The sequence below is a fragment of the Frankia sp. Allo2 genome (assembly GCF_000733325.1).
Lineage (GTDB): Bacteria > Actinomycetota > Actinomycetes > Frankiales > Frankiaceae > Frankia > Frankia casuarinae.
In genome coordinates this window covers 1-57,671 of record NZ_JPHT01000017.1, presented here as the reverse complement: position 1 = coordinate 57,671, position 57,671 = coordinate 1, and the positions used below count along the sequence as shown (strand labels likewise).

The window sequence follows — 57,671 nt, the reverse complement described above, 5'->3', positions numbered from 1 at the left end:
TGTGACCGAACGCCAGCGCCGTCAGAGCGTGACCGATCTCGTGGGCGAGCAGGGAGGCCAGGAAGCCGATAGAGATCAACGAGGAGAGCGCGAGGATCCGCCCGTCGGACGCCAGCGGCAGCCGGTCGCGGATCGAGCCGGAGAGCAGGTAGGCGACGAGGACGGCGAAGACGAGGGCGAACGGCGAGATGACGATGGGAACACCGCGGATCCGCCCGACCGGCACGCNGGGGGGTCGCTCACTCGGAGCCTGCCCCGCCGGGCCCGCGCCGCCGTGGGCGCTCGAACCCGCGCCGCTCGAACCCGCGCCGCCCGAACCCGCGCCGCCGTGCTGATCCGCCATGGATCCGATGCTACGGACCATACCCCGACCCGTCGTCCGGGACCGAGTGGCGAAGATGTCGGTAGGGGGATCTAGGGTCCAGGACATGACCTCGACGCAGCGCTCTCCTGCCATCCCGGGATCGGTGGCGTCGGCCGCACCCCGGCCGTTGATCGGTTCGCTGTCACCGTCGCGGGCGGCGGACTTCGTCAACTGTCCGTTGCGCTACCGGTTCCGGGTCGTCGACCGGCTCCCCGAGCCGCCGAGCGAGGCCGCGACCCGCGGGACCGTGGTGCACGCGGTCCTGGAGAAGCTGTTCGATCTCCCGGCGTCCCGGCGTACCCTGCAGGCCGCGCGGGAGCTGGTCGAGCCGGCCTGGGATACGGTGCGCGCCCGCGAGCCGGCGGTCGAGGCGCTGTTCGGTGGCCGCGACGAACTGGCGGCGTGGTTGGAGTCGGCCCGCGAACTGCTCGCCGGATACTTCGCGCTGGAGGATCCGTCACGGCTGGCGCCGGTGGCCCGCGAGCTGTACGTCGAGCACGTGCTCGACTCCGGCCTGCGGCTGCGGGGCTACCTGGACCGGCTTGACGAGGCGACCACGGCGCAGGGACCCGCCCTGCGGGTGGTCGACTACAAGACCGGCCGCTCGCCCGGCCCGGCGTTCGAGAGCTCGGCGATGTTCCAGATGAAGTTCTACGCCCTGCTGCTCTGGCGGATCCGTGGGGTGATCCCGCGCGAGCTGCGGCTGTACTACCTCGGTGACCGCACCTGGCTGCGGGCCACCCCCGACGAGGCCGACCTGCGGGCCGCCGAGCGACGGATCGAGGCCCTGTGGGCGGCGATCGACCGCGCGCACCGCACCGGGGACTGGCGCGCCACCCCGAACAGACTGTGTTCCTGGTGCGACCATCAGGCTCGATGCCCAGCCTTCGGCGGCACCCCACCACCGCTACCGCAGCAGACATCCGCGGTGCCGCTCGACGAGACCGCCCCCGCCGTCTGCGAGGCGGACGGCTGATGGCGGTCTTCAGGCCGGACCCCGTCCGGACCCCGTTCCCCGCGGACAGCCCGTTTACGGTGCCGGCATCCTCAGCTCGCCGGCGGCGGTGGCTCCACCGGGCGTCCTCGGAGGCATGCCATATCGCCCGATCACCAAAAGTAATATTGGTCGGACCTTCAATACTGCCGGCGGTACAGTCAGCGACGGCGAGATGCCGATCATCGTTCGGTCGTTGGGGAGATCGACCACGGTAGCCGAACAGCCGTCCCAGGTCAGTCGGGGCCGAGCGCAGGCAGGGCAGGCACGACGTGTCGAGAGGGACCGTGTCGAGAGGGACACGGCGCGCCGCGAGGGAGAGGACATCACGATGGCCCGACGGACCGGATCGTCCCGAGGCGGGAAGCGGGGCGCGGTCGCGGGCAGCCCGCCCGGCCGAGAGGACCGCGGGTCGCGGCCCGGCGAGTACGGTGCCGGCCGTGACGGCCGGGTTCCCGAGCACCCGGGCGGCCGGCGAGAAGACGGACCGGACGCCGCACCCGCGGCCCGCGCCGCCAGGCTGACGAAGGTCTACGGCTCCGGTGACACCACCGTCACGGCACTGCGCGAGATCGACCTGGCCTTCCCCCGCGGCCGATTCACCGCGATCATGGGGCCGTCCGGGTCGGGGAAGTCGACGCTGATGCACTGCCTGGCCGGGTTGGACACGGTCACCCGGGGACGGGTCTTCATCGGCAACGTGGACCTGTCCCGGCTGTCCGACAAGCAACTGACCCGGTTGCGTCGCGACCGCATCGGGTTCATCTTCCAGCAGTTCAACCTGCTGCCCACGCTGACCGCGGCCGAGAACATCACGCTGCCGTTGAGCATCGCCGGGCGTTCGCCGGATCGGGCCTGGATGCGCACCGTCATCGACGCGGTCGGTCTCGCACCGCGGTTGAAGCACCGGCCGAGCGAACTCTCGGGCGGTCAGCAGCAACGGGTCGCCTGTGCGCGGGCCCTGGTCACCCGGCCGGAGATCATCTTCGCCGACGAGCCGACCGGCAACCTTGACTCCCGGTCGGGAGCCGAGGTGCTGTCGTTCCTGCGTGACTCGGTCTCCGAACTCGGGCAGACGATCGTCATGGTCACCCACGACGCGACGGCGGCGTCCTACTCGGATGAAGTGATCTTCCTTGCCGACGGTCGACTCGTTGACGCGATCGCGAACCCGACCGCGGAGGAGGTGCTGGACCGGATGAAGCACCTCGACGCCGCCGCGGGCGGCTTGGCGGCCGACGGCGAGATCGCCGACGACCGGGACGACCATAACGACACCGACGGTCGCTACGGGCCTGCCGGTGACTACGACGACTACGCCTACCCGGACCAGGCCTACCCGGACCAGGCCTACCCGGACCAGGCCTACCCGGACCAGCCGACCTACGGGCGAGACGAGCACGATCCCTACCAGGGCCACTACCCGGAGCGGCGCACCGGCCAGTTCGAGGCGATCCCCGCCCCGGACCTCGGGCCCGACGCCGGTGGGCAGCCGGCGTCAAGGCGGGTCGGCGGCACGCGCCACGGCGAGGAGTACTACTCCGGCCGCTCCCACCACCGGCCGGTGCCGAGGCCTGGCGGCGGGCCTCCGCTCACCGACCCCGGCCGTGTCGACGGCGGGGGGGACAGTTACCACCCGGACGGCACGGAGCCGGCGGGCTGGGCCTGAGCCGATGCTGCGCGCCACCCTCAAGAGTCTGCTGGCCCGCAAGGTCCGGCTGGTGCTCTCCATGCTGGCGGTCGTCGCCGGGGNGAGCTTCGTGACCGGGACCCTGGTCCTGACCGACACCCTCAACCGGACGTTCGACACCCTCTTCGCCGNCATCAACAAGAACGTCAGCGTCGCCGTGCGCTCGGTCAACGCCATCGACCCGACGAGCGACGTCGGCCGCCCTCCGCTGCCGGCCTCGCTCGTCTCCACCGCCGCCGGAGTGGACGGGGTGCGGGTGGCGGTCGGCAAGGTCAACGGCCAGGCCGTCCTCGTCAACCCGGCCACCGGCAAGCCCTCGAACACCAACGGTGCGCCGGGGATCGGTATCAACTGGACCGGGGGTCAGCCCACCTCGGCGGAGGAGATCGCCGAGGGTCGCCCGCCCGGCCCCGGAGAGATCGTCGTCGACCGGGCGACCGCGAAGAAGCTCCATCTGTCGCTCGGGGCAAAGATCTCGGTGCAGACCAAGGGTCCGCCCGCGCGGTACACCCTGGTCGGCACCTTCCGGATCGGCGGTCAGGACAGTCTCGGGGGCGCCGCCGTCACCGCGTTCGACACCGCCACCGCCCAGCGGGTCCTGCTCGCGCCCGACCGGTTCAGCGCGATCCACCTGGCCGCCGGGCCCGGCCTGACCCAGGAGGAGCTGCGGGCCCGGGTCGCCGCCGCACTCCCACCGGGTGTCGAGGCGATCACCGGCAGGCAGTTGGCGGACGAGAGCGCCAGCGCTGTGCAGAACGCCGTCAGCGGCTTCTCCACCTTTCTGCTGATCTTCGCNGCCATCTCGGTCTTCGTTGGCGCCTTCATCATCTTCAACACCTTCACGATGCTCGTCGCCCAACGGGTGCGGGAGCTGGCCCTGCTGCGAGCAATCGGGGCGAGCAAACGTCAAGTCCAGGTGTCCCTGCAGGTCGAAGCGGCACTGGTCGGCTTCGCCGGGGCCACTGTCGGCCTGGTGTCCGGCGCGGGGCTCGCGCTGCTGCTGCGCGTCGCCGTCGGTGTGTTCGGCGTGGCGCTGCCCAGCGGTGCGCTGGTCTTCCGCCCCCGCACCGTCGTGATCGCCTACGCCGTCGGCGTGCTCATCACCGCCGCGGCGGCGTTCGTGCCGGCCCGCAAGGCCGCGTCGGTGCCACCGATCGCGGCGATGCGGGAGACCTACGTGCTGCCGACCCGCTCGCTGCGCTCCCGGGCGATCGCCGGGTCGGTGCTCACCGCGCTCGGCATCGTCCTGCTGATCCTCGGCACCGCCTCGGCGGGCAAGCCGGGAGCCACCGCCGTCGGGGTGGGCGCGGCGGGGATCTTCCTCGGCGTCGCCACCCTCTCACCGCTGCTGTCCGGACCGATCACCCGGGTCCTCGGCGCACCGTTGGCGAGGATGTTCGGGGCCACCGGCCGACTCGGCCGGGAGAACGCGATGCGCAACCCGCGCCGGACCGCCTCCACCGCCTCCGCGTTGATGATCGGACTCGCCCTGGTCAGCGCCTTCTCCGTGCTCGGACAGTCGATCAAGGAGTCGGTGCGGGAGACGGTGTCGAACAGCCTCGGTGCCGACTTCTACCTGACCCCGCAGAACTTCGGGCAGGGATTCAGCGGTGAGGTGGCTCGCGAGCTGGCCGGCAAGCCCGGCATCGAGATCGCCACGGGTCTTCGGGGCGGCCTGGTGAAGATCTCCGGGCAGAGCTCCCAGGTGCTGGCCGGCGACCCAGCGGGCCTGGTCAAGATGCTGGCCATCAAGGAGGTGACCGGTGACGTCCACGCCCTCGGCGACGGCACGATCCTGGCCGAGGACTCCACCGCCGCGGACCACCAGCTACGGGTGGGGCAGAAGGTCCCGGTCACCTTCGCCGACGGCCGCGCGGAGCTGACTCTGGTGGGCACGTACCAGAAGAGCCAGGTGGCCGGCAAGTGGATCATCTCCACGAGCGAGTTCGCCCGGCACTCCACCGATGACCTCGACCTGTTCGTCCTGGTGAAGAGGGCGAGCGGGGCGGACCCGGCGATGGTCCGGGCCGAGATCGCCACGGTGGTCAAGTCGTTCGCCACGGTGGAGGTCCGGGACCAGTCCGAGTTCGTCGCACAGCAGGAGAAGCAGGTCGACCAGCTGCTCGGGTTCATCTACGTGCTGCTGGCCCTGGCGGTCATCATCGCACTGTTCGGTATCGTCAACACCCTGGCGCTCTCGGTAATCGAACGGACCCGGGAGATCGGTCTGCTGCGTGCGGTCGGCATGACGCGGTCGCAGATGAGGCTGATGGTCATCCTTGAATCAGTGATCATCTCGGTCTTCGGAGCCGTGCTGGGCGTCGTCGTCGGGAGCATCTTCGGCTGGGCGCTGACGAAGGCGCTGGCCTCCCTGGGAATCAGCACGTTCGCCTACCCGGTACGGACGATCCTGCTCGTGGTCCTCACCGGGGCGATCCTCGGCGTGCTCGCCGCTGTCTTCCCCGCCCGGCGCGCCGCTCGCATGGACGTCCTGCGCGCCATCTCCGCCGTCTGACCCACCCAACCCCACACCCCCTCCGACGCCGTTCGGGGGACCTACGCCCGGTCTTCGCCCCCAAAACCGTGCCTTACTCCCCCAAGCTCGTATCCAGGGCGGCTGGGGCGAAGGGACGGGCTGAGGCGGGGGGTGGTGAGGGACTCCATAAGGTCCGGGGTGACGTCGTGCAGGCTCGCCAGGAGCGCCGCAAGCCCGGCGGGCACCGGCTCGCCGCGAGCCGCGACGCCCGAGGCCTCCAAGGCCCCCGAAGCCTCCAAGGCCCCCGAAGCGGTCAGGTCGAGCAGATCCGGCATGGACGGGATCATGATGGTCGCGCACCCGGCCGCCACCCCGGCGCGCGCTCCCGACGGGCTGTCCTCCAAGACGACGCAGCGAACCGGGTCGACGCCGAGCACCCGGGCGGCGGTCAGGTAGGGCTCCGGGTCCGGCTTGCGGCGAGTGACCTCATCGCCGGCGACCGTCACGGCGAAGAACTCGTCACCGACGACGTGCAGCACCGGCTCCATCAGGTCGCGGAAGGACGAGGAGACCAGCGNGGTNGGGACNCCCGCCGCTCGCAGCGCGACGAGCAGCTCCACCGCCCCGGGCTGCGGGACGATCGCACCGGGCTCGCGGAACAGCTCGGCGGAGCGGCGCAGCAGGAACTCCGCCGTCGGCGCCACGTCGGACGCCGGCAGGCCGAGCATCGACACCATGAGCGGCACGGCGGTGTCGATGCCGTGGCCGATCATGGCTCGTTTCATCGCCGGGGNGAACTCGCCGCCCAGCCGCGCCGCCGCCTCGTGCTCGGCGATGGTCCAAATCGGCTCGGTGTCAACGAGCAGGCCATCCATGTCNAANAAAACCGCCGCAAGGCTCCCCACGTCCACTCCTAGCTCAGGTAGCTCGGTAGCTCAGGGTCGTCCGGCCGCACGGTGCCCGGTTGACCGCACGGTGCCTACGTGGCCGCGAAGTACTTCGCCTCCGGGTGGCACAGGATGATCGCCGAGGTGGACTGCTCCGGCACGAGCTGGAACTCCTCGGCGCGCGACGGGCCGTCGCCGTCCTCGAAATTCACCGAGTCGAGGCAGAGGCTGGCCGCCTGCAACAGGGGGCCCATGGCGCCGTCGGCCACCAGCACACGCTCGGTCAGGACGGACACCAGATCACCGCGCACTGGCCAAGAGTACCGGGACGGGTTTCTCCTACCACCGGTACGGTTTACCCTCCCGTCCGGACGCCTCCGAGGATGTCGGCCACGGGCACGACGGTGATCACGGTACGGTGATCACAGCATGGTGATGATTGCGGGGTGGGAATGCCGGACGCGTCCCGGCGGGTTGCCCACGGCACGGTCGCGGGTGGCACGGTCGCGGGTGGCACGGTCGCGGATGGCACGGTCGGGGNGGCACAGCTGCGGGAACGGAGGCGTGACGTCGGACCGCGCGGGTGTGCTCGGCGCGGCGGTCCGCACAAACACGGGCTGGGGCACGCCGGTCCGGCGGCGGCCCTGGGCCGGGCCGTTCGCATTCCCGCGACGGCGGGTATCCGTTCAGAGCCGATACGGTGCAGCCACCGCATCGATCCGGAATGGATGTCCGATCCGCCCGGGTCTAGCGCCATCGAGAGACCGAGGAAAGGCGTTCCCACGAGAACATCGGCAGACTGGACCAGCGTAGGTTCCCCGTGGACGACCAGTGGTCGTCCGCGGGTCACCGGCTCACGGGCCATAAGGGNGGCTGACGTCACGCATGTCGGCTCTGGGCAGGAGTCGTCTCCGTGAGGACGTACCGTTGCACTGTCACGGGGGCAGTGGGCCGCCGCGGGGCGGCAGGAGGTGGTAGGTGATCGAGTTCTCCGGCGTCGGTCAACTACGGTCGCCGGTCGTAGTAGCCGCCTTCGAAGGGTGGAACGACGCGGCCGATGCCTCGTCCGCCGCCGTCGAGCATCTGGAGACCGCCTTCAAGGCCCGTGTCATCGGTGCTATCGACCCCGACGACTACTACGACTTCCAGGTGAACCGACCGACGGTGAGCGGGACCGACGGGGCCTCCCGGAAGATCTCGTGGCCGACCACCCGCCTGTCGGTGGCGCGGCCGCCGAAGTCCGAGACGGACCTGGTGCTGATCCGCGGGCTGGAACCGAACATGCGCTGGCGTGGGTTCACCGACGAGCTGATCGAGGCCGTCCACGCCCTCGGCAGCGACATGGTGATCTCCCTCGGGGCGCTGCTCGCTGACTCGCCGCACACCCGGCCGGTCCCGATCAGCGGAACCGCCGGGGACGCGGCAACGGCTGCCCGACTCGGGCTGGAGCCGTCCCGTTATGAGGGGCCGACCGGCATCGTCGGCGTCTTCGGGGAGGCATGCGCACGGGCCGAGCTCGCCTCGGTGTCGTTCTGGGCGGCGGTGCCGCACTACGTGGCTAACCCGCCCTGTCCCAAGGCGACCCTCGCGCTGCTGCGCCGAGTGGAGGACCTGCTGGACATCGAGATCCCGCTGGGTGACCTTCCCGAGCGGGCGAAGGCGTGGGAACGGCAGGTGGACGAGCTCGCCGCCGGGGACACCGAGGTCGCCGAGTACGTCCGTTCGCTGGAGTCACGCGAGCCCGAGACGGCGCTGCCCGAGGCCAGTGGGGACGCAATCGCCCGGGAGTTCGAACGGTACCTGCGCCGTCGCGGCCAGTAAAGGCCGGTAAGAGAGCCGGCCCGGTAGAAGAATCGGTAGAAGAAGGAAAGGGGGCGAGGGTACGCCCGGGCCGGGAGCCCAGGGCGCACCCCGCACCTCCACCGGGCCACCCTTCTCCTCGACGATCTCGCTACTCCTCGACGATCTCGGCGTCGATGATGTCCTCGTCGGCGCCACGGCGGAACGGCACGTTCGCCGAGTTCGTGACCGGTTCGCGCGGAGTGGGCGGGGTGTGGGATTCCGCGTCCGCGACGTCGGCCTGACGATGCCGGCCCGGGGAACGCCGCCCCGGGCCGGCGACGCGACCGGTCGCCCACGCGGTCTCGGAAAGATCCGACGCTCCCGCACCGCCCGCGGGGACCGCACCGCCCGCGGGAAAACCGGCAGGACCGGCTCCGCCCGGCGTCCCAGACGTGCCCGACGTCGTCGGCGCGGCCGCACCCGCCCGGGCCAGGTCGGTGACCGCCCGGTCCACCTCGTCGGAGGCCAGGACCCCCCGCAGGCGCAGCATCGCGCCGATGATCTCACCCTGCTGGTGACGCAGCGCCTCGAGCGAGGCGGTGCACCGGGCGATCTCCACCTCCAGCTCGGCATGCCGCTCCCGGGCGAGCCGGCGGCTCTCCTCCACGGCGTCGAGGAGGAGCTTCTCGGCCTGTTCCCGAGCCTCCCGCACGATCGGGTGGTTCGCCCCGGCGTCCTCGATCACCTCTTCCAGCGCCGCCTCCGCGATCTGGCGGGCGCCCGTGACGATCTCCTCGGCCTCCTGCTGGGCGATGGTCAGCATCTGGCCGATCCGACCGCCGGCCTGCGCGGCCAGGCCCTCGACGCCCATGTTCGCGCTGCGGGCCCGCTCGTGCTTCAGGGCGCTTTCGGCCGCGGCCGCGCGCGAGGTCACCTGGCTGGCGTAACGCCACAGCGTGGCCAGGTAGTCGTCGACCTGATGAGGGTCGTAGCCATGCGCGACCTCGTCGAAGGCGGGCCGTTCGGTCGCTGCCCCGGGATCCACCCGGCGATGGTGAGCTCCCATCCTCAGCTCCCTCTGGGTCTGACGGGTTCAAGGTCTACGCCCAGCAGTGTGTCAACGAGGCGCCGCACGAGTGCGGGCGCCTCCCCCCAGGCGGGCACGTCACCGCCAGAACCGCGAACCGGACCCCCCTGATGGGTGGGATCCGGGCCCGCACCGGCGGAGCCGCCCGCATCAGCGAGCGCGGCGCCGACCCAGGCGTCCACCGCGGCGACGGCACCCGGGGCGTCGAGGTCGTCGGCGAGCCGCTCACGCACGGCGGCGAGCAGTCCCATGGCGTCAGGCCCGGTGGGCAGGGCGACGGCGGCCCGCCACCGGTTCATCCGGTCCACGGCGTCGTCGAGCAGGCCCGGCGTCCACTCCCAGTCCTCGGTGTGCCGATGATCGAGCAGGGCCAGCCGCAGGGCCGCCGGATCCACCCCGGCCCGGCGCAGCCGGGAGACGAACTCCAGGTTGCCCCGCGACTTCGACATCTTGTGGCCGTCGAGGCTCACCATCGCGGTGTGCACGTAGCTGCGGGCGAACGGCCGGATGCCGGCGGCGACCTCGGCGTGCGCCGCGCTGCACTCGTGGTGCGGAAAGCTCAGGTCGGTTCCGCCNCCCTGGATGTCGATGACCCCGCCGAGATAGTGGCGGGCGATNGNNNNGCACTCGATGTGCCAGCCGGGCCGGCCGGGGCCGAACGGCGAGGGCCAGGACGGCTCGCCGGGGCGGTGGGCGCGCCACAGCAGCGGATCGAGGGGGTCCTTCTTGCCGGTCCGGCGCGGGTCACCCCCGCGCTCGGCGCAGATCGCCAGCATCTCGGCCCGGCTGAGATGCGAGATCTCCCCGAAGGCGGGTGCGGTGGCGATCGAGAAGTACAGGTCGTCGTCGACCTGGTAGGCCGCGCCCCGGTCGACGAGCTCCACCACCATGTCGACGATCATCGGGATGGCCTCGACCACCCCGACGTAGGCGTCCGGCGCCAACATCCGCAGCGCGGTCATGTCCTCGCGGAACAGGTCGATCTCCCGGTCGGNGAGGGCCCGCCAGTCCAGCCCGTCACGGGTGGCTCGCTCAAGCAACGGGTCATCGACATCCGTTACGTTCTGTACATAGTGGACGTGATGCCCGGCGTCTCGCAGCACACGCTGCGCGAGGTCGTAGGTGAGGTAGGTGAAGGCATGCCCCAGATGCGTCGCATCATAGGGCGTGATGCCACACACATACAGCCTTGCGGTGACGGCCGGCGCCAACTCGCGTACGCTCGACGTGGCCGTATCGAAGATCCTCAGTGGCTTCCCGTGACCGGGAAGAGAACGTATCGGAGGAGATGGCCACGCCTGCATGCGTGTCAGAGTAACCGCGAACCGACTCTCCGGCGGGCACAAGGAGAGTAACCGCAGCGTAGCCGACAGCATCCCAAGCCGATCCACCTCGGGTCACCGACGGTGACATCCCATGTTCTCCCGCACCTGTATCCGCACCGGTGACCCGCCCAGAACCGGAACCCGCTCAGAACCGGAACCCGCTCAGAACGGCGGCCAGGGGATCGCCGGCCAGTCCCCCGAGGGCAACGGGAACCGGCCCTCGGCCAGAAGCCCGTCGACCCGCACGGTGAGGGCGTCGACCTCGGTGACCGTGAGCAGCTCCTCGAGCCGGTCCCGGAAGGGGCCCGCGAGCGCCTCACGCAGGTCGTCGAGCAAGGCGGTCTCCTCGGCGTCGAGCCGCCTTCCCCGCCAGGTCCACAGCAGGGTGCGCAGCTTGCCGTCCGTGTGGAAGGTCACACCGTGATCGATGCCGTGAATCCGGCCGGAGGGCGCCGGCAGCAGGTGCCCACCCTTGCGGTCGGCGTTGTTGATGACGACGTCGAACAGGGCGATCCGGCGCAGCTGGGAGTCGTCGGACCGGGTCAGCGCCACCAGGTCCACGGTGACGTCGGTGTCGATCCACAGCTGCACCATGCCCTCGCCGAACGGGCCGTCACGCAGAATGGTGGGCGGGACGATGCCAAGCCCGAGCTGCTCGGAGACCTCGTAGGCGGCCAGCTCGCGGGCGGCGAGGGTGCCGTCCGGGAAGTCCCACAGGGCGCGTTCGCCGCGGACCGGCTTGTAGACGCAGCGGCCGGTCACCCCGTCGGCGCAGATGTCGCAGCAGAGCGTCGTGTTGCTCGCGTCGACCAGCCGGGCGGTGATCTCGAGGTCACCGCGGCGAAGGAGGTCGAGGGCGGCGGGGGCGTCGAGGCCACCCCCGTCGATCGGATGCAGTGGCGGTCGCCACCCCNGAGNGGAACTCGCCGCGGAGACGCCCATCACCTCAGTCTGTCCGGTCCGGCAGGGTGATGTCACCGGACCGGACGGTGAGCGACATCTCTCCCACACCGTCCGGCCTACCGGACCACACCGCTATCACGAACCGCACCGCTACCACGAACCGCACCGCTACCACGAACCGCACCGCTACCACGAACCGCGCACCCGCGGCGGGCGGGCCCGGCGCCCCTCGCCGGCCGCATCAACGCAGATGACCGTTCTGGCGCGGGCAGACGTGACCGTCGTCCAACGGCTGCCCGCACAACGGGCAGGAGGGCCGGCCCGCGGCCAGGACCCGCGCCGCGCGCTGCACGAACGAGCGCGCCTGCTCGGACCCCAGCAGGACCCGGACGGCGTCCGGCCCGTCGGGATCGTCGGAGAATCCGACGATCGAGTCGGCCAGGCCCGTCGCCTGCGCCTCGATGACGACCCGTCCGCCACGCGGATCCCAGCCGAGCGCGATCGTCGCGGCCTGGAACTCCTCGTCGATCGGCAGATCGAGCGGGGACAGGTCGGGGTCGGCCGGGGCGGGCTCGGGCGGCGGCGTCGCGCCGCGGCGGCCCAACTCGTCGAGCAGCTCGGTCAGCTGTTCGGCAAGCAATGCGACCTGTGCCTTCTCCACCGCGACGGTGACGACCCGCGCCCCGTCGCGGGCCTGCAGGTAGAACGATCGGGCGCCGGGAAGGCCTACGGTGCCCACAACGAACCGCTGCGGCGGGTCGAAGACGTGTATCCGGCGCGGCATGCCCGATCAGCCCGTTCCNCCNCCGGCGCTGGGACGGAAACCGCCGGCACCGCCACCGATCACCTCGTCCACGTCGAGCCCGCTGGACCCCGGCGACTCCGGCGGCTCCGGCGACTTCCGGGACCCGGGAGACGACGCCGCGGCGTCGGCGGCCCCGGCGGAGCCCTCTGCCCGGGGTAGCGGCGGTGGGAGGAGCTCGACGACGTCCCCGCCGGTGTCGTTGATGCGCCGGACGAAGGGGCGGCGCTCGTTGTAGCGGATCACGGTCAGGGAACAGGGATCGACGGTGATCCGGTGGTACATGTCCAGATGCATGCCCAGGGCGTCGGCGACCACCGTGCGGATCACGTCGCCGTGCGAGCACAGCAACCAGGTGGCGTCCGGGCCCAGCCGCTCGTTCCACTCCCGCACGGCGCTCACCCCACGGGCCTGCGTGTCCCGTAGTGCCTCACCCTCGGGACCGGGGAAGACGACCGCGCTGGGATGGCTCTGCACCACCGCCCAGAGCGGATCCTTCGCCAGGGTCGCCAGTTCCTGCCCGGTCCAGTCACCGTACCGGCACTCACCGAGCCGCTCGTCGATCTCGACCTGCCGCGGACCGCCCGGGCTGGCCTCGCTGACCGGACGGCGTCCGGCGATCGCCGCGGCCGTCTGGCGGCAGCGGTCGAGCGGGCTGCTGACGATCGCCGCCAGCGGGATGTCCGCGAGGCGTCGCGCCAGGTCCGACGCCTGGCGGCGGCCACGGTCGTCCAACCCCACGCCGGGCGTCCAACCAAGCAGGATCTTGCCGGTCACGGCGGTCAGGCCGTGGCGGACCAGCAGGACTGTGGTCAACCGGTCCGTCCCTTCTGTTGCTGACGCTCACTGTCTCCGCCGGGCCGGACGCACGGGTGGGCCCGGACGCACGGGTGGGCCCGGACGCGCATCGGTCGGAACACGCGACATCGCCTTCCTACAGCCATGCCGCCACAGCGCCGTCCCGGATACCACGCTACCCAGCGGGCTACAACAGCGGCGGAACGGTTCGTCGTTACGCTTCCCGGCATGCCGGACGAGTACACGACCGCTTCCACCACGGAGCCCGACGCGGTCGGCCCGCAGGCACGAGCGGACCCGCAGCCAGCGGACCCCGAGGAGGTCTTCGCCGCGTTCTGCGGGGCGGGGCTGTGGCCGGGGCTGGGCCGCACGACGGCCGGCCGGCTGCCCGCGGCCGGGATCACCCGGCCCGACCACGTCGACGTCGGCCGGTTGGGCACCGTCGAGGGGGTCACCGGGCCGCGGGCCCGGCGGCTCGCCGACAGCTTCCGCGCCGTGGCGGGCACGTACGCGGTCGTCGAACTGCTCGTCGCCGCGGATCTTCCGGCCCGGCTCGCGCGCGGGGTGACCGACCTGCTGGGACCCGCGTCCGCCGACCTCCTGCGGGCCGATCCGTGGATGCTGCTGACCGCCGCCGACACCGAGATCGCCCAGGCCGACCGGTTCGCCCGCCGCCGCGGTCTGCAGCGCGACNATCCGCGCCGGGGCCCGGCGGTACTCACCCATCTGCTCGGCCGGGCCGCCTCCCGGGCCGGGGACACCGCGGGCCCCGTGCAGGCGGTGCTGCGTGCCGCCGCGCGCGAGGGGGTGGCCGATCCGAGCGCGGCGCTGACCGTGGCGCTCGACGACGGGCGGATCATCACCGTCGGCGACCGGATCGCGCTGGAGCGGTACGCGATGGCCGAGCAGTCCGTCGCGGACGGCATCGAACGGCTGACGGCGACCGCCGAGCCGCTGCGCGCGGGCGCCCCCAGAGCCCGCCGCCGACCCGATGACGGGCCTGGGTACGACGGGCCTGGGTACGACGGGTTGGGATCCGTCGACGACGACGATCCGGNGGGGNGGGCCGTGTCCGCATGGGCCGCCACCNCCCCNCCNCCTACGGCGCTGACGTTCGACGACGACAAGGATGACGACAAGGACGGGGGGGACGAGAGCCCCCTCGGCGCCGATGGCACCGAGGGGGACACGAACCGGGACGCCGCCGCGGCGGGCCGCGGCGGACCCGCAAACGACGGCGGACCGGCAAACGACGAGGTGGTGACCGGGCTGGACGAGCTCCAGCTCGCGGCGGCGCGCGCCGCGCTGGAGTCCGGCGTCAGTGTGCTCACCGGTGGGCCGGGAACGGGCAAGAGCCGCACGGTCGCGGCCGTCGTACGACTGGCCTGGGCGGCCGAGGCGGTCGTCGCACTGGCCGCGCCGACCGGACGGGCTGCCAAACGCCTCGAGGAGCTGTGCGGGGCGCCGGCGAGCACCCTGCACCGGCTGTTGCAGGCCCAGGGGCGCGGCAGCGGGTTCGCGCGCGGCGAGCACAACCCGATCGACGCCGACCTCGTCGTCGTCGACGAGGCGTCGATGCTCGACGCGGAGCTCGCCGCCGCGCTGCTCGACGCCTGCGCGGACGGCACGCACCTGATGTTCGTCGGGGACCCGGCCCAGCTGCCGAGCATCGGACCGGGGCAGATCCTCGCCGACCTGCTCGAGTCCGGTGAGGTCCCGGTGACCGAGCTGCGGCGGCTGTACCGACAGGCTGACGGCGGCGCCATCGCGACGATGGCCGCCGCGGTACGCGGCGGGGAGCTGCCGCCGCCGGGGCCTGGCCGGGAGGTCGTGGTGGTGCCGTCCGGCAGCTCCGGCGAGGCTGCGCATCGCACCGTCCAGCTCGTCACCAACTCCATCCCCCGCGCGCTCGGCATTCCCGTCGCGGACATCCAGGTCGTGACCCCGGTGCACGCCGGTCCGGCAGGCACCACGGCGCTCAACACCGCGTTGAAGGGCACGCTGAACCCGGGCGGCGGCGCCGTCTCCGGGTTCGACATCGGGGACCGTGTGGTGGCCACGGCGAACCATATCGACGTCGGGTTCGCCAACGGCGAAATCGGCACCGTCGTCGCGCTGGGCGAACGCGGTGCGCTGCGGGTCGCGTTTCCCGGCGGCGTCGTCGAGGTGCCCGCCGGTGTCCTCGGTGATCTGCGGCACGGCTGGGCGGTGACGGTGCACCGCGCGCAGGGCAGCGAGTGGCCCGCCGTCGTCGCCGNGTTCCCGCCGGAGGCCGGCCGGATGCTCACCCGTCCGCTGATCTACACGGCGCTGACCCGGGCGCAGGCCCACCTGTCGATTGTGGCCGTGAACGGCCCGGCCATCCGCAACGCCGTGCGGAGCTCGGGCGGACGGCGCCGCACGACGCTGCTCCCGGCTCTGCTCGCCGGGCAGACCGCCGGCGGCTTCGACGATCCCGACGAAGATCCCGACGAAGATCCCGACGGGGGGCCGGACGGCAGGCCCGATGGCGGATCCGACGCGCGGCGGGCGGGCGGCGCGACCGCTGGGGAGGCAGCCCGCGTACGGGACGGCGACGAACGGATGACAGTCTGAAGTGTCGGGGCGTACATCCCCGCCAGCAGGCGACTGCGGCCACCCGGCGGAAGGCGGTTCTCTGACAGGAGGCAAGATCGTGGCAGACGAGGGGGCATGGTGAACGTAGACGCATCCGGGAGTCCAACCGTCGGCCAGGACACCGGATCCGGGCCGGCGGTGCTCTCGGGTCCCCGCCGCCCCCAGGCGCCGGTGGACGTGACCGCGACCGCGGTCGTGGCCACAGCCGCGAACAGCGCCACAGCCGCGAACAGCGCCACAGCCGCGAACAGCGCCACAGCCGATGTCACGACCGGGACGGTCATCACGCCCGGGACCGCGCGCACGACCACCGCCGTGGCGCGGATCGCGGCGGCCAGCCCGCAGCTGCTGGTAGTCGCTGTCATACTCGCCGTTGCCGCCGGCGCGCTGATGCGGTTCGCCACCCCCAGCCATCTGTGGCTCGACGAGTCGTTGACGGTCGCCATCGCCTCGCGCCCCGTCCCACAGCTGCTCGACGCGCTGCGGCACGACGGCTCACCGCCGCTGTACTACCTGCTGCTGCACGCCTGGATCGCGGTGTTCGGCGACGGGGACGTCGCCGTCCGGGCGTTGTCCGGGGTGCTGTCGCTGGCGACGCTGCCGGCGGCGTGGCTGGCCGGACGGCGGGTGGGCCGGACGGCCTTCCAGGCCGGCAACGGTGGCCGCGACGCCGACGCCTGGGTGGGCTTGGCGACCCTGCTGATGTTCGCCTGCTCTCCCTACGCGATCCGCTACGGCAGCGAGACGCGGATGTACTCGCTGGTCGTCCTGTTGGTGCTGGTGTTCGGGCTCGCGACCGTGCGGGCGCTGGAACGCTCCGAGCCGGCACGGCTGGCGATGCTGACGCTGGCGACCGCCGCCCTCGTCTACACCCACTACTGGACGTTCCTGCTGATCTTCACCGTGGCGGCGTTCATGCTGCTACAGGCCCGGCGGCGACCCCAGTACCGGCAGGTGACCCTGCGGGCCTTCGCCGCGATGGCGGCTTCCGCCGTGCTGTTCGCGCCGTGGATGCCGTCGTTCCTGTTCCAGATGCTGCACACCGGAACGCCCTGGGCGCCCAAGGTGCAGGCCCAGGTGCTGCTGGACACGGTCTTCGACTGGGCCGGCCCGACCTCCACCGGTGCGCTGCTCGGCATCGTGCTGCTCGGGGGCGCGCTCATCGGCCTGACCGCGCGTCCGGACGGGCGGGAGCTCGCGGTCAAGGTCTCCGGCCGGGTGCCGGGCCGTTACCTGGCCGCGATCTGGCTGGTCCCCCTCGTCCTGGCCTACTGCGTGAACATGTTCGGCGGCAGCGCATATGCCGAGCGCTACACCGGCATCGCCCTGCCGGCCTGCCTGCTGCTCGCCTCGCTCGGCATCGCCCAACTGCCGGGCCGGCGGGTGCGGGCCGGGGNACTGATCGTCGCCTCGCTCAGCGGCCTGCTCGGCGGGTGGCAGCTCGCCCGGACCGAACGCACCCAGGCCGGGGAGATCGCGGGCCGGATCGTCGCGCTGGCCCGGCCGGGAGACGTGGTCGCCTACTGCCCGGACCAGCTCGGCCCGGCCGTGCACCGGGCAATCGAACGGCACGGCGAAGTCACGGTACGGGAGATCGTGTACGCGGACAGTTCCGGCCCGGCGCTCGTCGACTGGGTCGACTACGCCGACCGGATGAAACGGGCGAACGGCACCAGCTTCGCGGCCGAGGTCAACGAACTGGCCGGCCCCGGCCACGCCGTGCTGCTCGTCCGCGCGGACGGTTACCGGTTCCTGGAGGGCGCCTGCGCCGTGCTGTCCGACCAACTCGCCACGCTGCGCGACCGCACCGTGCAGGTCGAGCGGCGCAACCTGTACGAGGGCGCGTCGCTGGAACGGTTCTCCACGCTGCGCTGACCGCCCGCGCGGGCGGGGTCGTCAACGGCGCGGGCGGGGTCGTCGACGGCGAGGGCCGCGACGGCCAGCACGAGCAGACCCATCGGCAACGTGTAGTGGTTGAAGAAGGTCTGCTTGTTCATCAGGTTCAGGGTGAGCAGGACCAACGCCGCCCCCAGGCAGAACCCGGTGGCGTCCCCGCGAGCCCGCCAGGCCGCCGTGTAGGCACCGAGGAGGGCGACCGCGGTCGAGCCGAATCCGAGCGTGACCCCGAAATGCGACGCCAGGCCCGGCAGGGACAGCGAGTGGGCGAGCACCTCGTAGTGGAGGTTCGTCCAGACCGCGTCGTCGAGAAAGTCCCGGGGACCGGCCAGCACCCAGGGGGCAACGAGGAGCGCCGCCGCGGCCGCGGCCGAGGCCGTCCGGCGGGGCCCGAACGCGGGGTAGCCCGCCGCCAGGGGGATCAGCAGCGCGACGTGCTGTTTGGTCGCCAGGGCGAGCGCGAACGTGACGACCGCCACCCGTCCCCGCCCGCTCGTCGACGCCCACACCGTCGCCGCCAGGCACGCCACGAGCAACGGCTCGGTCCAGGACTGCTGCAGGGCGTACATCGACTCGGGGAACACGACGACCAGCAACGGCAGCGCGGCCACCGCCGGCGCCGCGGGTGCCCGTCCCGCGACCGCGCGGATCAGGACCGCCGCCACCGCCAGGGCCAGCAGCAGGCCGTAACGGACGTCACCGAGCAGAAGCCGGAAGGGAGCCAGGAGCACGGACGTGACCGGTAGATAGGGGTAGACGTCGAACAGGCCGTCGACCGGGTACTCGGCCCGGCTCGGCGCCCATTGCTGCCGGTACATGTCGGCCCCGTGCGGCAGGCCGGCCGCGGAGACCTGGAGCAGGTGGAAGACGTCGATGCGGGGCGTCGGCGCGGCGCGGATCGTAGCGACGCCCGCCGCACAGGCCAAGGCCAGGACCNGCCAGAACACCCACGGAGAGGCGAGCACATCGAGCCGGCCCCGGCCCCGGTGGTGCTCCCGGCCGATCCGACGCCCCCGGCCGACGTGGTGCAGCATGACCATGATCGACCCGGCGGCGAGCAGGCCCGCGAGGATCGCGAGCACGTCCGCCGCCGTGGCGAACCGGCCGGCGGCGTAGTAGCGGGGACGGCGCACGAGCGGCGCGACGCCGATCACGACCGCCACGAGCAGCCACGCCCCGAACCACCCGCGCGGGCGCACGGCCACGGCGGTGCCGGCGGTGCTGCTGGTGCCGGCGGTGCTGCTGGTGCCGGCGGTGCTGCTGGTGCCGGCGGTGGCCACGACCGCCAGGACCACCGCCGCGAAACCTACCAGGACACTCGACAGCGCCCAGGCGCCGTACCGACCGTCCTTGGCCGCGATGCCACCGGCCACCGCGCACCAACCGACCAGAATCGCCGGCATCACCCGCCCCGGAGGAACCGGCCCGTCCGGGGGAGGCGAGGTCTGCGGTGCCCGTTGGCCGGGTATCGACAATCCCATGTGCGCACGATGCCAGAGCCCCACCCGATCAGGCGGCGCGGAGGCGCGTTATGGGAATAGGGCGGACGTATAACGGATCATCGCATCGTGTCGGGGCGAGGGGGTGCGGACAGGTCGAGGGGGTGCGGACGGGTCTCCGCTCGCGCCATGCAACACTTGCGACCCAGGACCGGTCCCAGGGGCCCGGCGTCCCGGTGGCGCGATGCCCGGTGTCCGTCCACCCGAGTGACCATGAGTGTGTGTTGAGGAGAGGTCCGGCACAGTGACCGAAAAGCCAGAGGTAGTCGTCATCGGAGCCGGACCGGCAGGTCTGACCGCCGGTTGGGAGCTGGTGAAACGGGACGTCCCCGTGACGATTATCGAGGGTGACTCGGTCGTCGGCGGAATCAGCCGTACGGCCCAGCGTGAAGGTTGGCGTTTCGACATCGGCGGCCACCGCTTCTTCACCAAGGTTCCCGAGGTCGAAAAGCTCTGGCACGAAATCCTGCCGGACGAGGACTTCCTGCTGCGCCCCCGATCGAGCCGCATCTACTACAACGGGAAGTTCTTCGACTACCCACTCAAGGCGGGAAACGCGCTCGGCGGGCTTGGCCTGGTCGAGGCGGCGCGCTGCATCGCCTCCTACGCCGCGGCCCGGATCCGGCCGCCGCAGGACCAGAGCAACTACGAGAACTGGCTGGTGGCCCGTTTCGGCTGGCGGCTCTACCGCACCTTCTTCAAGACCTACACCGAGAAACTGTGGGGCGTTCCGGTGAGCGAGATGCCCTCGGACTGGGCCGCGCAGCGCATCAAGAGCCTGTCCATGATGAACGCGATCGTGAACGCGGTCCTACCGAAGCGGAACCAGAAGGAGATCACCTCCCTCATCGAGGAGTTCCAGTACCCCAAGTACGGGCCCGGAATGATGTGGGAGACCGCCACCGACAAGATCATTAAGCAGGGTGGCCGGGTGGTCTTCGAGGAGAAGGTCCGCAAGATCCACCATGCCGACGGCCGCGCGACCGGCGTCACCACGACCGTGACCGGCGGGTACGGCCCAGGGGCCGGCGCCCCGGAGTCCTCGCGCTCCGACCTCGGCAGCGAGTACCAGTACCAGGCCGACGAGATCATCTCGTCGATGTCGTTCTCCTCCCTCGTCCGGGTGATGGACCCGCCGGCACCGGCCCACGTGCTGGCCGCGGCGAACGCGCTGAAGTACCGCGACTTCCTCACCATCGCCCTCGTGGTGCCGGCCTCGGCCGCTTTCCCGGACAACTGGATCTACATCCACTCCCCCACCGTCAAGGTCGGCCGGATCCAGAACTTCGCCTCCTGGTCGCCATTCCTGGTCAAGGACGGGCGTACCTGCCTCGGCCTGGAGTACTTCGTCTTCGAGGGTGACGAGACCTGGAACGCCTCCGATGAGGAACTGGTCGCGCTCGGGACGAAAGAACTCGTCGAGCTGGGTCTGATCAGGGCCCAGCAGGTGGAAGAGGGTTTCGTCGTACGCATGCCGAAGGCATATCCATACTACGACCTACACTACAAGAAGAACGTCGATATCATCCGCGCCTGGCTGGCCGAGAACACGCCGAACGTCCACCCGGTCGGCCGTAACGGCATGCACCGTTACAACAATCAGGACCACTCGATGCTCACCGCGATGCTCACGGTCCAGAACATCATCGACGGCACCAAGCACGATGTGTGGGAGGTCAACGTCGAGGAGGATTACCACGAGGAGGTTTCGTCGCCGGCCCGGGGCATCGCCCGGTCCTGACGGAGGATTCGTCCGGAGCACGGATTCATCCGGGACGGGTTCGTCCGGGGCACGGGTTCGACGGACGCCGCCACAATGTCAGGCGCGTTGTCGGGCAGGTTGTCGGGCAGGTTGTCGGGCGCGTTTCACCGTCGGCGCCCGCTCCACTTCCGGGGCCGGCCGGCATGGCCGGGGACGTACCCGGTATTACCGGGTACGGATCGGATGGGTGATGGGACGGGCCGCGTCCCATCACCCATCCGGAACATCATCGAGGCGTAGGGGCGCGCCACGCGAGACTGGTACCGGATGCGGCCCTGCCCGGCCGGCCGATCGTCTACCGGCCGGCCCGTCGCAGTCCGGTCAATGTGGACGGAAGGGACTGACCGTGACGGATGTCGCGGTCCGGCCGGCGGAGCAGATCCCCGAGCCGGTCGACCAGGTCGGGAACGCATCCGGCCGTGCGGGACGGATCTTCACCGCGGTGATGGGAGTGCTCCTCGCCGTCTCGGTGATCGTGCGGTTCACCGCCAGCCAGGCACTCTGGCTGGACGAGGCGCAGAGCGTCGCCATCGCCCGCCTGCCCCTGCGTGGGTCGGCCTTCACGATGTGGGACGGCCTGCTACGGGACGGCTCACCGCCGTTGTACTACCTGGTGCTCCACGGCTGGATCAAAGCGTTCGGCGAGGGCACCTTCGCGGTCCGCTCCCTGTCCGCGCTGATCAACATCGGTGCGGCGTGGCCGCTGTTCCTGCTCGCCCGCCGCGTGGTCGGCGAGCGGGCGGCGCGGGTCAGCGTCGTGCTGTACCTCACGTCGCCGTTCGCGTTGTACTTCGGGACCGAGACCCGGATGTACAGCCTCATCGTGTTGCTCACCGCGTTGGGTGGACTGGCGTTGGAGCGCGTCCTGCGGGCACCGTCGATCAGATCGACGATCGCCCTGGCGCTCTGCGCGGGAGGCCTGGCGCTGACCCATTACTGGTGCCTCTACCTGCTGCTCACGGTCGGAACGTGGCTGGTCCTGCTGCTGGTGGCCCGTCCGTGGTGGGTCGCGCGCCAGATCCGGCGCGGGGCGGGCGCGGCGGACCCGGCGGGTGTGCCGGGCGGCATGACCGCCTCGGCGAACGATCCGGGCCCGACAGGTGTACCCGGATACCGTTCCGCCCCGGGAAGCCCGGGAAGCCCGGGAAGCCGGGGCCGGGGCGCCCCCCACAGTCACCGGACACCGACCCGTTTCCTCACCCCGCAGCGGCGGGGGCCGGTCTTCGGGCTGCTCGGCATCGTCGGTGGCGGGCTGGTCTTCGCCCCGTGGCTGCCCGACTTCTTCGACCAGCTTGCCCACACCGGCACCCCCTGGGGCGAGCCCGCCAGCTATGCCGCGATCTCCCACGCCTACGGCCAGTGGGCCGGCGGCCCGACGACCCTGGGTCGCCTGTTGCTGTTCCTGATCACCGGTCTCGCCGCCGCCGGCATCGCCGGCCGGCCCGCGGGTAGCCGGTTCATCCTTCTCGATCTGCGTGGTCTCGAACCGGGTCGGACCCTGTTCCTGCTGGCCACCGGCACACTCGTCGTCGCGGTGACGGCGGGCAAGGTGGTCGGCAACGCCTGGGCCGACCGGTACACCGCCACCGCCTTCGTGCCGTTCCTGCTGGTCATCGGGCTCGGCGCGACGATCATCACCGATCGGCGGGNGTTCCATGGAGNGGNCGCCGTCGCCGCCCTGACCGGTCTGCTCGCCGGGACCTCCGACATCCACCGGGAGCGGAGCCAGGCCACCGAGGCCGCGCAGGTCCTCGAGCGGACCGCCCGGCCCGGTGATGTGATGCTGGTCTGCCCGGACCAGCTCGGACCGGGCCTCGCCCGTACCGTGCCGAACTGGATGAAGGTGTACGTCGTGCCGACCTACGCACCGCCGGATCGGGTCGACTGGGTCGACTACGAGCAGCGCAACGAATCGGCCAACGGGGTCGCGATCGCCCGGCGCGCCCTCGCCGAGGCCGGTCCGGAACACACCGTCTTTCTCGCCGGTTCCGGGTCATACCGCACCTACGAGGAGCTGTGCACGGTGGTGCGCACCACCCTGCAGGAGGCCCGGCCACTCGCGGACGAGGTCATGAAGCAGGGTCTGCCGGCCAAGGTCTACGAGAACTACGCGCTGCTGCGGTTCCGGGCCTCTTGACCGCGACCGAGGCCCTGCCGGATGATCATCGGGTAGGTGGCGGCATGGGCGGCCGGCATGCGGCCACCCGCTGGGAGGACCGCTGGCAACTGCGCGAGGTCGTGCTCGCCTGGCTCGCGGCCCGGCTGGCGGTCGGTGCGGCCCTGGCGCTGACCAGGTACATCGCCGACAACGCCCGCGGGCAGCAGGGCGCGCAGCTGAGCACCACCGACCTGCTCGGTTGGGACGCCGGGTGGTACAAGACGATTGCCGAGGTCGGGTACAGCGGCGCTGGGGCCGAGAGCCGCCGGTTCTTTCCCCTGCTGCCGCTGCTCGTGCGGGGGTTGTCGAAGCTGCCGGGAGCCGACGCCCACGTCGGCGTCGTGCTCCTGGTCGTGGTCAACGTGTGCGCGTTGGTCTTCGCGCTGCTGCTGGTGGGGCTCGCCCGGTTCGAGGGGTTCGCCCCGGAGGCGACCACCCGGCTCATCTGGCTCGCCGCGCTGGCTCCACCCGCCTTCGTCCTGGTCATGGGGTACGCCGAGGCACTCGCCGGGCTGCTGGCCGTGGCGGTGTTCCTCGGTGCCCGCAGCGGGCGCTGGGAACTGGCGGCCGTGGCCGGCCTGCTCGGCGGCCTGTGTCGCCCCCTCGGTCTGATCCTCGCGGTGCCGGTGCTTCTCGAGGCGGCCCGGGGGCTGCCTTGGCCGCTCGTCCGCCGGCTCGGCCCCGGCCCCGGCCCTGGCACGCCGGCCACCACGCCTACGGCTGGAACGCTCACCGCCCGCGACGGGCTGCGTCGACTACTCGCCGTGCTCGCCCCGGTGGCCGGCGCCGGCATCTACCTGCTGTGGTCGGCGCACTCCTACGGTGACGGGCTGGCGCCGTTCACGCTGCAGCGCGACGCGGCACGTCACGGCAGCAGCTCGAACCCGCTGGCGGTGCTGTGGGACGCGGCGCGGGGCGCCTTCTCCGGCGAGCTGGGCACGGCGCTGCACGTGCCGTGGCTGCTCCTGGCGCTCGTGGGGCTGGTGGTCATGGCGCGCCGGCTGCCAGTGTCNTACCCGGTGTGGAGCGCCCTGGTCCTGGCTGCCGTGCTGACCGGCAGCAACCTGGACTCCGCCGAGCGGTACGTCTACGGGGCGTTCCCGTTCCTGCTGGTCGCCGCGCTCGTCACCGCCCGGCGGGAGATCTTCACCTTCACGCTCGCCGCCACCACGGCCGCGATGACCCTCTACGCGACGCTGGCCTTCACCCTCTCCTACGTGCCCTGACCACCGGCCGTGCCCTGACCACCGGCCGCGCGTCGGTGGATGGCGCGCTGGGCCCGCATCATCTCGCGAGCGCTTCCAGAAGCCCTTCCAGAAGATGGCGATACGGTTAACGTAGAGGGGGACCGCACGATGATCGGTCGCCATCCCACGCCACACCACACCACACGCAGCCGGTCATCCTCCGCTCGCAACCACGAGGTCAGGCCGCATTGGATGGAGTAGAGCTGGAGTACCAGCGGCTGTACCTGCCGCCGGGTACGGACCGCCGGGCAGCCGTCCAGATCCTCACGATGCACGCCGAGTTCGGCCACTGGGAGCTCGAACGCCTACGNCTGTTCCCGGATGGCTCCCGGCGGGTAGTGCTGCGCCGCCGTCGGCGCCCCGGCGGCCTGCCCGGCTATCTGCCCACCTGACAGCCGCCCACCTGGCAGCGGACCTGGGAGGGCGTGCGCACCTCGACCACGTCCGGAGCTATCCCCCGGGTCTGCAGATGCCGTCCCGACAACGCCCATCCGGCCGGCACCTCGGCTCCAGTTGCGCCGGCTCCAGTTGCGCCGGCTCCAGTTGCGCCGGCTCCAGTTGCGCCGGCTCCAGTTGCGCCGGCTCCGGCGTCGCCGGTATCCGCCTTCCGGGACCGCTCCACCGTCCAGACGTCGACCCGGAACCAGTGATCGCTCCAATGGGCGCTGTCATCGGCCCGCAGCTGCACAAACCGGCGACGCAGAACCTGCCGGGCGACCTCCAGCGCGGACAACACGCTGACCTCGATGCCCCCGGACGGCTCGGCCCGATCGGCGATCCATACGCTGCCGTCCCGGCTGACCTGCACGAGATAGGCGTAGGTGGCCCGGGGATGGTCCGCGTCCGCGTCCACCGGAGCTCCGAGGCCGATGCTGGACAGCGGATCGCCAGCCATACCCCCATCATGTCATGCATCGACGATGGCTCCTACGCGGATGGTGCCCCGCGCGCGGACAGCGGCATCTCGTCAAGCCGTACCGGCAGGTTTAGGTCAGCAGATCCGTACCGGCAGGTCCGTACCGGCAGGTCCGGNCAGCAGGNGNGCAGGAAGCGGTCGAGGACGCGGACGCCGAAGCGCAGCGAGTCGAGCGGCACCCGTTCGTCCACCCCGTGGAACATGCCGGAGAAGTCCAGGTCGGGCGGCAGCAGCAACGGGGAGAACCCGAAGCAGCGGATGCCGAGCCGGGAGAAGGACTTCGCGTCCGTGCCGCCGGAGAGCATGTAGGGCACGGCCCGGGCAATCGGGTCCTCGGCGCGCAGCGACGCGGCCATCGCCTCCACCAGCGCGCCGTCGAAGCTGGTCTCCAACGCCTGGTCGTGGACGACCCATTCGCGACGGATGTCCGGCCCGAGGATCTCGTCGAGCTGGCGGATGAACTCCTCCTCCTGACCGGGCAGATAGCGACCATCGACGTAGGCGGTGGCCTCGCCCGGGATCACGTTGACCTTGTGACCGGCCTCGAGCTGGGTCGGGTTGGCGGTGTTACGCAACGTGGCACCGATCATCCGGGCGATCGGGCCGAGCTTCGCGACGGTCGCCTCCAGGTCGTCCAGGTCGAACTCGATGCCGAGCGCCTCCCCGAGGGAGTTCAGGAACACCCGGACCGTCGGGGTCATGACCAGCGGGAAGGTGTGCCGGCCGAGCCTCGCCACCGCCTCGCACAGCGCCGTCACCGCGTTGTCATCGCTGATCATCGAACCGTGGCCGGCCCGGCCGGCAGCGGTCAGCTTCATCCAGGCGATGCCCTTCTCCGCCGTCTCGATGAGGTAAAGGCGCAGGTCGTCGGAGACGGTGTAGGAGAACCCACCGACTTCGCTGATCGCCTCGGAGCAGTCGGCAAACAGGTCGGGATGGTTCTCGACGAGCCAGCGCGCCCCGAGGACGCCGCCGGCCTCCTCGTCCGCGACGAAGGCGACGACGAGGTCCCGGGGTGGCCTGCGGCCGGTGCGGACGATGTCGCGGATGACCGCGAGGGTCATCGCGTCCATGTCCTTCATGTCCACCGCGCCCCGACCCCACAGGCAGCCGTCGGCCTCCTCGCCAGCGAACGGCGGCAGGCGCCACTCGCTGGCATCCGCCGGCACCACGTCGAGATGACCGTGGACGAGCAGCGGCGCACGCGAGGGATCCGCCCCCTCCACCCGGGTCACCACGCTGGTGCGGCCCGGGGCCGACTCCAGCAGGGTCGGCTCAAGGCCCACCTCCGCGAGCTTCGCCGCGACGTACTCCGCGATCGGGCGCTCGTTGCCGTCGCCGTTGCCGCGGTTGACCGACTCGAAGCGGAGCATCTCCCGACAGAGCTCGACCACCTCGCCCTCCGCGGAGGGGGCGGTCACCGGCAGGCGCAGGCCACCGGTGCGGTCGGGGGGGGTCGTGGACGCACTCGCCATGCCGCCTAGTCTGCCCCGTCGGGGGTGCAGCCGCCGGGGCGACCGTCTCCTGGGGCATCGACAGCTGCGCGGAACTTGAGGCGATCGNCCCCCGGCTGNGGTGCGTGACCGCCATAAGCGCTTTCGACCTTGACAGGTCCGGGACGCCCCCGGCGGGCTATCGTGTGATGGCCGCGGTGGCGACGCTGGTCCCCGTCCTGCGACGGATGGCAGCCTTCCACCGGAAGGATGTCAAAGGATGTCAGCGGCGCCGTAGCCGGCGTAGTCGAGCAGGTCGTAGAGCTCCGCGCGGGTCTGCATCGCCGGGACCAGGTCGGCCTGGGTGCCCTCGGCGGCGAGCGTCGCGAGCCCCCGGATGATCGCGCCCATCGCCACGCGCAGCGTCGTCACCGGATAGATGACGGCATTGACCCCGAGGTCCGTCAGCTGCGCCGCGGTGAGCAGCGGCGACTTCCCGAACTCGGTCATGTTCGCGAGGATCGGCACGTCGACGGCGGCCCGGAACGCCGCGAACGACCGCTCGTCGGCGAGCGCCTCCGGGAAGATCATGTCAGCGCCGGCGTCAACGTAGGCACGGGCCCGGTCAATCGCCGCGGTCAGCCCCTCCACGGCGACGGCGTCGGTGCGGGCGCAGAGCACGAAGGCGTCGTCGCGGCGGGCCGCCACCGCGGCGCGCAGGCGGCGCACCATCTCGTCGCGCCCGACGACCGCCTTGTCGTCCAGGTGGCCGCAGCGCTTCGGGTTGACCTGGTCCTCCAGGTGACAGCCGGCGAGCCCGGCGTCCTCGAGCAGCCCGATCGTGCGGTGCACGTTCAGCGGCTCACCGAATCCCGTGTCGGCGTCGACGAGGGTCGGCAGGTCGGTGACCCGGGCGATCTGCCCGGCACTCGCGGCGACCTCGGTCAGCGTCGTCAGCCCGACGTCGGGCAGTCCCAGCGCCGCGGACAGCGCCGCCCCCGAGACGTAGACGCCGTCGAAACCGGTCCGTTCGATGCTCATCGCGACCAGCGGGACGAACGCGCCCGGCCAGCGTTGCAGGCGGCCGGAGGCGAGACCCGCCCGCAGCATCCGCCGCTTGTCCGCGACGGGCCGGCCGGCCGGCACCATCATGCGAAGACCCCCCTCGTCCCGCCCGTTTCCAGGGCGAGCGCGTCGGCGACGAGGGTCAGCCCGGCGAGCTCGGCCGGGGTCAGGGTGTCGAGCCGGCCGACCAGGTCGAGGAACCGGTCCTGTTCGGCGGCCGACACGACCCCCTCGGCGAGCGTACGCAGCTTGGCGACGTAGTCCGCACGCCGGAACGGCCGGGCCCCGGCCGGATGCGCGTCGGCGACGGCGATCTCGTCCACGATCGACGTCCCGTCAACGAGCGTGACCTCCACCCGCCCGCCGAAGGCCCGCTCGGCCGGGTCGGTCGCGTGGTAACGGCGGGTCCACTGCGGATCCTCCACCGTGCGGATCCGGTGCCACAGCGCGACGGTGTCGGGCCGGGCGGCCCGTTCGGGGGCGTAGGAACGTTCGTGGTGCCACGTCCCGTCCTGCAGCGCCACCGCGAAGATATACATGATCGAATGGTCGAGCGTCTCCCGGCTCGCGGTCGGATCGGCCTTCTGCGGATCCCCGGCGCCGGTGCCGATCACGTGATGCGTGTGATGGCTGGTGTGGATGACGATCTGGCGGATCGCCGCGACGTCGACCTCGAAGGAGGCTTCGGAGGAGGCNGTGGACGAGCCGGCCCCGAGAGACGAGCCGGCCCCGAGAGACGAGCCGGTCCCGGGCAGCCGGGTACGCAGCCGGCGGGCCAGGTCGATCAGCGCCTGGCTCTGGTACTCGGCGGAGTGCTCCTTGGGATAGGTGGCGAGGATGCCCCGACGGGGCTCGCCGGGTTCCGGCAGCGCCACCCGGTACACCGCGTCCGGGCCGCCGAGCAGCCAGGCGACGACCCCGTCCTCCCCCTCGTAGATCGGCGCCGGCGAGGTCTGGCCGCGCATCGCCCGGTCGACCGCCTCCACCGCCGTCTTGCCGGCGAAGGCCGGGGCGTACGCCTTCCAGGTGGAGATCTCGCCCTTGCGGGCCTGACGGGTGGTCGTCGTCGTGTGCAACGCCTGGCCGACGGCCTGGTAGATCGGCTCGGGGGGCAGGCCGAGCAGGGCACCGATCCCGGCGACGGCGGAGGGGCCCAGGTGGGCGATGTGGTCGATGCGGTGTTCGTGCAGGCAGATGCCGGTCACCAGGTCGACCTGGATCTCGTACGCGGTGGCGATCCCGTGGACCAGCTCGGCGCCGCCGCGGCCGGTGTGCTGCGCGACGGCGAGCACCGGGGGGATGTTGTCGCCCGGATGGGAGTAGTCCGCGGCCAGGTAGGTGTCGTGGAAGTCCAGTTCCCGCACGGCGACGCCGTTCGCCCAGGCCGCCCACTCCGGCGACACCCGTACTGCCCGCTCGACGCCGACGACCGTCGCTCCCGGGGTGTACGGATGGGCGAGCGCCTGGTCGCGGGCCGCGACGACCGGGCCGCGGGTCAGCGCCGCCGCGGCGACCGCCGCGTTGTCGATGATTCGGTTGCCGATCATCTCGACGACCTCCGGCGGCACCGGCACCCGCTCGGCGGCGACCTCGGCGATCTTCCAGGCAAGCTGGTCACGCCGGGGCGGCGCCTCGACGGACCGGCGGGCGCGCACCTCGTGCAGCTTCATCGGACATTCCCCCTGCCGTCTCCACGGTTCTCACCGGCCACTTTCCTCACGGCGGCGGAGCAGGTAGGTATCCATGATCCAGCCTTTACGCTCGCGGGCCTCGGCGCGGGTCCGCTCGATCAGCCCGCCGACCTCGGCGACCGGACCGTGCAGCAGGACCTCCTCCGGGGTGCCGAGGTAGGCGCCCCAGTAGATGTCGACGTCGTCGGCCGGNAGGGTCAGGAAGGTGTTCTCGGCATCGAGCATGACGACGACGTCGTCGACCCCCGGCGGGAATCCGGCGGCGAGCCGGCGACCGGTCGTGATCTCGACCGGGCCGCCGATCCGGTTCAGGATCAGCCGGTGGCGGGCGGCGAGCGCCTGCACGCTGGTGATCCCCGGGATCACCTCGTAGTCGAACCGCACCACGCCCCGCGCCACGATCCGGTCGATGATGCGCAGCGTGCTGTCGTACAGCGACGGATCACCCCAGACCAGGAACGCCCCGCAGCCATCCTCGCCCAGCTCGTCGAGCATCATCCGCTCGTACAGTGCGGCCCGGCGGGAATGCCAGTCCTCGACGGCGGCGGTGTAGTCCGTCGAGGACCGGTCGCGGCTCGGGTCACGGGCCTCGACGATCCGGTAGCCGTTCCCCTCGACGTGCCGGTCGAGGATCTCCCGCCGCAGCCGGACCAGGTCCTCCTTCGCCGCCCCCTTGTCCAGGACGAAGAAGACGTCGGCCCGATTCAGCGCCTTGACGGCCTGGATCGTCAGCTGGTCGGGGTCGCCGGCACCGATGCCAATGACGAGGATCGTGCGCATCTCAGCGCGGATCGGACCCGGCCGGGCNCNCCNAANCCGGGCCCGCCGAATCCGGGCCCGCCGAATCCGCCAGGCCCGGGGCGACGTCCACCCCTGGGACGATCTTGCCGGGGTTGAGGTTGCGGCCCGGGTCGATGCCGTCGAACAGCGCCGTGAGCAGGCGCACGCCGGCTGGTGAGATGTCGTCGGCGAGCCAGCGCGCGTGCTCGACGCCGACCGCGTGGTGGTGGGACAGGGTGCCGGCATGCTCGATGAAGCCCTGCTGGATCGCGGACTTCACCGTGTCGTACCCGTCGATCGCCTCCAGCGTCACCGGGGAGGCATAGGCGAACGTGAAGTACAGGCAGGCCCCGGAGTGGTACGAGTGCGACAGGNGGCACATGATCCAACCGGTCACACCGATCTCGGCGAACGCCTTGTTCGCCCGCGCGACCACCCCCCGGTACAGCGGGCCGAGCTGCGACCAGGACGTCGACGTCTCCGACACGTCGGCCATCGCGCCCTGACCGAGCAGGAAGTCCCGGATGTACGGGGTGTCGAACTTCTTCTGGTCGTAGAGCTGCCCCGGGCCGGTGCCGACACAGATCCCGCCCCGGCGCGCGACGATCGCCCCGACCAGCTTGCGCTGGGCCTTGACGTGCGCGGGTGAACCCTCGAAGCCGATGAACGACAGGCACATCTGGTCGAGGTCGTACCTGCGGACCCGGCGCAGGTACTGCTTCATACCGGCCGAGACGAGACTTGAGGCCAGGGAGCCGCGCTTGCGGGTAGCGAAGGAGAACCGCGTCTCGTTGGCGTCGGAGACCCGGGTGACCGTCGGCGCGGCCTCGCTCGCGGCGATCTCCCGCATGGCCAGCAGTGCCGCGTCCCAGGTCGGGAAGAAGTAGCCGAGGATCACGCGCTGCTCGGGCACTCGATGCACCTGCACCGTGGCCTCGGTGATGATCCCGAGCCGCCCCTCGCTGCCGAGGATCATCTCCCGCACGCTGGGGCCGGTCGACTGGCTGGGCACGGGCCGGGTGACGAGTACCCCGGCGGGGGTCACGACCCGCACCGCCCTGGTAATCTCCGCGATGTCGCCGTACTTGTCGGACTGCATGCCCGACGAGCGGGTGGCGATCCAGCCGCCGAGGGTGGAGTGGGCGAAGCTGTCCGGGAAGTGGCCGAGCGTCCAGCCCTGCGCGGCCAGCTGCTCCTCCAGACCCGGGCCGAGGGCACCGGCCTGTACGCGGGCGAGGCGGGCGTCGGCGTCGATCTCCAGCACCCGGTCGAGCCGGCCGAGGTCGACGGAGATCACCGGGCGGGTCTCGGTGCGCGGCGCCTCGAGACTGCCGGAGATGTTGGTGCCGCCGCCGAACGGGATGACGACCGCGTCCGCGGCCAGCGCCGCGGCCAGCACCGCCCGGACCGCCTCCTCGTCTCCCGGGTAGACGACGACGTCGGGCAGTCGGCCGAGGTCGTGGTTACGAACCCGGACGAGGTCACGCAGGCTCTTGCCGTAGGCGTGCACGACCCGCGCCTGTGCGTCGGTGGTGACGTGCTCCGCGCCGGCGGCGTCGACAAGCGCGGCGCGCAGCGGCTCCGGCAGCACGGGGTCCGCGATCGTCAGGTCCGCGAAGGCCGGTGGCTGGGCCGGCAGGCGGGTGATGTCGAGCCCGATGTGCGTACGGATGAACGGCGCGAGGTCGGGCTTGTCACTGGGGCTGAAGGAGACACTCTCCTTGCCCCAGCCCCACCACTTCATGTGCGTGACCAACGATGGCTCCTCGACGGGGACGGACAGCGGACGACGGCTCGGGGGGACGACGGCTCGGGGGGAGGGCGGCGGACCGCTCAGGTGCCGGCGAGACGTTCGACGACCGGCGCCATGGCGGTCAACGCGTCCAGGGAGACCCCGATCGTGCTGAGGCCGAAGCGCTCGCGGCGCTCGACGAGGTCGTCGACGATCTCGTCGACCGACCCGCACAGCGCGTGCGGGGTCGCGAGCGCCTGTTCGGAGGTGAGCCCGAACCCGGCGGCCAACTGCTCGGCGACCTGGGTGCGGTTGTCGGTGACGACGACGAGGTGGACGCGGACCTGAAGGGTGAGATCGTCCCAACGGGCGCCGGCGGCCTCCCGGATCCAGCGGACCTTCTCCTCGGTCGCCGCCGTCGTCGCGTTGGCGCCGAGCGAGGCGTCGATCNCCCCGCCGGCCATGTTCATGTTCAGCCCGATGATGTCGGCCTCACGGGCGGCGAGGGTCAGCAGCCGGCGCCCGCCACCACCGATCACGATCGGCGGGTGGGGCCGCTGCACCGGCTTCGGCGTCCCGTTCAGGCCGGCGACCTGGTAGTGGGTGCCGCTGTAGGTGAACGGTCCGTCGGCGAACATCCCCTTGATGACGGCGAGGGACTCGGCGAGCCGGCCGATGCGCACCCCCGGCGGATCGAGCGGCAGACCGGCTCGGGAGTAGTCGGAGGTCATCCAGCCGGCGCCGAGGCCGAGTTCGAACCGTCCGCCGGACAGCGCGTCGAGGGTCGCCGCCTCCTTGGCCAGCACCACCGGATGGCGGTAGTCGTTACTGAACACCATCGCGCCGATCCGCAGCGTCGTCGTCGCGTCGGCCGCGGCCATCAGCGCCGCGATCGGCGCGACCTGCTCGTCGAGATGGTCGGAGACGGTCAACGTCGCGTAGCCGAGATCCTCGACCCGGTGGGCGAGGTCGGCCCATGACCGGGCGCTCACCTCGGCGGGGGAGGAACACTGGATGTTGAACCGGAACGGCCGTTTGTACGGCCCGCCGGAGACCTCGGTCACCGCAGCCACTCCTCCACTCACCGGGGCATCTCCAGGATGGGACACATCGAGGACGGGGCGCCTCGAAGACGGGACACCTCGAAGACGGGCACTCGCCGGTGGCATCCTCGAGGACGAGGCGGATACCAAGATAGCCCGTCGGGCGACCGGCGGCCGTCCCCGGCGCGACCCGACCGGCGCGACCCGACCGTCGTCAGACCGTCACCGGACCGACCCGATCGGCCCTAACCGTCACCGGACCGACCCGGCTGACCGGCGCAGCGACCGCAGGTACTCGCCGGCCGCCCGTGCCTGCTCCGGGGTCGGCGGCGGCTCGCGCAGTGCCTGGACGGCGGCACGGCGCGCCTCCCCGGTCAGCCGGTCGACGTAGAGGATCCCGTCGAGATGGTCGACCTCGTGCTGGAAGCAGCGCGCAAGCAGGCCCTCGCCGGCGTACTCGACCGGCTGCCCCGTAACGTCCACCCCGCGGACCCGCGCGGCCAGCGCCCGCGTGGTCGGGAAGTGCAGCCCCGGGACGGACAGGCATCCCTCCGGGCCGTGCTGCTGGGTCTCCCCGGACCGCTGGGTCTCCCCGGACCGCTGGGTCTCCCCGGACCGCTGGGTCTCCCCGGACCGCTGGGTCTCCCCGGACCGCTGGGTCTCCCCGGACCGCTGGATCCCGCCAGGCCGCTGGGTCTCCCCGGGCTGCCCCGGGTCCGGGCCGAGTTCCAGCACCGGGTTCACCACCACCCGCGGCACCCGTGGTACCGACTCGTCACGCGGGTCGTAGTCGACGTCGAAGACGAACAGGCGCAGCCCGACCCCGATCTGCGGGGCGGCAAGCCCCACCCCGGGCGCGTCGTACATGGTGTCGATCATGTCGGTGACCAGCCGACCGAGCGCAGTGTCGAACTCCGTGACCAGCGTGGTCGGAGTGCGCAGAACGGGATCACCAACGGTGCGGATCGGGAGCACGGTCATGCGGGATACTGTGCCACGTGAATCGTGAAGGACACCTGGATCGTGAAGGACAGTCAGACGGATCGTGACGGCCGGCGTGGCGATCCGTCCGCCGCCGGGATCGCCGCGTTGCGCGCCCGCGGGGAGCGGGTTACCCCGGCCCGCCGGGCGGTGCTCCAGGTACTCGCCGGCACGAGCGAGCACCTGTCCGTTGACGACGTCTTCGCCCGGGCGGAGACGATCGTCCCGGGCATGCACCGCACCACCGTCTATCGCGCGGTGGAGACCCTCGGCGACCTCGGCCTGGTCACCCACGTCCACCCCGACCACGGGCCGGCCGTCTACCACCTGGCGGCGGCCCTCACCGGCGGCGCCCACCTGCACGTCCGGTGCCGCTCCTGCGGCACGATCCTCGACGTGCCCGCGGACCTGCTCGACGACGTCGCGCGTCGGCTCGCCACCACCGTCGGGTTCACCCTGCAGCCCGACCACGCCGCCCTTGCCGGTCGGTGCCGCGCCTGTTCGGTGACGTCCCCGTCCGTGGACGGGGACCTCGCACCCGCATGACGAGGGTCCGCACCCGCATGACGAGGGTCCGCGCCGGCGCGGCGAGGACCGCGCGCCGGCGTAATCTCGCAGGTACCGACTATCGCGAGGAGGCTGCGGGGATGCCGCCGGAGCAGGGCCCGGTCGTGCTGGGCATCGAGACGTCCTGCGACGAGACCGGGGTGGGGCTCGTCCGGAACGGCACGCTGCTGGGCGAGGCCCTGTCGACGAGCATGGACCAGCACGCCCGCTACGGCGGGGNGGTCCCCGAGATCGCCGCCCGGGCCCACGTGCAGGCGCTGGTGCCCTGCGTGCGCGCGGCGCTGTCCTCGGCGGGGCTGTTCGTGGCGGACATCGGCGCCGTCGCGGTCACCGCCGGCCCCGGCCTCGCCACCGCCCTGCACGTCGGGGTGGCCGCGGCGAAGGCGTACGCCACGGCGCTCGATGTTCCCCTCTACGGCGTGCACCATCTCGCCGGTCACCTCGCCGCGGACCTCGTCGACGGCGAACCGCTACCCGATCCCCTCATCGCCCTGATCGTCTCCGGCGGGCACACGTCGCTGCTGCGGGTGGGGGACCTCGCTCGCGACCCGATCACCCACCTCGGCGACACGCTTGACGACGCGGCCGGGGAGTGCTTCGACAAGGTCGCCCGGGTGCTCGGCCTGCCCTATCCGGGCGGTCCCGCGGTCGACCGAGCCGCGGTCGGCCACGATGCGACGGCGCTGGCCTTCCCCCGGCCGCTGACCGGCCGGGCGGACGCGCCCTACACCTTCTCGTTCTCGGGGCTGAAGACCGCCGTCGCCCGATGGGTCGAGTCGCATCCCGACTCCCCCGTACCGGCCGGCGATGTGATCGCATCCTTCCAGGAGGCAGTCGTCGACGTGCTCACCGCCAAGGCGGTCCGTGCCTGCCTCGACCACGGGATCGGTGACCTGCTCATCGTCGGCGGGGTCGCGGCGAACAGCCGGCTGCGGGCGCTGGCGGCCAGCCGCTGCGAGCAGACCGGCATCCGGCTGCGGATACCGGCCCGCCGGCGGTGCACGGACAACGGCGTGATGATCGCGGCGTTGGGTGACCTGCTCGTCCGCGCCGGCGCCGAGCCCNCCCCCGCCGAGCTCACCGCCATGCCGGGCGCGTTCCTCGAACGGGCCCAGCTCGGCACCGCGCTGCCGGCCCTGCACGCCGCGTGAGCACCGGCGGGCCCCTCGAACGGGAGAAGCGCGACGATGCACCTCGGACATGAGGAGTTCCAGAGAACTGACGGGCGGGCCAGCACGGGGCCAGCTGACGCGGGGCCAGCCGGCGCCGGGCGGGCGCCGCGGATCGGGGTCGGCGGCCCGGTGGGCAGCGGTAAGACGGCCCTGGTCGCCGCGCTGTGCCGGGCCCTGTCGTCGAGCCTGCGCATCGGGGTGGTGACGAACGACATCTACACCACCGAGGACGCCGACTTCCTGCGCCNGGCCGGCGTGCTCGATCCCGAGCGGATCCGCGCGGTCGAGACCGGCTGCTGCCCGCACACCGCGATTCGCGACGACATCACCGCGAACCTTGACATGGTCGAGGACCTGGAGGCCGACACCGGCCCCCTGGACCTGGTCCTCGTCGAGTCCGGTGGTGACAATCTCACCGCGACGTTCAGCTACGGGCTAATCGACCGGCAGATCTTCGTCGTCGACGTCGCCGGGGGCGACAAGGTGCCCCGCAAGGGCGGACCGGGGGTGACCGGCAGCGACCTGCTGGTCATCAACAAGACCGATCTGGCCCCCCTGGTGGGCGCCGACCTCGACGTCATGGCCCGGGACGCGACCGCGGCCCGCGGTGCCCGTCCGGTGGTGTTCACCTCGCTCACCGCCGACCCCACGGCCGCGGACGTGACCGCCTGGGTACGGGCCCAGCTCGCCGAACTGTCCCCGCGCGGCGGTTCCTACGATGCGTCCGATGCGTCTAATGCGTCGCAACCTTTAAATAGGATGTGAGAGCGTCGTAGCGGTGAGGGGTTTCATGGCGGTGAGGGGNTCCAGGGGNCCGGTGCCGGGCGNCGGAGGNCCGCCCCTGGTGGGATACACCCTGCGCTACCTGCATGACCCTGCCCAGCACTGGCGGCAGCGCTACGACCGGTATGGCCCGGTGTCATGGGAGCGGACCTTCGGGCTGCGGGTGGTGAGCCTGCTCGGCCCGGACGCCACCGGCTTGGCGCTGCGCAACCATGAGCAGGCATTCGCGAACGGCCCGGGGCAGCAACGGATAGCCGGACCGTTCTTTCGGCGCGGATTGAGCATGCTCGACTTCGACGAGCACCGCCACCACCGTCGGATCCTCGCCGGCGCGTTCGCCCCGNACAGACTGCGCGGCTATCTCGCCGGGATGAACCCGTCCATCGAACGGGGCGTCGCGGGGTGGCGGCCGGGCGCGAGGTTCCAGGTTTATCCCGCGGTCAAACAGCTCACCCTCGAACTGGCGACCCGGATCTTCATGGGTGAACGGCTGGGACCGGAAGCCGACCGGTTCAACGCCGCGCTGTTCGCCTGCATCCGCGCGCCGGGCGCGGTGGTCCGCGTGCCGGCACCCGGGCTACGTTGGTCGCGTGGCTTGGCCGGGCGCCGGTACCTGGAGGAGTTCCTGCGGCTGCGGGTGCCCGCGAAACGAGCCGGGAGCGGCACCGACATGTTCAGCCGGCTCTGCCACGCCGAGGCCGAGGACGGCAGCAGGCTGAGCGACGACGACGTCGTCAACCACATGATCCTGATGATGGTGGCCGCGCACGACACGTCCACGATCACGATGACCAGCATGAGCTACTATTTGGCACGGCATCCGGAGTGGCAGCAGCGGTGCCGCGAGGAGTCGCTCGCCCTCGGCACGCCAGCGGTGGACCATGCCGACCTCGATCGGCTGCCGTCACTCGCTCTGGTCATGAAGGAGGCGCTGCGCCTGGTCACGCCGGTGCCGATCCTCCTGCGCGCCACAGTGAAAGACATCGACGTGCTCGGCGTCACGGTGCCCGCCGGTACCGTGGCCGCCCTCGCGCTCGCCTTCACCCACCAGATGCCGGAGTACTGGCCGAGCCCGGAACGGTTCGACCCGGAGCGGTTCGCGGACCACCGTCGCGAGGACAAGGTACATCCCTACGCCTGGCAACCGTTCGGTGGCGGGCCACATACCTGCATCGGTCTGCACTTCGCCGGTCAGCAGGTGAAGGCGATCCTGCACCAGATGCTGCTGCGGTACCGGTGGAGCCTGGCACCGGGCTACCGGATCTCATTAGACCGTTTCCCGCTGCCTGTTCCACGGGACGGGCTACCGGTCCAGCTGGAAAAGATCACCTGACCACCTGACCGACCGGCAGACCTACCGGTGCGGCCGCGGCTCGATAGAGGAGTTCGACATCCACCGCGAGATCGGCCGCCACCTGAGCTTCGGCTACGGCATCCACCACTGCCTCGGCGCCGCACTGGCCCGCATCGAGGGCAAGGTGGCCCTGGACGAGGTCCTCACCCGCTTCCTCGACTGGGAAATCGCCTGGGACAACGCCGTCCAAGCCCGTACCTCCACGGTCCGCGGCTGGGCATCGATGCCCGTGCGTGTCTCGTAGCGTCCCGTAAGGCCCGTAAGGCCCGGCGGCCAGCCCCGCTGCCCGCGTGGTGTCCCCGGCCCCGCCTCACCGGCATCGAAAGTCCGTTCCCGTGCGGCTGGGTCCGGCACCCTCCGTCGAGGACAGGGGGCCGACAGCGTGCGTTGGCTTCGGTCCTGGCGCGGAGGCCGGGCCGGGCGAGTGCGTGTCAGGAGAGCTTCGAGGGCCACCAGATCTTCGGACCGAGGTCATGGCTCAGCGCCGGCACGAGGACCGAGCGGACCAGAACCGTGTCCAGCAGCACCCCGAAGGCCACCGAGAAACCCACCTGGGCCAGGAAGACCAGCGGGAGGACGCCGAGCACGGCGAACGTCCCGGCGAGGACGATCCCGGCCGAGGTGATGACCCCGCCCGTGACCGCGAGGCCGCGCACGATGCCGCTACGGGTGCCGTGGATGAGGGTCTCCTCCCGGACCCTGGTCATCAGGAAGATGTTGTAGTCGATCCCCAGGGCGACGAGGAAGATGAACGCAAACAGCGGGAAGCCGGGATCCGCGTTGGCGAACCCGAAGACGTGGTTGAACACCACCGCGCTCACGCCCAGCGTCGCGGCAAACGAGAGCACCACCGTCGCGATCAGGAGGACCGGGGCGAGCAGCGCCCGCAACAGGACGCCGAGCACGAGGAGGATGACGACCAGCACGATCGGGATGATCAGGTTGCGATCGTGGCGCGAGGCGTTCTGGGTGTCGAGATTGATCGCCGACTGGCCACCGACCAGGGCGTTCGCCCCGGGCACCTCCCGGACGACCCGTCGGATCGCAGTGATCGTGTTGTAAGCCTCGGCGGTGTCATAACGGTGGACGATGGCGGCGTCGATGGCGATTCGACCGTCAACCGGGGCGACCTGGACCGACTTCGGGGCGCATCCGTCGGAACCCCTCGCCGCCGGACGCCCACCGGACGCCAACCGGGCGGCGAGTTTGGCGTAGTCGACCTCCACGCAGACCGAGCCGGGAGCGGTGGCGACGCCGTCGACCTTCCGGACGGCGGCGATGACGTCCGCGGCGGCAACGGTGTTGGTGATGATGACGGCCGGGGCGCCCTGCCCCTGGCTGAAGTTGGCGTCGAAGATCTCCTGGCCGACGATCGCCTCCGGCCGCCCCGTCAGGCTGTCCGTCGTCGACAGGCCGTCGACCTTCAGGGTGACGATCAGGGACGAGCAGGCCAGCAACACGACCGTCGTGACGATCCAGGCCCACCGGGCCCGGCGGACGAGGCCTCCGGCGAAGCGTGCCCAGAGACCGTGACCGGCGAGGTCGGCCTGGTGATCGACGCGGGGAATGCGAGGCCAGAAGATCCAGCGCCCGGCGATCACCAGGAACACCGGCAGGAAGATCAGCATGATCAGGGCTGTGCAGGCGATGCCGATCGCCGCCACCGGCCCGAGGCTGCGGGTGGAGTTCAGTTCCCCGAGGCTCAGGCAGAGCAGGCCGAGGATCACCGTTACCGCCGAGGCGGTAATCGCCGGAGCGGCGCCCCGCCAGGCCACGATCATCGCCTGGATCCGGCTGGGGTAGGCGTGCAGCTCCTCCCGATAGCGGCTCACCAGCAGCAGCGCGTAGTCGGTGCCGGCGCCGATGACCAGCACCGACAGGATGCCCTGGCCCTGTCCGTTGAGGGTGAGGACGTTGTTCTTGGCCAACGGATAGATAATCAGCGCCGAGACGCCGAGCGCGAGCACCGCGCTGAACAGCGGGAAGAACCACAACACCGGGCTGCGATAGACGAGCAGCAGGATGCCCACGACGACGAGGCCCGCGGCGAGCAGCAACAGCCCGTCGAGGCCGGAGAATGCCTCGATGAAGGCGACGAGCAGACCCCCCGGCCCGGCCGGGTGCACGGCGAGACCGGCCGGTGCCCCGTCGCGGGCGGCCGCGACGACGGCCTTCTCGACGTCGACGAGCTCATCACCCTTGACCTCGCGGCCGCCGTCCTGGGCGACGAGCGGCACGGCCACGGCGGCCACAGCGCCGTTGCGGGCGAACTGGGGCGGCCCGAGCTGGCCGGCGTCCACCCCGTGAATCCCGGCGAAGGACCTCACGTCGGCGGTGATCTTGGCTTTGTCCTGCGCGGTCAGCCCGCCCTGGCGGTCGTAGACGACGAAGCCGGGAATCGTCCGCACGGAGCGAAACTGCCGCGACGCGGTGTCGACCTTGGTCGACTCGGCCGAGTTCGGGAGGTAGGCGGCATTGTCGTTCTTCTGGACCTCACCGAGCTTGCCCTGGTAGGACCCGCCGACGCCGCCGAGCAGGAGCCAGCCGACGGCCAAGACCGCGAAGACGTAGACGATGCGTGGCCGGCGGGCGCGCGCCGGACGGCCACCGGAACCGGCGGGGCCGGNAGCGGAATCCGCCAGGGTGCCGTTGCCGTCCCCGGCGACAGCCGGCCCCGGNGGGGGCGGTGCTGCTGGCGCTGGCGGGGTCTGCGCCCGTGCCACCGACCCGCCGCTGTCCCTGACCTCGGACTCGTCCCCGCTGGTCATGCCCGTCTCCCCACGCCGAACGCACATCCTGCCCAACGATGGCGATTCTGGCGCATGCCACCGACAGAACTCGTAGGCCCCACCGGCCGGCTGGCGAAGAACCGATGAAAACCTTCACGTCAGGGATGTGACCCGCAAGCCCGGGGTGACTCGGTGCGGTAAGCGGCTCGCGATGACCGTCAGCCCGGACCGTCAGCCCGGACCGTCAGCCCGGACCGTCAGCCCGGACCGTCCGTCCCGGTGGCGGCCTGCGCAGCGAGCAGGGTGTTGCGCAGCAGCATCGCGATCGTCATCGGCCCCACCCCGCCCGGCACCGGGGTCAATTTCCCGGCCACCTCGCGCACCGCCTCGAAATCCACGTCGCCACGCAGGCCCTGCGGGGTCCGGTGCATGCCGACGTCGATGACGGTGGCGCCCGGCTTCACCGCGTCGGCGCCGATGATCGCCTGCTTTCCCGCTGCGACGACGAGCACGTCGGCGCCGCGGCAGACCGCCGCCAGGTCCCGTGTACGGGAGTGACAGATCGTTAGGGTCGCGTTACGTCCCACCAGCAGCGCTGCCACCGGACGACCGACCAGCTCCGAACGACCGACGACGACCGTGGGCGTACCGGACAACTCGACGTCGTAGGAGTCCAGCAACTCGATGATCCCGGACGGTGTGCAGGGCCGCAGACCCGGCAGACCCCGGGCGAGCAGACCGACGCTNGCGGTGGTGAGCCCGTCAACGTCCTTCCCGGGTGGGATCCGGCCGACGAGCGCGGCCCCGTCCAAGCCTTCGGGCACCGGAAGCTGCAGCAGAATACCCGACACGGCCGGATCGGCGGCAAGATCATCCAAGAGCGCCGCGACCTTCTCCTGGGAGGTGTCGGCCGGCAGGTGTTGATGCAGGTCGGCCATGCCGGCCTCGACACAGGCCCGACGCTTGCCACCGACGTACACGGCGGACGCGGGGTCGTCACCCACGAGCACGGTCGCGAGGCCGGGCTGGATGCCGGTCCGGTCGCGGAACTCAGCGACCTCCCTGGCCACGTTCTCACGCACTCTGCGGGCGACGGCCTTGCCGTCGATTATCACTGCGCTCACTATCGGCCCTTCGCGTCACGGTCGTCAGATCATGTCCGGGTTCTATTCGGGTCTCCGATCCGGTCTCCAAGCCGGGTCATGCCCGGGTCAGCCAGGCGTCCGGCGCGGTCCCCCGACATCCGGCGGAGCCCGAGCGAGCACGCTACGCCAACATGGCACACAGGTGCCCGGTACCGTCATACCCACCACCGAGGGGAACCCTCGGCGCGGGAAGCACCGACGCCGGCCACATTGTCCGGCCACATTGTGGGGAGCAAGGCACGGTCCAGGGACCGCAGACCGTGCTCAGGTCCCCCCACATTCACCGGCGACGGCCGGGTGACGGCCAGCCGACGGACGGGTAACGGCCCGGTGACGGCCAGTGGCCGTCACGGGCGGGCCGCTGGAACTCCCGAATAGGCCACGGCGGCCAGCCAGAGACGAACCTCACGCGGGGTACACAGACGAACGACCCGGTGTCCGGCGTGGTGTTCGGCGATGCTGTCGGCGAGACGGTTGCGGCTGGTACTCGGATATCTCCACAGCCACGTGAGAAAAGCGAGGTCGAGCCGTTCCGGGCAGTTCGCGGCGAGGTCGGGACGGTTCCGCCCGTGCCACCGCGCCCAGCGTCGCAGTACTCGTGGGATGGTGATCCGCCGCGGCAGGTCCAGGAACACGATGAGGTCGGCGGCGGGAATGCGCAGGTCCAGCGTGCCGCCGTAGTTCCCGTCCATCACCCATGCGGGCTCGGCGACGAGGTCGGCGACGACGGACCGCCATTGCGCCGTGGGTGTCTCGACCCATCCCGGTTGCCAGAAGTACCGGTCGAGATGCACGAGCGGCAGTCCGGTCTGGCGCGCGAGCTCACGCGCCAGGGTGCTCTTGCCCGCCCCGCCGCTGCCGACGACGAGGATCCGCCGGGCGTCAGAGGGCATCGCTGCCGGCGCGGAGTCACGGCTCGTCCCGAGCGCATTCACCCGGTCAGTGTCCCACTGGTGCGCCCGGCCTGGTGGCGAAACATCGTGCTTCATCCTGACCCGACCGTCACCGCCAAGCCGATGGGGTGAGCCGCCGACGGTGCCAGCGTGTCGTTGATTGACGACGGTAGATCATGTTGCAATCCTCCGGCCTCGGAGAGTTGGCATTGCGTGATGGCTCCACGAACTCCTCCAGCCGGTCGACCGACGTCGGCCGATCACCGTCGACGGCTGACCGTGGCAGCCGGCCAGAGGAGATCATTTCGCGATGAACGATCGAAGGACATTCATCCGTGCCGCCACGGTGGCCACGACCCTCGCGCCCTGGTCGCTCGGCTACCTCGGCGCGGCCACCGCGGCGGGCGCGGCCACCGCGGCGCCGTCCTCCCCACCCGCGCCCACCCGACCCGCCGTCGTGGACATTCCATCCCCGACCGGGGCCTCCGGTCTCCTCACCGGCGGCAACACCGCAGGCCTTTTCGCGGGCTACTGGCAGACCTCATCCTCCGAGCTCAGTGGGTTCGTCTACCACGGCGGTACGGTGCGCGGCCTGCCGGGGAACAGCCGGCCGGCCGCGGTGAGCGAGGCCGGCGTGGTCGTCGGCGAGAACACCACGCGTTACAGCCGGGAGGCGTTCCGCTGGAACCGTGGCGTCTATCAGTCGCTGGGATTCCTCGGCGGCACCCCCAGTCAGGGCGGACAGTCCAGTACCGCGGTCGACGTCAGCGACACCGGATTCATCGTGGGGACCAGCACCACCAATACGGGCGAGCAGCACGCCTACCGGTGGTCGAACGGCACGATGACGGATCTGGGCACGCTTGGCGGACCGTTGAGTTCCGCCGTGGCCGTCACGGTGCAGGGAAGGGTGGTGGGTAACAGCCTCACCCGGGAGGGCGCCAGCCACGGGTTTCTCTGGTCGGCCGGCACAATATCGGATCTCGGGACCCTCGGCGGTTCCTCGACCGTCGTCGCCGACGTGAACAACGCCAGGCAGATCGTGGGGACCAGCGAGACCTCGGACGGCCATTCCCGCGCGTTCCTGTGGGACGGCGGCCGCATGACCGATCTCGGGACCCTCGGCAGTGACCTGCACAGCGAGGCGGTCGCCGTGAACAGGCTCGGTCAGGTGTTGGTGCGCAGCCTCGGATCGTCGGGTGGCGGGTTCCTGTGGATCGCGGGTCGCCGCATCCCGATCACCTCACCGCTCGGCCCGCTGGAGCTTCTCGACCTCAATGATCACGGTGTGGTGTGCGGGACGGTGCCCTCGGGTCAGGGCAGCCACGCGTTCCGCTGGTACCGCGGCCGGCTGACCGATCTGGGCACCCTCGGAGGACCGGTGAGCACGGGCAACGCCGCCACCCCGAACAACGTCGTGCTCGGTTCCGCGACCACCACGGACTCCCCGTTTCCCCATGCGGCGTTCTGGCCGAACACCGGCGCCTGACGTTCTCGGCGAGCCGTCACAATGGTTTCTCGGTGACGAGGGGCTTCTCGGTGACGAGGGGCTTCTCGGTGACGAGGGGCTTCTCGGTGACGAGGGGCTTCTCGGTGACGAGGCCGCCGTTGACGTGCAGCCGGCGGGTCACCGCGACCGTGTCGAGCATGCGCCGATCATGGGTGACGAGTAGCAGGGTGCCCGCATAGCCGGCCAGCGCCTGTTCGAGCTGATCGATCGCCGGAAGGTCGAGGTGGTTGGTGGGTTCGTCGAGCACCAGGCAGTTCACGCCGACCGCCTGCAGCAGCGCGAGCCCCGCCCGGGTGCGTTCTCCCGGCGACAGGGACGCCGCCGGCCGGGTGACCTGATCCGGGCCGAGACCGAACTTCGCGAACAGGGTGCGCACCTCACCCGCCGGCCAACTGGTCGCCCGCTCGGCGACGGCCAGCGCCGTGGCCTCACCCCGGAACAGGCCGCGGGCCTGGTCGATCTCGCCGAGCCGCACGCCGGACCCGAGTGCCTGGTGCCCCCGGGCCAGGGGGATACGGCCGAGCAGCGCACCCAGCATGGTCGTCTTGCCCCCGCCGTTCGGCCCGGTGATCACCACCCGGTCCGCCCACGCGATCGTCAGATCGACCGGCCCCAGGGTGAAGCCCGACCGGGCCACCACCGCGCCGGTCAATGTCGCGACGACATCGCCCGACCGGGGCGCGGCGGCGATCGACATGCGCAGCTGCCATTCCTTGCGGGGCTCCTCGACCTCCGCCAACCGGTCGATGCGGGACTCGATGGACCGGACCCTGGCCGCGCTCTTCGTCGCCGCCTCGATCCGGGCTCCCTTGGCAGCCCGGTCACCGTCGGGCATCCGCCGCTTCGCCCGCACCGAACCCCGCACCGCCTGCTCCCGCTGGCGTTGCGCCTGGGCGACGAGATCGGCTCGCTGGCCGGCGTACTCCTCGTACCGCTCCCGGGCTTGACGCCGCGCGACCTCGCGGGCCTGCAGGTATGCCGTCCATCCGCCAGCGAAGAGGGTGAGGCCGTGCCGGTGCGGATCGAGTTCGGCGACGGTGTCGATGGTGCGGTCGAGGAACTCGCGGTCGTGGCTGACGACGACCAGCGCCCCGGGCACGCCTTGGACGAACCGCTCGAGCCGTTCCAGCCCGTCGAAGTCGAGGTCGTTGGTGGGCTCGTCGAGCAGGGTGATGTCGAACCGGGACAGCAGGACGCCGGCCAGCGATCCCCGGGCGGCCTGCCCGCCGGACAACGCCGTCGTCGGGCTGTCGAGCGCGCCCGCGGGCAGACCGAGATCGGCGCACACCTCTTCGGCGCGGGCGTCGAGGTCGGCCGCGCCGATCGCCAGCCACCGCTCCAGGGCGACGCTGTAGCGGTCGTCGACTCCGGACATGCCAGGAGCCCCGGACGTGCCAGAAGCCCCGGACGTGCCAGAGACCCCGGACATGCCCAGGGCCAACGCCTCGGTCGCGGCGTCGAGCTCGGCCTGCGCCGCGGCGACGCCGGTGCGACGGGCGAGGAAGGCCCGCAGGGTCTCCCCGGGGTTGCGGTCGGGTTCCTGGGGGAGCAGGCCGACGTTGGCGGTCGGCGGCGCGAGATCCACCCGGCCCGCGTCGGGCGTCACCTGCCCGGCGAGGGCACGCAACAGCGTCGACTTACCGACGCCGTTGGGCCCCACCACGCCGAGACGGTCGCCGGGCGCGACGGTGAGGGAGACGCCGTCGAGGACGGTCGCCCCACCGCGGGTGACGGTGAGGCCGGACGCGACGAGGGTGGCGGACATCTGACCAGTCTGGCGCATGGACGACGCATCGCGTCCCGCCCCCTGTGGTCGCCTCCATCCGGTGGGATCCTACGGTGGGACCGTGCGGCTGACCGACGTCGAGGCCCGCNCCCGGTTCNCCGCGGCGCGGGTCGCCCGGCTCGCCACCGCCGGTGGCGACGGACGTCCACACATCGTGCCCGTCACCTTCGCCGTGAACGCGGGCGCCGTGAACGCGGGCGCCGCCAGCGTCGTCACCGCAGTCGATCACAAACCGAAGAGCACGCTCGGGGGTCTGCGGCGCCTGCGCAACATCACCGAGAATCCTCAGGTCAGCCTGCTCGTCGACGCCTACGACGACGACTGGTCGCGGCTGTGGTGGGCGCGCGCCGACGGCGAGGCCCGCATCGTCCGGGCGGGAGAACCCGGACACGCCCCCGCCGTCGAACTGCTCATCGCCCGATATGACCAGTACCAGGCTGCCCCGCCCGCCGGGCCGGCAATCATCGTGACGGTGGCCCGCTGGTCAGGGTGGGCCTTCTCGGCGTAGCCGGCTGTTGACATCGCCCTCAGCGCGGGCCGGTTTCGGTCGTACCCGGCGCCCGCGGGCGGTCCCAGCCGGGAGGCAGGGTATCCGGTGTGCGCCAGGACGGGTCCGGCTGGAAATCGCACCAGGTGCCGTCGAACGGGAACGCCCTCGCCTCGACGAGCCGCAGCAGCCGCTCGCCCTCGGCCCGCACCGCCGCCGCGTCGGTGACCCAGTAGTGCTCGGGAAACGCGAGCCGTTCCGCGAGCTCGTGCTCGTCCTTCCACTGCCAGGTCCGGTCCGGGCAGACCCACAGGTCGAGGTCGTGGTCGGTCGTATCCACCCCGACGAGTCCGTCGTAGCGCCAGGCCACGGCGGGTGCCTCGAGATTGATGTACCAACGGGCGAACCGCCCCTGCCGGTCCCAGAACCACCACACCGAGTGTGCGCCCGCCGGCGGGATCAGCATGAGGATGTTCGGCCCAGGCCAGGGCCTCGTCACCAGCACCGTAGATTGGCGGATCCATTCGGCGAACGGCATGTCGCGCAGGCCGCGACCGTCCGTGCTCAGCTCGACGGCCATCGGGCAGCCGTGCGGGATCCACAGCCGCAGGCCGCGCTCATCGTGGCCGACCACGTGACCCGCGCGGACGAAGACGAGCCGCTTGGTGGTGAACGACCGGTGCACGACCACTTCGCCCGGNANAAANCCGCCNGGGACGAACGGACCCGCCGGTGCGGCGCCCGAAGCGGGCGGTGGCGATGCCTGGGGACCGGGATGGGGACCAGCCTGGGAACCGGGATCGTACGCCACGGGGCTTTCCGGCTTCGTCACCGTCCGACTGTACGGTGCCGCCCCGCCCCGGCGTGTCCCCCGCCACAACCTCACAACAGACGGGATGGGACGCTCGTGACGGTCGATTCCGCCGTCGATCAACCGACGGCACCGGCCAGCAGCTCCCGGACGACGGGCACCATCGGATGCTCCATCCCCCAGACCCTGAGCAGATCGGCGAGCAGCGCCGATAGGGTCTCGGTGGCCGACGCCCGATGGCCGGCGCCGAGCTGCAACAGCCCGATCTGCCGTCGCAGCTCGAAGACCTGGGCGTCGTCCGCACCGAACACCCTGATCTCGTCCTCCAGCAGCCCACGAAGCTGTTCGAGCGCCTGGCCGGTCTCACCGATCAGGGCCCGGCAGGTCGCCTCCCGCAGACGGCAGCGCAGAACCCGCTCGCTGTCCGGAGCGTCCCGGTGGACGAGATCGACGAGAAGCGTGCGGTAGCCGTCCACGGCGCGGCGGAAGTCACCGCCCTCGAACAGGTGGTCCGCCAGATCGAGACGGAGCGCGAGCACGTCCGCGCTGTCGTGGCCGAGGGCACGACCGGCCCGGTCCACCGCCGCCGCCAGCACACCGGCGGCCTGGCTGTAGCGGGAAGCCCGGGCCAACGTCCGAGCCTCGTCCCGGGCACGACGAAGCTCGGACCGCCCGACCCCGCCACCGGATTCCCCGGGCGGTCCAGCGGCGGATCCCCGTGTGGAGGCGGCGGTGTTCCGGGCCGCCCCGCGCGGTACCACCCGGCCCGCGACCGCCGCGTACATCCGTACCGGGTTGTCCACGGCGTCGTCGACGGCCCCGGGAAGCGGGCCGAGGTCCACCACGGATCCGATCAACGCCGCGTACACCTTCTCCACGCCGCACGGGCGATCCTCCGGTGCCTTGCTCAGCATCGCGGCGACCAGCTCGTCGAGGCCGCGCGGCACGTCGGCGCGCAGCGACCGCACCCGCGCCGGGACCTCCTCGACCTGCTTGTTCATCACCGTGTAGGACGACGCACCGGCGAACAGCCGCTGACCGGTCAACATCTCGAACAGCGTGGCACCCAGCGCGTAGATGTCGGTGGCGGGCGTGCTCAGGCCGGCAAGCACCTGCTCGGGCGCCATGTAGGCAGGGCTGCCGAGGTGCTGGCCGGTCACCGTGATCTTCGACAGGTTGGTCCGGTCGAGCGCAACGGCAAGCCCGAAGTCCAGCACCTTCACGGTACCGTCCGGCTCCAGCATCAGATTCGCCGGTTTGAGGTCGCGGTGCACGAGCGACGCCCGATGCGCCACCGCGAGCACCGAGGCCACCTGGGCGGCAATCGCGGCGGCCCAGCCGACGGGCAGCGCGCCTTGCTCGGCGACGAGATCCGCCACGCTGAGGCCGTGCACCCGCTGCATGACCAGGTAGGGACGCTCCTCGTGGGTACCCGCGTCGTACACCGCCGGCACCCCCGGATGCAGCAGGCGGGCGGTGATGCGGGACTCCCGGATGAACCGGCGGATCAGCTCCTGGTCGGGCTGGCCGTCGGGAAAACGGACGAACTTGACCGCGATCTCCCGGTCGAGTTTCACATCCCGGCCGACCCAGACCTCACCCATTCCGCCCTTGGCCAATGGAACAGCCTCGAGCTCATACCGCCTGTCGATCATCCACCGCGCGGCCACCGTGCCCCCGTCCCTTCCCGCCCGATCCCCGGGAACACTACCCCCACCCGGAAACGGCATCGGCCACGGCATTGTCGGCCGGCCACGGCATTGTCGAGTTGCTGATCCGGGCTGCACCGCGCCGCCTTCAGCGTCACCAGGAGAAGGCTTCGGCCGGACCTGTGTACCGGGCAGGGGTGTCATTACCCGGGACCTGTCTCCCCGCCCCGCAGGCTTCCGTCGGCGATTCCGAGATGACCGAGCCGGACGATGGTCTCGGCCAGTTCCACCGCGTTGCGCAGCGACTTCTCGACCATCGTGAGGCGCTGGAAGTCGAGCCCCCGGGAACGCTGTTCGGCCAGCGGGAGAACCGGTATCCGGACCCGCCGCGGGTCGGCGCGCGGCGACGATCCACCCGAGCGACCGGCGGCCTGGGCATCCGCGCCACCACCGGATCGCCCGTGCGCCCGATGGCCTGCCGCCCGCAGGATCCCGGCCAGGAAGTACGGATCGAGCCGGTCGGGATCGCCCCGCAGGAGCACCACCCGCGGCCCGAGAACGGCGCCCGCGTCCTCGACGACTCGGGCCATGCTCTCCCCCGACGCCGTCACACAGACGACGTCGCCGGGCCGGAGAACGAGCATTCCGGCCAGTTCCTCCGTCCGGCTCGACGGGCCCCGCCCATGCCGGACATCGCCCGCGGTGAGCAACGGCAGGTCACCGACCCCGGCCCTGGTCTGCAACGGGGCCATCAGGATCGTCAACGATCCGGCTTTTGCCAACTCACCGATCGTGACGCTCGACGTGACGCTCAACGAAGCCGGCCGGTCCGCCGGTCCGGATCCCCTCGGTGGGGTCAGGAGGGGAACCGCCGAGGACAACGAGGCCACCGTCGCCAGGAAATCCTCCCGGACAGCGGGGAATTCACCGACCGCGGGAAATTCACCGACAGCGGTTCTTTCCGGAGGATGGTCGATGTAGCGTCGCGGGCTCACGTCGACCTCGTCGTCGAGGAGGTCCGCAACGCATATCCGCCGGAATCCCGCCGGCAGATCGGCGTCGTCGGCCACCTGGTCCGCCTGGGCGGCGGTGTCGCCGCCGAACCCGCCAGCGGCGACGAACAACGCCCAGGCCGCTTCGACGACGGCGATCTCATCGCGCGCCAGGCCCAGCAGCACCTGAGCGGGCGTCGCCCCGGCCCCGCCGGCACCGGCATCGGAACCGGCACCGGCATCGGGGCCGGCCCCGCGGCGGAGCACCCACAGATCCGGGGCCGATCCCGCCGGGAACAGGCCGGGCGGCAGCCCCAGCACGGCGCGCAACTCCCCGGCGCGCAGCAGGTTCGCCCTGATGCGGCGCCCGGCACGGCGCGACGCGGCGGCCGCCGGCATGATGACCAGCACCTGCGCGCCGTCCCGGGCGTGCGCCAGGCAGTACTGCACCCAGGCCAGCTCGGGTTCCCCCCGCGGTGGAACACCGTGGCGCCACCACGGCGCGCCGAGCAGCTCGTCGTAGCCCCAGGAACGCTGCCCGAACGGCGGGGCGCACAGGACCGCGTCGGCCCGTTCCCCGGCGAAGGTGCCGGCGAGCAGCGAATCGCCCGCGACGATCCGCGCGTCACCACCCCGCAGCAGCAGTCCGACGGCGCTCACCCGCGCCATCGTCGGGTTGACATCCTGGCCGAGCAGGCGGCCCGCCCCCGCGGCCCGGGCGGCCTCCAACAGCCCGCCGATCCCGCAGGCCGGGTCGAGCACCGTGGCGGCCCCCGACCGGCCGCGCAGGCCGGCGNGGGTCACCATCAGCTCCCCGACCGCCCGCGGAGGCTCCGCCACCTGCCGGGAGCAGACCTCGCGGTAGCGGGCGCGCAGCGCGTCGAAGAGCTCCGCGTGGCCGTGCCGGTCCGCCGCCTCGGCGGCGACCCGGGCGATCGCCACCCACCCGGTCTCCCAGGTATCGGGGAAACCACCGGGAAGCTCCGGCACGGCGCGGGCGATCGCCGGTTCCAGGGATACGGCCGCCACCGCGTCGCTCTCCCCGAGCAGTGCCGTGGCGCCCGCGGGATCCCGCTGACGATAAATGAGGAAACCCCCGAGATGGCCGGTCACCTCACCGAGGCGTGGATCATCGACGGCCCCCCGGATCCGCTGCCACACCTGGTCGGCCGCCTCGACCTGGAACGGTCGGTCATGCCGGGCGAGCCAGTCCGCCACGGAGGCCAGCGCGAACAGCGGGCTGGTCGACGTCCCCCCGACGGGTGCGGGAAAGTCGGCGAACCGGCGCCGCCAGTTACTGACCGCGGCCCGCCCGACTCCGGCCAGCCGGGCGATGTCGGTGGCGGTGACCGTGGCCGTGTCTGCGGCCGTGGCCGTGGCCGTGGCCGTGGCCGTGACAGCCGCGGAGCTCGCCGTGTCCCNGCCGCTGGTCTTCACCGGCAGCCCGTTCACGGCAGCCCGCCGAACAGGGCGAGGGCGCGGTCCTGCGGCTCGTCTCCGAGGGGCACGACGAACCGGCGGTCGAGGAAGCGGTTGCCACGCTCGCAGGTCGTCTCGGACACGAACAGGCAGACGTGGCAGGCGGCTCCGTGCAGGAAGTCGGCGGGCGCCGACGGCAGCCGCTCGGCGCACAGCGGATCGGACGAGCAGTGCCGGGCGTCGGCGAGGGCCCGGCGGGTCAGCCGGAGCAGCTGGTCGGGCTCGGCCAGCGACACCAGCCCGCCCAGGGTGCCCTCCGCGTCCGGGACGGCCGTGTAGATGAGGATGCCGCCGCGCGGGTCGCCGTCGTCCCCGGCGTAGATGCGTTCGCTCAGGCTGGCCGAGCTGTAGCCGCACTCCAGCGCGATAGTCNGGATAAGCAGGTGGGACAGGGTGTGCAGGGCGAGGAAGCGCTCCCCGGGCCAGCCCTGCATGGGGTCGAAGTCCCCGGCGATCCGGTCGGAGTAGCGGTTCACCCGGAATCGGCTGTAGGCGTCGCGGTGCTCGCGCATCGCGACACTGTCCGCGACGCGGCGCGCCCACGGGCCGAGGATCTCCTCGGGCACCCGCAGGAACATGCCCTCGCCGCGGACCTCGCTCGCCGGTACCCAGGAAGCCGGCCCACGGGCCAGCGGCGCCCGGATGACGAGGTCGGGGTCGTCCGGGTCGGGCGCGTCCAGCCGGGTGAACCCGGTCAGCGCCCGTACCTCCCGCAGGCGTTCGGCCTGCACGACGTCGGCGTAGCAGCCGGCAAGCGGTGCCGGCACACCGCCGGGCTCGCGGCGCAGGGCGAAATCGTCGGTGGGTTCCGGGAGGACGGCGGAGGAGAAGATCTCCCATTCCGGGGTGCGCAGATCCGGGTAGGCCCGCTCGCCGTCGGCGTCGGAACCCGGGGCCGGGCCGGTTTCGATCGCGGCGCGATGCCGCTCGACCGCGGCCCAGATCTCGGCGTTCGACCACTTCTCCAGCTGACGGAACACCGGGATCGGCGCTGAGCGGGCAAAGTCCAGAATCGCCATATTGTTGATCTTTTCGAAGACCTCCCAGTGCTGTTCGACCTTGACCGCCAGCTCGCTGGCGCCAGTCCGCGGCACCGACAGCACCGACAGCGTCTGGGCGAACCACTGGTTGGAGGCGCCGACGACGAGCAGGCGGGACTCCTGCGGGCACCCGCCATCGGCGAAGGTCCCCAGGTGGGGATGGCGGCCCCGGCAGCGTGGCAGGTGCCCCGCACCGCGACGACCCATGGCCTCCCGGATGTTGCGCCGGGCGTCGCAGTTCACGCACCGGATCTCGACGTTGGCGCCGAGGTTGCCGCCACGGTCCTCCATCCGCAGCCGGGGATGACTCGCCCTGGCGCACTGCGCGCCCCGGTGCACGAACATCGGGTAGGGGAAGTCGTCGAGATGACCCGCGGTGCAGGCGAGCACGAAACGGGCCGCCACCGCGAGCGGCCGGCGGCCGGTCTTCTTCCGCCCGCAGGTGCCGTGGAAGAAGCGGGCGTCCTGGGGCCGGGTCAGCCACGGGTTCTCGAACCCGAACGCGCGGGAGGCGATCACGTCCAGCTCGTTGCAGGCGGTGCAGCGCAGCCAGTTCGGGAACGGCACGGTGGGCACGCCGATGCGGGCGCCCTGCCCGCTGCGGTCGCCCGCATCGGTCTCCGCCCATGGGGCCGGGCGCAGCTCGGTGACGCCCCGGTCGTACAGCCGCCGCACGGCGGCGAGCAACCGCGGCTCGACGATCGGCTGGTACTCGGGGACGTTGCGGTAGTCCCAGTCGTCAACGCCGCGGACGATCGCGGAGAAGTTCGGCAGGTCGACGAGCGCGCCGACACCGCTGGTGAACATCAGGTGGCTGGGCCGGACCGCGCCGACCCGCCGGTGGAACGCCGTGACCATCAGATACCCCTCCCCGGGAGCGCTGCGCGGGCCGACCGCGCCGGACGGCCCGCCCGTGCCGCCGCGAAGGCCGTCTCCCCCAGCTCGTCCCCGACCGGGGCGGCCTCGTCGTCCNCCTCGTCCCTGTCGTCCNCCTCGCTGCTGCCGATCTCACCGCCGCTGCCGATCTCACCGGTACCGTCGGCGTCCGGCGGCGCGCCGAACGCCCAGCCCGGCTCGCCGTAGGCGGGGGTGAAGATCTCGGCGGGGCCGGGCACCAGCAGGTTGATCTCGCGCTCGGTCTCCCGCATCGACTGGGCGACGGTGAGAACGTCCCAGCGGACGTGCCCGGCGGGCTCCAGCAGGCCGGTGACCCGCTGCTGTCCCCCGGCCGTGCGATAACCGATGCGGGACGGGCCCGTCCTCGTCAGCTCCCACCTCTCGATCAGCTGCCGGATCCGTTCTTCGAGGTACTCCCGGCCGCGCGGCCCGGCGACGGCCTCGGCGCGGGCCAGCAGCCGGTCGATCACTCCACTGACCGTCGGGCCGGCGAGGTCCACGTCGTGGGCGTTGACGTTGCGAGTGTTCGCCTCGTCGGCGTGCCGGACGGCGGCGACGAACGTGCCGGTGGCGGTCCGGTCGAGGGAGCGGCGGGNGAACGGGGNCACGGACAGCGCCTCCNCCTGCCGGTAGAAGGTCGCATGGTAGTACTCGAAGTCCTCGTAGTGAGCGAGATCCCGCGGCCGGGCCCAGTTGTACAGGGTGACGACAAGACCCGGGCGGCCGGCGTCCCGGCCGACCCGGGAGGACGCCTGGATGTACTCGGCGGTGTTCTTCGGCTGGCCGATCACGGCCATCAGCCCGAACCGGGAGACGTCCACCCCGACCTGGAGCATCGAAGTCGCGAGCACCACGTCGACCGGGATCCGGTCCTGGTTGCNCNGGGCGNGGGTGCGCTNGGNGNGGGGGTGNGGTGCCCGCCGGTCCCGCTCCCTGCTCCGGAACGATGCGCGGACGTTCTCGGCGACGGCCTCCCGCCGCGCGGAGGTGTCGAGCTCGGGGTCGAAGGGGATCTCCAGGCGGCCCAGCACCTCGCTGATGTCCGCCGACGAGACCCGGGAGGTCAGCTCCGAGATCGCGAGCATGCCGGTACCGGTGACGATGCGGTTGGCGAGCCCCTTGCGCCGGCCGTGGGTACGCACCCGGGTGGTGACGTCGTCGTCGAGGTAGCGGCGCATGCCGGCGAGCTCGCGAGTGGCGTTGAAGTAGCCGACGAGGGTCAGATAGGGCTCGGCGGGGGTGCCGTGCCGGTCGAACAGGGTCTGGCCGGCGAGGAGCAGGATCTCGGCGAGGCGGATCTCGGCGGACTTCATCCTCGTCCCGTGCGCGCAGACGCCGAGGTAGCGCCGGCCCGGGGTGGCGGGGGTGACCGGGACCCGCCGGGAGAAGAACGTATCGGTCACGTCGATCACCTGGGGCGGGAAGACGGCGAGGCCGCGGCCGAAGACGCCGAGCACCTGGTCGCGAGCCCGCCTGGTGGTCGCCGTCGAGGCCACGATCTTCGGGCCGGTGAGCGCGCCGGCCGGGACCGGCCAGGTGCACAGCTCGTCGACCGCGCTCTCGAACAGGCCGACGGTGGTGCCGAGCGCACCGGAGATCAGATGCAGCTCGTCCTGAATGATCAGATCGGGCGGGCGCAGCCGGACGACCGGCTCGCTGGTCACGGCGGGCCGCCTGCCGCGGCTGTGGTGACGCTCGCCGCAGCCGGTGCGGGCGTCGAGGTCGTCGTGGCGGTACCCGTGCCGGGGACAGCGTCGGCTCACCCGGCCGAACAGGATCCCCGCCTCGCCGCGCCAGGGCAGCTGGGCGAGTTTGTCGACGGTGGCGATGACCAGGCTCGGGGCGTAGCGGTAGATCTCCTCGTCGACGGTGAGCACCGGCAGGCCCTCGTCGGGCGCCGCCCGCCGGGAGAACGGGCAGGCGTCGGCCCCCTCGCCGTTCGGGCAGTACAGCAGCACCCGGCGGAGGTCCTCGTCGACGTGGGCGTCGGTATGGGCCCCGAGCGCGCTGCCGCACCACGGGCAGCCCAGGGTCTGCAGGACGTTGGCCCGCTTGCCGTCGCCGGCCTCGCGCGCCTCGCCGACCTGGTCGCGGGCGTCCTCGAACCGGTTCGGGGACACCCCGCCGCCGACCCACAGACCGATGCGGAACGGCGTGGCACCCCAGGTCGCCGGGTTCGCACGGCGCTGCACCTCGGCGGCGCAGACCAGGGTGGCGGCCCGCTGGAACTGCTGGGCGGTGAGCAGCCGCAGCGTGTACCGCATGAGGACGGCGACCCCGGCCTCGCCGGAGCGGGCCGCGGCGCCGGTGCCGACGGTCCCCTGTAGGCGGCGGATCGCGAAGGTGTAGGCGGTTAGGCCGAGGTAGGCCTCGGTCTTGCCGCCGCCGGTGGGGAAGAACAGCAGGTCGACGACGGCGGTGGCGTCCGCGGCCCGCTCCGGGTGCGCCGGGTCGGTCAGGGAGGGCAGGTTGAGCAGCACGAAGCCGAGCTGGAACGGCCGCCAGGAGGCCTCCCCCGCGCCCCGGGCCCGCACAGCAGCGGCGGCCGCAGCGTAGTCCAGCCCCTGCTCGTCGCGCAGCCGGGCGATCGCCGTGTGCCGGCGCTGGGCGGCCATCGCCTCGTTGGCGAACTGGAACGCGGCCAGCGCCTCGCGGTGGCGCGGCTGGTCCTGGTCGGTGAGCAGGGCGATACCGGCCCGGATACGGTCCGCCGCTCGGCGGGCGTCGCCGATTGCCGTGCGAGCGGCCGGGCGCAGCCGCGCCGGCAGGCCCGCGACCTCGGCCTCGCGCTCGTCGAGCCAGGATGCGTAACCGTCGGCGAGGGGCGTCAACCCGCGCCGCAGGGCGGCGGGCCCGGCCACGGCGAGAGTGTCCATGGCCAGTTCGACCCCGGCCAGCGGCGTGCCGGGCCCGGCGGGCGCGACCGTCGCCGGCACGTCGTAGGTGGGCAGCCAGGTGGTCTCCAGCCGGTGGGCGCACCGCTCACCGGGCCGGACGTGCGGATGCACCGCGACATTGCGACCGGTCGCGTAGCGACGCTCCCCCCGGTACAGCAGCTGGAGATGCAGATCCTCGTGATCCGCGTCGAGGGGCGGCGCGCCGGCGAGCGGCGCGCCGCCCTCGGGGGAGCCGGGGCCGGGGCCGAAACCGAGACCGGGGCCGGACCACTCGTCCGCGGGATCGTCGACGGGCAGGAAGACGGCGCGCGCGCCGTCCAGCGCGGTCACCGACAGCGTCGGCTGGAACAGCCACGCCGTGTCCGCGGACGAGTGCGGCTCCGGTTGGCTGTTGACCAGCGTCAGCTCGACGACGCGACGGGCACCGCGCTCGCGGACGGCGACGACGAGGAAGACCCCGGTCTCGTCGTCGCCGACGAGCGGCATCCGCCGAGAACCGGCGCCCAGGTGATCGTCCAGGCGGATCTCCCGGTTCGCGAAGACCACCGGTTCGCGGGTCCACGCGCTGCGCTTGCGGCCCTCGTCGTCCTCCACCTCCCGCTTGGTGTAATGCCCCCAGGCCGCCGTGACGGCGAGGACGTCGACCGGATCCGTGCCGTCGGTTCCGGCCGGCACGTCGGTTCCGGCCGGCACGTCAGTTCCGGCCGGCACGGCGAAGGAGAGTCCCATCGACGACGCCCAGATCCGCCCCCGGTTCTGCGGGGTGGCGATCTCCGGCAGGTCGGCGTCCGCGTCGCCCTGCACAGCCGTCTCCGTGTCGGCGACGACGTCCGCGGCGGCGGCCTCCCGGGCACCGCGCGGAGCCGGCTTCGGCCCGAGCATGCCGACGAGGTACCGCTCGCGCGGGCCCATCGCCCTGGGGTGGAACTGCTCGCGCTCGCCGCCCCACGGGCCGAGCAGATCCCGGCGGACGAGTTCGGCGAAGGCATCCCGGACCTCATAGGACGCCGCCGGCTCGAAGAGCTGTGGCGCGTCGAGGACCTCCGCGGCCGTACGGCCGTCGGCGCCCGCACCGGCCCCGTCGCCCGCACCGGCCCCGTCGCCCGCACCGGTGCCGTCGCCCGCCGCGCCCCCCGGCGCGGCGGGCGACGGCGGCGCCCCCAGCGCCCCTGGGATCCCCCGCGGCACGGGGAACAGCCCACCCTCGGCCTCCGGCTCCACCACGGCGCGTCTCCCCCCTCGGCATCCACCGGGCCTCGACGACCCGCCACGAATGCTGTGCCCTCGATCGCCGCATACTTGATCGCCGCATACTTGATTGCTGTGTACTCGGTTCACAGACTACACCACCGTCATCGGCGACGAAAGCCACCATCCCACCCGGGTCCGACACGTCGGCCGGTGAATGCGCAGGACCTGAGCACGGTCCACGGTCCCCTGGACCGTGCCTTGCCCCCCACAACGTGGCCACCGCGCATGGGACCACCGCGCATGGACCACCGCGCATGGGACCACCGCGCATGGGACCACCGCGCGATCATGCGGACCCGACC

Annotated in this window: 40 protein-coding genes and 2 pseudogenes (1 of these 42 running past the window's edge); 17 read left to right on the top strand and 25 right to left on the bottom strand. The window is 71.9% G+C overall.

All coding sequences use genetic code 11. The features are described 5' to 3' along the window. Positions 1-343, bottom strand: partial view of a site-2 protease family protein gene (locus ALLO2_RS13230; protein ID WP_084588433.1) — the 5' portion only. 875 nt of this gene lie to the left of the window's left edge; 343 of the gene's 1,218 nt are visible here — the first part of the coding sequence; its start codon is at positions 341-343; its stop codon lies off the left edge, out of view. A gap of 85 nt (positions 344-428) precedes the next feature. Here ALLO2_RS13230 and ALLO2_RS13225 point away from each other — a divergent pair, with 85 nt between their 5' ends. The 3 genes from ALLO2_RS13225 (at position 429) to ALLO2_RS13215 (ending at position 5,563) form a co-directional block, all read left to right on the top strand. Next, the gene (locus ALLO2_RS13225; protein WP_023841067.1) at positions 429-1,340 is read left to right on the top strand and encodes a PD-(D/E)XK nuclease family protein; all 912 of its coding nucleotides are present in this window, start codon (positions 429-431) and stop codon (positions 1,338-1,340) included. 349 nt (positions 1,341-1,689) lie between these two features. Next, positions 1,690-3,027, top strand: a complete 1,338-nt coding sequence (locus ALLO2_RS13220; protein ID WP_011437032.1) for an ABC transporter ATP-binding protein — start codon at positions 1,690-1,692, stop codon at positions 3,025-3,027. 4 nt (positions 3,028-3,031) lie between these two features. Further along, positions 3,032-5,563, top strand: coding sequence for an ABC transporter permease (locus ALLO2_RS13215; protein WP_035732400.1), 2,532 nt, complete (start codon positions 3,032-3,034; stop codon positions 5,561-5,563). Positions 5,564-5,604: 41 nt separating this feature from the next. On the opposite strand, the gene ALLO2_RS13210 is transcribed toward ALLO2_RS13215, so the two are convergent. Both ALLO2_RS13210 and ALLO2_RS13205 read right to left on the bottom strand, forming a co-directional pair. Beyond that, positions 5,605-6,399: an HAD family hydrolase gene (locus tag ALLO2_RS13210; protein WP_369808154.1), complete on the bottom strand. Its 795-nt coding sequence runs from the start codon at positions 6,397-6,399 to the stop codon at positions 5,605-5,607. 104 nt (positions 6,400-6,503) lie between these two features. After that, on the bottom strand, positions 6,504-6,722 hold the full coding sequence (locus ALLO2_RS13205) for a hypothetical protein (RefSeq protein WP_023841065.1): 219 nt from the start codon (positions 6,720-6,722) through the stop codon (positions 6,504-6,506). Positions 6,723-7,389: 667 nt separating this feature from the next. On the opposite strand from ALLO2_RS13205, the gene ALLO2_RS13195 reads away from it, so the two are divergent. Next, positions 7,390-8,232, top strand: a complete 843-nt coding sequence (locus tag ALLO2_RS13195) for a PAC2 family protein (RefSeq protein ID WP_011437037.1) — start codon at positions 7,390-7,392, stop codon at positions 8,230-8,232. 130 nt (positions 8,233-8,362) lie between these two features. Here the strand turns inward: ALLO2_RS13195 and ALLO2_RS13190 are convergent, their stop codons facing one another. From ALLO2_RS13190 to ALLO2_RS13170, 5 genes are all read right to left on the bottom strand, one after another. After that, positions 8,363-9,259, bottom strand: a complete 897-nt coding sequence (locus ALLO2_RS13190) for a DivIVA domain-containing protein (protein ID WP_011437038.1) — start codon at positions 9,257-9,259, stop codon at positions 8,363-8,365. A 2-nt stretch (positions 9,260-9,261) separates the two neighbouring features. Then, positions 9,262-10,584 carry a cysteine--1-D-myo-inosityl 2-amino-2-deoxy-alpha-D-glucopyranoside ligase gene (mshC, locus tag ALLO2_RS13185; protein ID WP_035732398.1) on the bottom strand — a complete coding sequence of 441 codons (1,323 nt, stop codon included), beginning with the start codon at positions 10,582-10,584 and terminating at the stop codon, positions 9,262-9,264. A gap of 183 nt (positions 10,585-10,767) precedes the next feature. Further along, positions 10,768-11,547, bottom strand: coding sequence for an SCO1664 family protein (locus ALLO2_RS13180; protein WP_035732445.1), 780 nt, complete (start codon positions 11,545-11,547; stop codon positions 10,768-10,770). Positions 11,548-11,749: 202 nt separating this feature from the next. After that, positions 11,750-12,292 carry a DUF3090 domain-containing protein gene (locus ALLO2_RS13175; protein WP_023841062.1) on the bottom strand — a complete coding sequence of 181 codons (543 nt, stop codon included), beginning with the start codon at positions 12,290-12,292 and terminating at the stop codon, positions 11,750-11,752. Between the two features lie 6 nt (positions 12,293-12,298). After that, positions 12,299-13,126 carry a histidine phosphatase family protein gene (locus ALLO2_RS13170; RefSeq protein WP_011437042.1) on the bottom strand — a complete coding sequence of 276 codons (828 nt, stop codon included), beginning with the start codon at positions 13,124-13,126 and terminating at the stop codon, positions 12,299-12,301. Between the two features lie 210 nt (positions 13,127-13,336). On the opposite strand from ALLO2_RS13170, the gene ALLO2_RS13165 reads away from it, so the two are divergent. The 6 genes from ALLO2_RS13165 to ALLO2_RS13140 all read left to right on the top strand — a co-directional run bounded on the left by ALLO2_RS13165 (position 13,337) and on the right by ALLO2_RS13140 (position 24,678). Further along, positions 13,337-15,703: an AAA family ATPase gene (locus ALLO2_RS13165; RefSeq protein WP_051875198.1), complete on the top strand. Its 2,367-nt coding sequence runs from the start codon at positions 13,337-13,339 to the stop codon at positions 15,701-15,703. 99 nt (positions 15,704-15,802) lie between these two features. Then, positions 15,803-17,599: a glycosyltransferase family 39 protein gene (locus ALLO2_RS13160; RefSeq protein WP_035732443.1), complete on the top strand. Its 1,797-nt coding sequence runs from the start codon at positions 15,803-15,805 to the stop codon at positions 17,597-17,599. 1,764 nt (positions 17,600-19,363) lie between these two features. Then, a complete protein-coding gene (locus tag ALLO2_RS13155; protein WP_011437046.1) occupies positions 19,364-20,860 on the top strand; it encodes an NAD(P)/FAD-dependent oxidoreductase in 1,497 nt (498 codons plus the stop codon). Positions 20,861-21,227: 367 nt separating this feature from the next. Further along, the gene (locus ALLO2_RS13150) at positions 21,228-23,018 is read left to right on the top strand and encodes a glycosyltransferase family 39 protein (RefSeq protein ID WP_035732396.1); all 1,791 of its coding nucleotides are present in this window, start codon (positions 21,228-21,230) and stop codon (positions 23,016-23,018) included. Then, positions 23,015-24,265 carry a hypothetical protein gene (locus ALLO2_RS13145; RefSeq protein ID WP_175443435.1) on the top strand — a complete coding sequence of 417 codons (1,251 nt, stop codon included), beginning with the start codon at positions 23,015-23,017 and terminating at the stop codon, positions 24,263-24,265. Before ALLO2_RS13150 ends, ALLO2_RS13145 begins: the two co-directional genes overlap by 4 nt. A 209-nt stretch (positions 24,266-24,474) precedes the next feature. After that, positions 24,475-24,678 carry a DUF5703 family protein gene (locus tag ALLO2_RS13140; protein ID WP_011437049.1) on the top strand — a complete coding sequence of 68 codons (204 nt, stop codon included), beginning with the start codon at positions 24,475-24,477 and terminating at the stop codon, positions 24,676-24,678. On the opposite strand, the gene ALLO2_RS25635 is transcribed toward ALLO2_RS13140, so the two are convergent. The 8 genes and pseudogenes from ALLO2_RS25635 to ALLO2_RS13100 form a co-directional block, all read right to left on the bottom strand. After that, a complete protein-coding gene (locus ALLO2_RS25635) occupies positions 24,663-25,181 on the bottom strand; it encodes a hypothetical protein (protein ID WP_035732394.1) in 519 nt (172 codons plus the stop codon). The two genes, ALLO2_RS13140 and ALLO2_RS25635, sit on opposite strands and share 16 nt — an antisense overlap. A 32-nt stretch (positions 25,182-25,213) precedes the next feature. Further along, complete coding sequence (locus ALLO2_RS13130; RefSeq protein WP_084588427.1) at positions 25,214-26,677, bottom strand: M20/M25/M40 family metallo-hydrolase; 1,464 nt, start codon at positions 26,675-26,677, stop codon at positions 25,214-25,216. Positions 26,678-26,908: 231 nt separating this feature from the next. Then, positions 26,909-27,787, bottom strand: coding sequence for a methylisocitrate lyase (gene prpB, locus ALLO2_RS13125; protein WP_023841056.1), 879 nt, complete (start codon positions 27,785-27,787; stop codon positions 26,909-26,911). Next, a complete protein-coding gene (locus tag ALLO2_RS13120; protein ID WP_023841055.1) occupies positions 27,784-29,370 on the bottom strand; it encodes an MmgE/PrpD family protein in 1,587 nt (528 codons plus the stop codon). The genes prpB and ALLO2_RS13120 overlap by 4 nt, the downstream gene beginning before the upstream one ends. Positions 29,371-29,400: 30 nt before the next feature. Next, positions 29,401-30,171 carry a precorrin-6A synthase (deacetylating) gene (gene cobF / locus ALLO2_RS13115; protein ID WP_023841054.1) on the bottom strand — a complete coding sequence of 257 codons (771 nt, stop codon included), beginning with the start codon at positions 30,169-30,171 and terminating at the stop codon, positions 29,401-29,403. A 1-nt stretch (position 30,172) separates the two neighbouring features. Then, positions 30,173-31,927 (bottom strand): annotated as a pseudogene (locus tag ALLO2_RS13110) (FAD-binding oxidoreductase). A 77-nt stretch (positions 31,928-32,004) separates the two neighbouring features. Further along, a complete protein-coding gene (locus ALLO2_RS13105) occupies positions 32,005-32,967 on the bottom strand; it encodes an LLM class F420-dependent oxidoreductase (protein ID WP_232235080.1) in 963 nt (320 codons plus the stop codon). A gap of 231 nt (positions 32,968-33,198) precedes the next feature. Next, a complete protein-coding gene (locus ALLO2_RS13100; protein WP_035732390.1) occupies positions 33,199-33,927 on the bottom strand; it encodes a peptide deformylase in 729 nt (242 codons plus the stop codon). Positions 33,928-33,969: 42 nt separating this feature from the next. On the opposite strand from ALLO2_RS13100, the gene ALLO2_RS13095 reads away from it, so the two are divergent. The 5 genes and pseudogenes from ALLO2_RS13095 to ALLO2_RS24515 all read left to right on the top strand — a co-directional run. Further along, on the top strand, positions 33,970-34,473 hold the full coding sequence (locus tag ALLO2_RS13095) for a Fur family transcriptional regulator (protein ID WP_023841051.1): 504 nt from the start codon (positions 33,970-33,972) through the stop codon (positions 34,471-34,473). Between the two features lie 101 nt (positions 34,474-34,574). Next, positions 34,575-35,645: a tRNA (adenosine(37)-N6)-threonylcarbamoyltransferase complex transferase subunit TsaD gene (gene tsaD, locus ALLO2_RS13090; RefSeq protein WP_035732437.1), complete on the top strand. Its 1,071-nt coding sequence runs from the start codon at positions 34,575-34,577 to the stop codon at positions 35,643-35,645. A 36-nt stretch (positions 35,646-35,681) separates the two neighbouring features. Beyond that, complete coding sequence (gene ureG / locus ALLO2_RS13085; protein WP_035732388.1) at positions 35,682-36,431, top strand: urease accessory protein UreG; 750 nt, start codon at positions 35,682-35,684, stop codon at positions 36,429-36,431. Positions 36,432-36,456: 25 nt separating this feature from the next. Further along, entirely contained in the window at positions 36,457-37,782 is a 1,326-nt protein-coding gene (locus ALLO2_RS13080; RefSeq protein WP_035732386.1) for a cytochrome P450, read from the top strand. 46 nt (positions 37,783-37,828) lie between these two features. After that, positions 37,829-38,047 (top strand): annotated as a pseudogene (locus ALLO2_RS24515) (cytochrome P450); the annotation flags it as partial. Between the two features lie 187 nt (positions 38,048-38,234). Here the strand turns inward: ALLO2_RS24515 and ALLO2_RS13075 are convergent. The 3 genes from ALLO2_RS13075 to ALLO2_RS13065 form a co-directional block, all read right to left on the bottom strand. Further along, the gene (locus ALLO2_RS13075; protein ID WP_035732385.1) at positions 38,235-40,571 is read right to left on the bottom strand and encodes an MMPL family transporter; all 2,337 of its coding nucleotides are present in this window, start codon (positions 40,569-40,571) and stop codon (positions 38,235-38,237) included. Between the two features lie 218 nt (positions 40,572-40,789). Then, on the bottom strand, positions 40,790-41,656 hold the full coding sequence (folD, locus tag ALLO2_RS13070) for a bifunctional methylenetetrahydrofolate dehydrogenase/methenyltetrahydrofolate cyclohydrolase FolD (protein ID WP_011437064.1): 867 nt from the start codon (positions 41,654-41,656) through the stop codon (positions 40,790-40,792). Positions 41,657-42,024: 368 nt separating this feature from the next. Further along, the gene (locus tag ALLO2_RS13065) at positions 42,025-42,666 is read right to left on the bottom strand and encodes an adenylate kinase (RefSeq protein ID WP_232235078.1); all 642 of its coding nucleotides are present in this window, start codon (positions 42,664-42,666) and stop codon (positions 42,025-42,027) included. A gap of 214 nt (positions 42,667-42,880) precedes the next feature. On the opposite strand from ALLO2_RS13065, the gene ALLO2_RS13060 reads away from it, so the two are divergent. Continuing rightward, entirely contained in the window at positions 42,881-44,059 is a 1,179-nt protein-coding gene (locus tag ALLO2_RS13060; protein WP_023841049.1) for an HAF repeat-containing protein, read from the top strand. A gap of 16 nt (positions 44,060-44,075) precedes the next feature. Here the strand turns inward: ALLO2_RS13060 and ALLO2_RS13055 are convergent, their stop codons facing one another. Continuing rightward, complete coding sequence (locus ALLO2_RS13055) at positions 44,076-45,845, bottom strand: ABC-F family ATP-binding cassette domain-containing protein (RefSeq protein ID WP_082456715.1); 1,770 nt, start codon at positions 45,843-45,845, stop codon at positions 44,076-44,078. 82 nt (positions 45,846-45,927) lie between these two features. On the opposite strand from ALLO2_RS13055, the gene ALLO2_RS13050 reads away from it, so the two are divergent. Beyond that, a complete protein-coding gene (locus tag ALLO2_RS13050; protein WP_035732427.1) occupies positions 45,928-46,374 on the top strand; it encodes a TIGR03668 family PPOX class F420-dependent oxidoreductase in 447 nt (148 codons plus the stop codon). 19 nt (positions 46,375-46,393) lie between these two features. On the opposite strand, the gene ALLO2_RS13045 is transcribed toward ALLO2_RS13050, so the two are convergent. The 5 genes from ALLO2_RS13045 to drmA form a co-directional block, all read right to left on the bottom strand. Then, entirely contained in the window at positions 46,394-47,044 is a 651-nt protein-coding gene (locus tag ALLO2_RS13045; RefSeq protein WP_035941618.1) for a DUF402 domain-containing protein, read from the bottom strand. Between the two features lie 239 nt (positions 47,045-47,283). Next, positions 47,284-48,819, bottom strand: coding sequence for a serine/threonine-protein kinase (locus ALLO2_RS13040; protein WP_035732424.1), 1,536 nt, complete (start codon positions 48,817-48,819; stop codon positions 47,284-47,286). A gap of 197 nt (positions 48,820-49,016) precedes the next feature. Further along, on the bottom strand, positions 49,017-51,242 hold the full coding sequence (locus ALLO2_RS13035) for a class I SAM-dependent DNA methyltransferase (protein ID WP_232235077.1): 2,226 nt from the start codon (positions 51,240-51,242) through the stop codon (positions 49,017-49,019). An 11-nt stretch (positions 51,243-51,253) separates the two neighbouring features. Then, entirely contained in the window at positions 51,254-53,182 is a 1,929-nt protein-coding gene (drmB, locus tag ALLO2_RS13030; RefSeq protein WP_035732383.1) for a DUF1998 domain-containing protein, read from the bottom strand. After that, complete coding sequence (gene drmA / locus ALLO2_RS13025) at positions 53,182-57,342, bottom strand: DISARM system helicase DrmA (RefSeq protein WP_035732382.1); 4,161 nt, start codon at positions 57,340-57,342, stop codon at positions 53,182-53,184. Before drmA ends, drmB begins: the two co-directional genes overlap by 1 nt. Between the last annotated feature and the right edge of the window lie 329 nt (positions 57,343-57,671).

Excerpts from the sequence above, each read along its gene's own strand:
- ALLO2_RS13225 (WP_023841067.1), top strand. The coding sequence starts at position 429 with ATGACCTCGACGCAGCGCTCTCCTGCCATCCCGGGATCGGTGGCGTCG.
- ALLO2_RS13220 (WP_011437032.1), top strand. The coding sequence starts at position 1,690 with ATGGCCCGACGGACCGGATCGTCCCGAGGCGGGAAGCGGGGCGCGGTC.
- ALLO2_RS13190 (WP_011437038.1), bottom strand. The coding sequence starts at position 9,259 with ATGGGAGCTCACCATCGCCGGGTGGATCCCGGGGCAGCGACCGAACGG.
- ALLO2_RS13175 (WP_023841062.1), bottom strand. The coding sequence starts at position 12,292 with ATGCCGCGCCGGATACACGTCTTCGACCCGCCGCAGCGGTTCGTTGTG.
- ALLO2_RS25635 (WP_035732394.1), bottom strand. The coding sequence starts at position 25,181 with ATGGCTGGCGATCCGCTGTCCAGCATCGGCCTCGGAGCTCCGGTGGAC.
- prpB (WP_023841056.1), bottom strand. The coding sequence starts at position 27,787 with ATGATGGTGCCGGCCGGCCGGCCCGTCGCGGACAAGCGGCGGATGCTG.
- ALLO2_RS13100 (WP_035732390.1), bottom strand. The coding sequence starts at position 33,927 with ATGACCGTGCTCCCGATCCGCACCGTTGGTGATCCCGTTCTGCGCACT.
- ALLO2_RS13065 (WP_232235078.1), bottom strand. The coding sequence starts at position 42,666 with ATGAAGCACGATGTTTCGCCACCAGGCCGGGCGCACCAGTGGGACACT.
- ALLO2_RS13060 (WP_023841049.1), top strand. The coding sequence starts at position 42,881 with ATGAACGATCGAAGGACATTCATCCGTGCCGCCACGGTGGCCACGACC.
- ALLO2_RS13055 (WP_082456715.1), bottom strand. The coding sequence starts at position 45,845 with ATGTCCGCCACCCTCGTCGCGTCCGGCCTCACCGTCACCCGCGGTGGG.
- ALLO2_RS13040 (WP_035732424.1), bottom strand. The coding sequence starts at position 48,819 with ATGATCGACAGGCGGTATGAGCTCGAGGCTGTTCCATTGGCCAAGGGC.